Here is a 50,065-nt window from a genome sequence, read left to right as displayed (position 1 = left end):
GTTTTGAGATCGTAAAGGATCGAGCTCCCTGCTTCAGTAACGTCAATACTTTTTGACGAATTTCAATCGAGATCTTTTTGGACATGAAAATCCCCAGAAAGTGTCTCACCTTCTGGGGACAGTTCAGCCCTCCGCCTTTTCACAACTGGGATCCCTGCGGCTGTCCGGGAAGGATAAGTATCCTGAACCGAGGGTTCAGGGCGGTCGCCTCCACGGCGGACGAGGCTCGGACATCGCGTGTCCGAAAGCGCTTTCGGCCAATGAGATCAGCGGCCTAGCACGTAGTGCATTGGTTCTGGAACATTAAATCCTTGGATCCGGCCAGCGCAGGGAAAACTTTCATGGCGGCCCGAGTGGACTGAGCCTTCTTCCGGGGCCGCTCACCTTTCTTTGTCATTCTAATCCCGCGGCAGAGAGGCATCCACAGCCTCCGGCGCGCTTTCCGCCGGGGTCTGCTCGGGCTGGTTGCGGGCAATCGCCGCTTCGCATTCGGCCCGAAGCTGCTCGATTTTGCTGGAAGCCTCTTGCTGCCTGCTTTTGTTGATCCTCGCCTCTTCGTCCTTGTCGAACCCGGTCCATATGAGATCGAGCGCCACCATGACCGCGATCTGGTCATAGCCGAGAACCCTGCCGGATTCCCTGATTTCGCGCATTCTCCGATCGAGCTCCGCGCCGCAGCGCTGAAGTTTTTCAGCATTTTCCGGAGCCACGGCTAGACGGAAGGTCCGGTCCATGATATTCAGAGAAAGATCTGACATAGGCGGTCTGTCCCGCTATCGCTCAGCCCGGGGGTCAGGCCGCCGCGTTCTGCTCCTGAGTCTGGTCGGAGGCATCCTCCTCCACGATCGGCTCGATGTTGGTGTCGCGCGTGAGCTGCTCGATCAGCAGGCCGATCCGGATGCCGGTGTCTTCCAGCTTTCCGCGGGTTTTGGCCAGCTCGTCCTTGGTGCTGGCCAGCTCCGCCTGAGTGTCGGAAAGCTGCTTTTTCAGCTCATCGTTTTCCTGATGGAGGTGATCCGCGCGCTGGACGAGCTGCGTGACGATGGAATCGAGTGCGTCAAGTTGTTCTTGCATTTTTTACTGCCTAATCAAGAGAAGAAACTCTGCGGTCCTTTGCAGGGGCCTGCAGATCAAACTTTAACTGATTTACCGGGGAATTCCGAGCACGTCGGCCATGGAGTACAGGCCTGCGGCCTGATTCACGAGGAAACGCGCCCCGACAAGGGCGCCGTCGGCATAGCCTTCCCGGGTGGTGCTGTGATGGGAGATCTCAACCCTTTCCCCGGTTCCTGCGAATATGACCTTGTGGATTCCCACGACATCGCCTCCGCGGAGGGCGGCAAAGCCTATTGTCCCATTCTTTCGCGGGCCTGTGTGGCCTTCGCGGGAAAGAATGGCCACTTCATCGAAATCCTGGCCTCTGGCCCGCGCGATGCACCGCCCCATTTCAAGCGCGGTTCCGGAGGGTGCGTCGACTTTGTTGCGGTGGTGCATTTCCACAATTTCCACATCCGTGTCCGGCAGTAGCCTGGCGGCCTCGGAGACCAGGCGGAAAACGGCGTTGACGCCGACCGAGGTGTTGGGCGCGAGAATGACGGGAATCGACCGGGAAGCCTCTTCGATCGCTTTTTTCTCTGCGGCGTCAAAGCCCGTTGTTCCGATCAGAACGGGTTTTTTAAGCCGAACGCATTCGGGCAGGATCGCCAGCGTTCCTTCAGGACGCGAGAAATCAATGACAACATCGGCCTTGCGCAACTCCTGCGGGTCGTCGGAGACCGGAACTCCCGTCGCAATGCCGCTGGGGGCGCCTGCGTCTTTGCCGACGCCGGCGCTTCCGACGCGCCCTAAGGCAGCGCTGAGCTCCATGTCCTTTGCGGCCGCGAGGGCCTTGACGAGCATCTGGCCCATCCGGCCGCAGATGCCTGAAACGGCTACCTTAATCATTTGGATTCCTTTACTGGCTCGGAGGGCTGCCCGGCAGTCCCCTTGGTCTTGTCAGCAGGGGCGGAGGTGGTCTCCTGTTTTTTCTGCTTGTTCTTCTCAAGGGCATCCTTGTCGTTGAGAATCAGCAGGTCTGCCGTCGTTTCGTCCGGCATTTGATCTGCAGTCCACCTGGAGACGCGGCCGTCGTTGCCGAAGTACACCGTGAGCTTGCGGATCTCGGTGTCGCCGCTGCGGCGGTTCAGGTAATAAACGTAATCCCAGCGGTCTTTATGGAACACATCCTGGAGCAGCGGCCGGCCCAGGAGAAACTGCACCTGCTCGGGAGACATGCCTTTTTCCAGCTGCCCGATCATCTCCGAGGTGACGAGATTGCCCTGATGGACGTCCGGGCGGTAGGGATGTAGAAAAGTCGGGGTCCACGCGACGGCGGAATCCCAGGCTCTGGACATGGTCTGGCAGCCTGCCAGCAGTGAGCAGGCAGATGCAATAACGGTAGCTGCGAGCAGCTTATGCGGGAGTGCCATATGTATCCGACGAGAAAGATGCCTAAGTGAACTGTTTATAAAACTTCACGTATCATAAGACAAAAGAGAAAACTTCCGCAGAGTCTTTGTCTATGAGTGAAAGCGAAAAGCGGCATGATCAGCTGGCAGAGCTGAAGCAGGCGGGCCTGAAGGCAACCGGCCCGAGAATGAAGATACTTGAGATTTTCCAGCGCGAGTCCCAGAAGGGAAGCCGGCATATGTCGGCCGATGGCGTTTATAAAGAGCTGCTTGCTGAAAATATGGATATCGGCCTTGCCACGGTGTACCGCGTGCTCACCCAGTTTGAGGCCGCGGGGTTGCTGACGAGGCATCATTTTGGGGAAGGTTTTGCGACGTTCGAACTCGATGACGGCTACCACCACGACCATCTGGTCTGCACCCGGTGCGGCGCGGTAGAGGAATTCGTGGACCGCGACATCGAGGAGCGTCAGAAGGAAATAGCCAAACGGTTCGGCTTCCGGCTGGAAAGCCATTCCCTGTCGCTTTACGGCATCTGCTCGGCCTGCCAGAAAAAAGAGCGGGAGAAATCCGGCCGTTGAGGTTGCTCTCCGCTCCGCGGATCAGCCGTTATTTTTTCAGCTCGTAGATGACAGGCGGGTCATCTTTGAGCTTGCTGTAATCGTGGTTGCCGAAAACGCGCACCCGGCTGTCGTCCTTACGTCCCCAGAAGTCTGCCTCGGAGTCTGCGGGGAAAGTGGAGGTGCTGATGCCGAGCCACTGGGCGAGTCCCTGAAGCATTCGGAATCCGCTGCGGGCTGCCGGATTGACCTCGTGGGTCGTGCTGGTGCTTGAGATGGAGAAAAGCGGGACGTCGTAATTCTGTCTCGCGTCGTACCCGTGCTCGAGCTCTTTGCCGGTTTCCGTTCCGGGCTTGGGCTGCATGGACAGGCCGTGATCGGCGAAGTAAAGAAGCGACCAAGTCCTGCCTCGGCTGCCGAGCATTCTGACGATTTTTTCAATCATCTCGTCCATCATCCGATAAGTCGTGAGGTAGCAGGACATGCTGGGATCTCCCACGTCCCATTCGACGGCGCGGCCCGAGAGACGTGTGCAGAAGGTCGGGTGGGAGCCCATCAGGTGGAGCACGAAAAGCCTGGGACCATCTGCGGGTGTGTCGAGTGCCTCGCGCAGCTTGGGCAGCAGCTCGAAGTCGTCCACGTTGGGATCTGCGTAATTGCCCTTGAGCCAGATCGTGTGCTTGGCCCGAACGCCGATCTGGGCGATGGGGTTGTCATAGGCCCCGCCGCGGCCCTGGTTTGAAAGCCACCAGGTGTTGAATCCGGCGCTGTTGGCCAGAGTGAGGACATTGTTGGCGCTGTTGAAGCTGTCCGTTCCGGGCTTGTTCAGCGACAGGAGTCTGGGCAGCGAGATCCCGGTGTTGCCGCCGGGGGCGACGAAGTGGCTGAAAAAAATGCCGGGCGATTTCCTGAGAAAGGGGGTCGTGTCCAGCGGGTAGCCGTACACCGATGCATAGTCTCTTCTCTGGCTTTCGCCAATCACCAGGACGTAGTCCTGGAAGCGGGGCTTTGCGGTGACGTCAGCCCAGCTCGGTTCCGGTGCAGAGGCCTCGTCACGGAGCTCCTGCGCTCCGGACCAGGCCGAAACGGCCAGATCCTTGGCAAAGCCGACGGCCTGGATTGAATCCAGATCCCGGCCGCGCCCGTAAGTCTGGATCCAGACGGCGGCGGCGAGCGCGATGGCGCAGCAGCACACGGGCGCGGCCCTCAGCTGCAGATTCCGGCAGACCCGGATGGCAGCCAGCCCCAGAACCAGCATGCCGGCCGTCCCCAGGAACAGCCAGGGCGGCGTATTGGAGGCAAACTCGGCGGCTTCCGCCGGATTGGTCTGAAGCAGGGCGACAGATATCAGAATATTGGGTCTGCCGTAGAGCATGCCCGCGGGAAAATACAGAGCGGCGGCCGCAACGGCCGGGATGGCGATCAGCCGTCTGGTCAGCCAGTGCTGGGAGAGAATCAGCAGGGCCAGCACCGGGACAAGGAAGTTCACCGGGTCGAGGCTTTTCCACGGCATGTCTCCAGAGTGCGAGTAGCCCATGGCGGCAGGCAGCACGAGGTTGAAGGCGGACGTTAGGATCAGAGCGAAGCCCCAGCGCCATATGTTTCTGCGGGAGAACGGGCCCGGGCTGAGGCGGGAGAAAATCAGCATAACCAGCGGCAGCTAGACAAAAAATTCCTGAAAAACCGCATTCTAATCGGAAGCCTCTTTTGAAGGGGCGGAGTTTTTCAGCATCTCACGGGCATGAACGATCGTGGCCTGGGTCATTCGAATGCCTCCCAGCATTCGTGCGATTTCCGTGACTCTTTCTTCCTTGCCGAGGGCTTTCACGGAACTCGTTGTCACTCCGCCCGCAGTCTGCTTTTCAACATGCAGGTGCCTGCCGGCGCAACAGGCGACCTGGGGTTGGTGCGTGACGCAGATCACCTGCCTGTCCCTGCCCAGCGTCTGCAGGAAGCGTCCCACCACTTCGGCTACGGCTCCGCCGATGCCGGCGTCCACCTCGTCGAAGATAAGAGTTCCAACGGGCGTGGCCTTGGCTGTAATGACGGCAATGGCGAGGCTGATCCTCGAGAGTTCGCCGCCGGAGGCGACCTTGGTAAGCTCGCGGGGCGCGACGCCCGCGTGGCCCGCGACCAGGAAGTCGCAGCGCTCCAGTCCGAACGGGCCGGACTCGGTTTCGCTCAGCTTCACTTCGAGCCGTCCGCCCTCCATCGACAGGACCTGCATGGCTTTGGTCACCTCCCGGGACAGGGAGGCCGCGGCTTTTTTGCGGTTTCGCGACAGGCCTGCGGCGGCCTGCATATAACGCCCGCGCGCTTCTTTTTCAGCCTCGGAGAGCCCCTCGGTGTCAATACCCTGCTCCAGCGCAGCAAGCTTTTCCTTCACCTGACTGCGAAGCTGCGCCAGGTCCTCGGGCCTCGCGTGGAATTTGCGGGCCGTGTCATAAAAGGCCGAAAGCCGGCGGTCGAGCTCGGCGAAACGCTCTTCGTCGAGGTCGCTGGAGTCGAGGTACTGCCTGAGGGAGCTCGCGGCGTCATCCACTATGCTGGAGGCGTCGGAGAGCTGCTGCACAAGGTTCTCGAGCTTCGGGTCGTAGCGCGCCAGAGACTCGAGCCTGCTGCTGGCCTGGCCGATGCAGGAGGCGGCTGACGCGTTATCGTCGTCGGACAGCGCCTCCAGCGCCTTCCCTATTCCCTCGACGATGGAGGATGCGTTGGCCAGCCTGGTGTGCTCTTCAGAGATCCGCTCCCACTCGCCCGGCTCCGGGGCTAGCGCCTCGAGGTCTTCGCTCATCCAGGACAGGCGGTTCATTTCCTCCTGCAGCGACGCGAGCCTGGAGGCGGCAGACTCCAGGCTGCGGCGGGTTTCCTGCCAGGTTTCGTAGAGCTCCCGGACGGCGTTTCGCTTGTCCAGAATTTCGCCATGGGCGTCCAGCAGCCGCAGCTGTTCCTGGGGCTTGAGCAGCGACTGGTTGGAGTGCTGGCCGTGAATGTCAACGAGTCTTTCGCCCAGGGCGCGCATCTGCGCCGCCGTGGCCGGTGAACCGTTGATCCAGGCCCGGGAGCGCCCTGACGAGTCCAGAGTGCGGCGCAGCAGCAGTTCCTTGTCCGAATCAAAACCGTTCTGGGCGAGCCAGCGCTCCAGCCTTTTGCTGGAGGAGAAGATGGCGCTGATCTCAGTCTTCGGCGCACCTTCCCGAATGACGACCGTGTCGGCGCGGGCTCCGAGAAGCAGCTGCAGGGCGTCGATCAGAATGGACTTGCCGGCACCGGTTTCGCCGGTGAGCGCCGTGAATCCCGGGCCGAGCTCGAGGCTGAGGTGAGGAACAATGACGAACTCGGAAAGCGATAGGCACTGCAGCATCGTCAGTTCTCCAGAAAGCGCCGCTCCGCGCTCACTCTCCCGAGGTTTCCTGCTGGCTGAAGCCGGGATTGGTCGGCATCAGGTTCCATTTCAGCTTGCGCCTCAGAAGGTCAAAGTGGTTGTATCCGGCGGGATGCAGCAGCGAAAAGTGATTTTTCCCGACATGGATGTGAAGCACATCGCCCTCGTCCATGGGCCAGAATTCCTGCATGTCGAAATACGCCTGGCCGTCCTTTACTTCCGTCAGCTCGATGTCGACGACCGAGGAGAGCGGCAGGACAATGGGCCGGTTGGTCAGCGTGTGCGGGGCAACCGGGACGAGCTCGGCGCCCAGCAGCGACGGGTGCAGTATCGGGCCTCCGGCTGCGAGCGCGTAGGCCGTAGAGCCGGTGGTCGTGGCGTAGATGATGCCGTCGGCTCTCTGCGTGGACATGCGCTGCCCGTCGACATAGATCGTGAACTCCACCATTCCGCCGATCCGCCCGTGCGTGATGCCGGCGTCATTGATGGCGTTGGACTCGTAGACCTTTTTTCCCTTGTGCAGCACCGAACCCTCGATGACGGGGCGGTCGTCGCGGACGAACCGCCCCTCCATCATCTGAGGGATGATCTGCTCAACCTCTTCGAGGACGATGTCGGTGATGAACCCGAGCCGGCCGGCGTTGATGCCGATGATGGGCCTGCCGTAAGGGGCAAGCAGCCGGCCCACTCCCAGGGTTGTGCCGTCGCCGCCGAGCACGATGGCGACGTCTGCCTTCTCGCCGAGCTCCTGCGGGCTGTGCGGTTTCCAGCGGTTGCCTTCCCCCATGGTTTTGAATGCAGCTTCATCGAGCAGGGGCTCGACTCCCGAGCGGCAGACCACATCGAGTAGCCTCGCAAGAAGCGACCGCGGCAGCCCGGACTGCTTGACGAAGATGGCCGCTTTCTTAAAGACGGGCATTGCGTTACTGTCCCGCATCGACTCCGGCGGCAATGTGGTAGCCGGCGTCCACGTAGACGATGTCGCCGGTGATGCCGCTTGCCAGATCCGACAGCAGGAAGGCGGCCGCGTTGCCGACTTCATCGGTTGTCACGTTCTTCTTGAGCGGAGAGGCCTGCTCCGTCTGGTGCAGCATTTTCCCGAAATCCTTGATCCCGGCGGCGGCCAGCGTCTTGATCGGGCCGGAGGAAATGGCGTTAGCCCTGATTCCGTCCGCTCCGAGGGACAGCGCGAGATAGCGTGTGGAGGCCTCGAGGGCGGCCTTGGCGAGGCCCATCGTGTTGTAATTCGGAACAGCGCGCTCGCTGCCCAGATACGTAAGCGTCAGAACAGAGGCCTGTCTGCCCTTCATGAGCGGCAGAAAGGCCTTGGCCAGGGCCGGGAAAGAATAGGCGGAGATGTCCATGGCCGTGGCGAAGGCGGAGCGGGAAAGCCCCTCAAGGAAGTCCCCGGAAATCGCCTCGCGGGGCGCATATCCGATGGAGTGGACGAAACCGTCGAGTCCGCCCCAGCGCTCCTTGAGCAGACTGACGGCGGCGGCAATCTGGTCATCCTGAGTGACATCGAGCGGGAAAATCACGTCGCTGCCGAATTCTTCGGCGAATTTCCCGATTCTTTCCCTGGCGTGCTCGCCGGCGTAGGAAAAAGCGAGTTCAGCGCCTTCCCTGCGGCAGGCTTTCGCTATGCCGTAGGCAATGGAGCGGTTGGAAAGCACGCCTGTGATCAGAAACTTTTTTCCGTTTAGGAATCCCATAATGCTCACTCAGAAAAATACAAGAAACTCCCCGGAATGCGAACCGGGGGATCGATGCCGACATTGTAGCAACTGAACGGAAGCCCTCAGTCCCGCTCAGCCCTGACGCCGTGCGGCCTTTTTATTTTTTTTCTTGTTCTGTGCAGGGCGCTTGGCGGCCGGCGCTGAGCTCTTGCGCTTCGCATTCCCGGCGGCGCTCTTTTTAGGCGTGGAGGCTTTTTTCGAGACCTTGCCCGAGGCGGCGGAGCGTCTGGCCGATTTTTTCGGGGGATTGGCGTTCAGGCGGTACCGGCGCGATTCCCTGTAGGCTGCATTTTCCGCGGAGATGCGCTCGATGTCAGGCGAGCGGTTAATGACCGGCACTGTCAGCGTAAGGCTCTGGCCCTTGTGAATCTTCGCCTGGCGCAGGCGGTTGGTCACAATGATCGAGCGCTTGGTGATGTGCATGCGGTCGGCGATGTCATCGAGCGTGTCGCCCTTGCGGACGCGGTAGCGTATCTGACGGTAGCGGACCTTCGGCACCGAGGGCACGGGCTCGAGGCGGAAGAAGGCGCCTCCGGCCTCAATTTCATCTCGGGGTTCTCCGGAGTCTGCCCTCACAAGGAGCAGTGAGTTTTGGGCGACCCGCCGGTTGCTCGGAATGCGGTTGACCTCGCGGATCTCCTCGATGGTCATGCCGTTGTTTTCCGCGATGTTGAGGAGGCTCTCGCCGGGCTGCATCCGATGAGTCTTCCAGGAAGAGACCCGGCGGCCGTTGGAGCGCCAGCGAGCGAGGTTTTCCATGAACTTGTCGAGATTGTCCGCGGGAATCAGCATGGCGTTTTCATGGGCGCCCACGATGACGGGGCGGTTGAACCCCGGATTGAGCATCGTGAAGTCCTCGAGCTTCATGTCCGCGAGTCTTGCGGCGGTTTTGATGTCGATGTCCTTGTCCCTGAAAACCTGGACGAAATAAGGCTCGCTGCCTATGTCCGGGAGAGTGATGCCGTAGCGGTCGGGGTTCTGCACGATGCGTTTGACGGCCTCGAGCCTGGGCACGTAGTTGGCCGTCTCGGCAGGCATCCTCAGGTGCTGGTAGTCGGTTGGAAGCCCTGCGGCGGCGTTTCGGTCGATCGCCTTCTGGACATTTCCTTCCCCCCAGTTGTACGCGGCGAGCGCGAGGTGCCAGTCATGGAACTGGTCGTAGAGCTTCTGAAAATAATCAAGAGCTGCCCGCGTGCTTTCAATGACATCTCTGCGCTCATCTTTCCAGAGGTTTTGCTCCAGCGAATAGGTGGTTCCGGTGCTGGGGATGAACTGCCAAAGCCCCGAGGCTTTGGCCGGAGAGACGGCTGTCGGCATGAAGGAGCTTTCCACGAAGGGCAGCAGCGCCAGCTCCATGGGCATGCCCCGGGATTCGACCTGGCCGACGATGTGATAAAGATACAGACCGGCCCTTTCCGCCGAGCGCGTGAAGCTCTGAGGGTGCCTCGTGAGCGACCCGAGCTGGCTGTCGACCTTGGGGCTGTCCAGCGTCGGCATCTTGAAGCCGCGCCTGATCCGTCCCCAGACCTCAGGTCCGGCGGCTTCCTCCGACTGCGCCAGCGGGCCGCGGAGAGCGTCCGCGCCGGGAGCCGGGGTTGCCTGGGCTTTAGGCTCCACGGAAGGCGAACCGTCGGTCTGGACGCTCTGAGCCTGTCCGGTGGAGGCAAGCAGCAGGCCTGCCAGCACAGTGAATGCGGTGCGAAGAAACATCGAAAGAAAAGCGAGAACAGTTTGCAGTGGTTAGATGGTACTCTATGTGCTGTCCCAAGCGATAGAAGCAAATGTGCGATTTGGTAAACGGTTCTTTTTCTGTGACGGTGCGGCGGCAGTGGGCAAAAGAAATTTAAAAATATGCGATTTTCTGCATACTCCGGCCGGCCGGCTGGCCTTCGAATGGGAGGAGGCCTGCGTCGCCAGGGTGGTGGAGGACAGCTTCGGATACAGGGCTCTGCAGGTGGGGATTCCTCAGATTGATTTTCTTGCGGCGAACCGGATCGCCTCCCATGTCTGCACCGTGTCGGGAGAAAAAATTCCCGCCTACCCCGGGCTGCAGCAGAGAGGTTTCGTTTATGCGAGGCCCTTCGAGCTGCCTTTCGCCTCCGAAAGCATGGATCTCATTGTCCTGCCGCATGCTCTGGAGCTGTCGGGTAGCGTCGAGCGGGCCCGCCGGACCCTGAAGGAAGCCGCCCGGGTGCTGGTTCCGCAGGGGAGGCTTGTCATAACGGCTTTCAATCCGCTGAGCCTCTGGGGCCTGAGGCAGCGCCTGAGCGGCATCGGGCTGGGAGGCCCCTACCTTCCGAGCGGCTCCTCGCTCGTCACTCTCGCGCGACTCCGGGACTGGTTCGGGCTACTGGGGCTCGATATAGACCGCGGTGCCTTCGGCTGCTACGAGCCACCCTGCCGGAGCGCCTCGGCCATGCACAGCTGGCGCTGGATGGACAAGGCGGGAGACCGCTGGTGGCCTTCGCTCGGAGGCGTCATGATGCTTTCGGCGGTGAAGGTGCTCGAGGGCATGCGCCTCATCGGGCGGGTGTCTTTCAGCGATCGGAAAATAACTGTCGCCGGACGGCGGTTTGCGGCTCAGGCCGGAGCCCGTCGGGAAGCCGGCCGATAAGCGGCTGCAGGGGGTGCGTCAGAATATGCCAGGGATCGGAACCGGTGAATTGGAAATCTGGAGCGACGGGGCCTGCAAGGGCAACCCGGGGCCGGGCGGATGGGGGGCGAGACTGATCTACGGCCGCCACATGCTCGATCTTTACGGAGGAGAGCCCGTCACGACAAACAACCGCATGGAACTCGCGGCGGTGATCGCGGCCCTCTCCAGCCTGAAGCGTCCTTGCCCCATAGTGATTCACACGGACAGCCAGTATGTAAAAAACGGGATCAGCGAATGGCTCCCCGCCTGGAAGGCCCGGGGATGGAAAACCGCAGGGCGCAAGCCCGTCAAAAACGAGGCTTACTGGAAGAAGCTCGATGCTCTTGTGCAGCGGTTTGACATCCGCTGGCAGTGGGTCAAGGGGCATGCCGGGGTCGAGAACAACGAGGCGGCCGACCGGCTGGCCAACTGGGGAGTGGAGGCCGCTCAAGGCCGAAGGCCCCGCTGTGACAAGGTGTCCGCCGAGCTCGCCTCCCTGCTGAAGTCTCTTGGAGAATGAAAATGGCCATGAGGCAGATCTGCCTTGATACGGAAACAACAGGGCTTAACGCCGACAAAGGCGATCGACTGGTAGAGATCGGCTGCGTGCAGCTCGACGGGAGAAAATTCACCCTCGATTCGAAGTTTCTCTACCACGTGCTGATCAACCCCGAGCGGGAAGTTCCCGAGGAGGTGGTCAAAGTGCACGGACTGACGACCGAGAGGCTCGCCAAGGAGCCTCGCTTCGCAGAAATCGCGCCTGATTTTCTCAAGTTTGTCGAAGGCTCTGAGCTCATCATTCATAATGCGGAGTTTGACGTCGGGTTCATCGACATGGAGCTGCGGCGCGCCGGGCTGCCTCCGCTTGAAAAAAGCTGCAGGATAACCGACAGCCTTGCCATCGCGAGAAAAAAGTTCCCCGGTCAGAGAAACACGCTGGATGCACTTTGCTCCCGGTTTGGAATAGACAGCACCGCAAGAACACTGCACGGAGCGCTGCTCGATGCGCAGCTGCTGGCCGAGGTCTATATCGCGCTCACCCGCGGTCAGGACAGCTTCAGGATCGACCAGGGAGCGATGGAAGGCGGGAAGGAAAGCCTGCCGCCGCTGCCGGACGCCTCGCTACTGAAAGTGATCAAAGCCTCAAAGGAAGAGCTGGCTGCCCATGAGGAGCAGCTTGACAAAATTGACAAAGCCTGCAAGGGAGTGTGCCTCTGGAGGCTTGATCCTGACGCGGCGCCGGACGGAGAGCCTGCCGGAAAAGCCGGTTAAGTTCAAAAATTTGACATATGCTAAAAAAACACATAAAATTGAAAATCTGTTCAGTTGCGCAGTTAGCTCAGAGGTAGAGCATCGCCTTCACACGGCGGGGGTCACAGGTTCAATCCCTGTACTGCGCACCATAACGATTTCCCGGGCTGTCCTGAGACGTCCGGGTTTTCTTTTATCTTCAGGCTTTTGCCGCACACCTCCTGCGGTTCCCGCCAGCCCGGCCTTTCCTGCCTTTCCTGCCTTTGCCCCGCAGATGTCCGCACACCGGGGTCGAAGCCCTGCTCCCGATGCAGGGCATTTCAGAGAAATGGACGGGGCTGAGGGCAGGGGCGCGCCGCCCTGGAGCTACTTCCCCTGTCTCCCTTTCATCGCTCTTTCAGCTTCTGTTGTTTCGGGAGGCCTTCAGGTTCCTGGACATCTCGATCAGCATGGCGTGCTTGACGAAAGCGTAAATGCACCCGCCTGCGGTGTAGATGAAGCCAGGAAACCCGTCCAGAAAGCCAAGCTTGAAAAAATAGGATTTGATGAAGCGGAAAGCGGGGCTCACACACAGACGCAGAATCCCCGAGGGGGCTTTCTGGGTCATCAGGTAGTCTGCCCGCAGATGGGCGAATTTCATCTGCTTGATCAGGAATTCCTCAATGCTCTTGGACGGATAGTGAAGCAGGTCTCCGTCGAGGACTACGGGCTCTTCCTTGGAAACGAGCTTTTCTTCGATGGGATCGTCGGTCCAGTGTGCATAGCGGCGGTTGAAGAAGCGGGTCTGGCGGTCCGGATAGCCGTTGCCGTGATGCAGAAACCTTCCGAGGAACCAGTTGCGGCGCGAGCATGCGTAGACGTGCGGACCGCCGTCGTCGCCCTCGGTGCGGCCGGCCAGGGCTTTTCTGATGGATTCGGACAGCTTCGGGGTGAGCCTTTCATCCGCATCGATGCAGAACACCCAGTCGTGGGCGGCCTGCGTCACCGCAAAGCGTCGCTGAGGCCCGTAGCCCATCCACCCTTGATTGATCACGTATGCGCCAAAGGATTTTGCAATTTCGATGGTGCGGTCCGTGCTTCCGGAGTCGACGACGAGGATGTCGTCCACCCACTGGCAGCTCTTCAGGCAGTCCTCGAGCTTATCCTCCACGTTTTTCGTGAGGATGACAATGCTGAGTGGGAAAAGCTCCCGCTGCGTCGAATTCGAATCCATAAGCTCACTGCTCGTTCAAATAACTGAAAAAGACTTTTTCAACGCCGTGCACGTGGGCGATCCTGTCGAGGATCGACTGCTCGGCCGACACCAGCTGAGGCCTGGAGACGGCCATCTGGCCGACGCTGCCGCCCGCGCTGATTTCAAACAGGACGGGGCAGCCGGAAGACTTCTGCTCCGATTCTTTCAAAAGGCTCTCGAGTCCGTCAAGGTCGGCCCCCTCGGTGAGTGAGACCGACAGAGAGGCCAGGTGCTCGGCTCTGAAACGGGGCATGTCCGTGGCTGAGTCCACAACGAAGGAGACGGCTTCGTTTTTTTCGTCCCAGCGCGAGAAGCCGCTCACGATCGCGATTTCATCGGTCCTGAAGGCATCCCGGAACTGATCCCAGACTTTTGAAAAGCAGAGCGCCTCAATGGATCCGGTGCCGTCGTCAAGAGTGACGGCACCCATCTTGCCGCTTTTCCCCATAATCTGGCGGATGTTCGTGACGACGCCTGCGATTTTCACGGTCGCCCTTCTGCGGTACGCATCCTTGCCCTTGGGGGCGGAGCCTTTGCCACCGGCATTGACTTTCTGGATCGTCGTCGGGAAGAAGCGGCGGATTTCGCTGCGGCATTCATCGAAAAGGTGGCCTGTGAGGCAAAAACCGATGAACTCCTTTTCATTGAGCAGTTCCTCGTGCTTGCTCCAAGGCTCGGCGGGAACCCAGTTGACGATCGCCTCTGCACCGCTTGCATCGCCGAAAAGGCTGCCCTGTCCGGAGAATTCGACCATGTCCGCGGCCGCCTTCATTGCCTGGGTCAGGTTGCCGAACAGTTTCGCTCGGTCCCTGTCGACGGAGTCGAACGCACCGGCCTTGATGAGCGCCTCGAGGGCCCGCCGGGACATGCCCGCGCTGTCGCGCGCCTTCAGGCGCGAGCAGAAGCTGAAGAGGTCCTTGAAGGGGCCGTTTTCCTCCCGCTCCTTCATCATCGAGTTGATGAAGGCTTCGCCGACGCCCTTTATGCCGCCCAGTCCGTAGCGGACGGTCTTTTCATCGGGCACGGTGAAGAACCAGTCGCTCTTGTTGATGTCGGGGGGAAGCACCCTGATGCCCCAGAGCTTCAAATCCTCGATGAAGGAGTGGATTTTGGCCGACTCCGTGAGGATCAGGCACATGTTGGCCGCCATGAAGGCGGCGGTGTGGTGCGCCTTCAGGTACGCCGTCTGGTAGGCAACGTAGCTGTAGGCGACGGCGTGCGACTTGTTGAAGCCGTAGCCAGCGAACTTCGCCATTAAGTCGAAGATTTCGTTTGCGACCTTTTCGCTGACGTTGTTCTTGGCCGCGCCTGCCACGAAGATGGCCCGGTGCCGGACCATCTCCTGCTTGAGCTTCTTGCCCATCGCCCGCCGGAGAAGGTCGGCTCCGCCCAGGGTATAGCCGCCGATCACCTGCGCGACCTGCATCACCTGCTCCTGGTAGACCATGATGCCGTAGGTTTCCTGCAGCACGGAGCTCATGCGGTCGTCGAGGTAGGTGACCGGCTCGCGGCCTGACTTGCGAGCGAGGTAGGTCGGAATCATCTCCATCGGACCGGGACGATAGAGCGCGTTCAAGGCGACGAGGTCCTCAATGCGGTCCGGATGCGCCTGACGCAGCAGCTGCCTCATGCCCGGCGATTCAAACTGGAAGACGGCGGTGGTGTTGCCCTCCTGGAACAGCCTGAGGGTATCGGGGTCGTCGGTCGGAATCCTGCGCAGGTCGAACCGGGTCTCAGGGTGCAGCTTGTTGATGTACTCGACGCATTTGTTGATGATCGTGAGCGTCGTGAGGCCGAGAAAGTCGAATTTCACAAGTCCGACGTTTTCGACGTCGTGCTTGTCAAACTGGCTGATGGTGTTCTCCGGCGCGCCGTCCTGGTTGTACAGCGGGCAGAAGTTCGTGAGCGGCCCCGGGGCGATCAGCACCCCGCCGGCATGCATGCCCAGATTCCGGGTGATGCCCTCCAACGGCATTGCGAGCTTCATGAGCTCCTGGTACTGCTCATCGCCTGCGATGGCAGCGGCAAAATCCGGCTCCATCTGTTTGGCGCTTTCGAGCGTGACGTCCTGTCCGGGAGGCGCAGGGATGAGCTTGGCCAGGTCGTCGACCTTGCCGTAGGGCATTCCGAGCACGCGTCCGACGTCGCGCACGATCGCCTTCGCCTTCATCGCGCCGAAGGTCGCGATCTGGCTCACGGCGCTTGCCCCGTACTTCTCCTTCACGTGCTGAATGGTCTTGTCGCGGTTCCACTGGCAGAAATCGACGTCGAAGTCCGGCATTGAGACGCGCTCCGGATTCAGGAACCGCTCGAAGAGCAGGTTATAGTGCAGCGGGTCGATATCCGTGATGCGCAGCGAATAGGCCACGAGCGAGCCGGCGCCGGAGCCGCGGCCCGGGCCGACCGGCACGCCGTGATTCTTGGACCAGTTGATGAATTCCTGCACGATGAGGAAGTATCCCGGGAACTTCATTTTCTTGATGATCCCGAGTTCGTATTCCAGCCGTTGCAGATAGCGCGGAGATTCTTTCTTGAGGGTCTGCTCGTCCGGATACAGGAATTCGAGCCTTTCCCTGAGGCCCTCGTGGGCGAGCTTGTCGATGTAGTCGTCCAGAGTCATCCCCTCCGGGGTTTCGAAGAGGGGCAGCTGGGGCTTGCTCAGGATGCCGTCGACGTTGCAACGCTTGGCGATTTCAACGGTGTTGGCCACGGCGCTTGGAATGTCGCGGAAGAGCTCAATCATCTCCTGCGGAGACTTCAGGTACTGATCTTCTGTGAAGAGCCTGGGCCTGCGGGGATCGGCAAGCGTGTAGCCTTCGGCGATGCAGACGCGCACCTCGTGGGCTATAAAGTCCTTCGCTTCCATGAACTGCACGGGATGAGTCGCCACTACGGGCAGCCCCTCTTGCGCTGCCAGGGCGCAGAGAAAGCGCACTCCCGCCTCGTCTCCCGGGCGTCCTGCCCTCTGCAGGTCAAGGTAGAAGCGGTCCGGGAAGTAGCCGGCGAGCCGAAGAGCCGCCTCTCTTGCGCGCTCGGGCTTGCCGCGGGAAAAAAAACTCTGGACTTCTCCATCCGGTCCCCCTGACAGGGCGATGAGGCCTTTGCTGCCGTCGCCCTGAAGCCATTCGCCGCGCACCTCGCCCCTTCCCTTGACGACCTGGTTTTCAAGCCAGGCGCGGGTCAGCAGCACGCAAAGCGAGTGGTACCCGTCGTGGTTCATGCAGTAGACCGTGAGTCGGAAGGGATGCTGCCGGTCCTCGTCGTTGGTGATCCACAGGTCGCTGCCCAGAATGGGCTTGATTCCCGCTTTATGGCATTGTTCGTAAAAGCGGACGCTGCCGAACATGTTCATCAGGTCGGTCAGTCCGAAGGCGCCGATGCCCCACTCCTTCATTTTGTTCACGGCGGGGCTGAGCCGGACGATGCCGTCGGTAATGGAGTACTCCGAGTGAAACCGAAGGTGGACGAACGCAGGCTGCATGTTTTTAAGCTCTCTCAGATGTCGAGCAGTTCCTTGATTTTTTCGAAAACTTCCTCTTTTTCGGGCCAGGCTCCGTTGGTTCCGAGCACAGTGGCCCGCGGGTTCCACGGGCCGGTGCGGTCCCGGTCGGTTACTCCGATCAGCGTGACCTGCCTGGCGCCGACGCCGGCGGCCACGTGGCTGATCCCGGAGTCATTGGCCACGACGAGAGCGGAGCGCTCGCACAGCGCCGCGTAGTTGCCCAGGGTCGTGGGCGGCAGGATGGTCGCCGAGGGGCAGGCCCGCCGCGCGTCCTCTTTCTCGCTCGGGGAGGGCAGGATGAGAGGCGTGTAGCCCAGTGCGCGGAGAAATTCTGCAAGCTCGTTGAAGTGCGGCCAGCATTTGTTCTTTCCCTTGTGCTTGCCGCGCGCCGTCGGAGCGAGCAGGATGTAGGGCTGCTTGACGGCGTGGTCCCTGAGAATGTTGCGCGCCGCCGCACGGTGCCGGGCGAGCAGCTTCAGCCCGAGCTCGGGTTCGGGCGCGCTCCTTGCCGGGGAGCCGCCCCAGGCTTCGATGGCCTCGCGCGCCACGGTGAAGAAGCGCTCGACTTCGTGCATCCGCCCGGGCTCTGGCACAGGCCGGTCAAGAAAGAGCCTCCGGCCGTCGGTGGGAAAGCCCGCCGACCTGACTCCGCCGATCCAAAAGAGCAGGGCCGAGCCGAGGGAATTAGGAAAGAGCAGCCCGCAGGGATGACCGCCTAAATCGCGGGCGAGCTCTCTGATCCTTGAAAAATCTTCCGTCACATGGCCTTCGATGGGATCGAAGCGCCAGCCCATGCCCAGCATCAGGTCCTCGGCGAAGCGTTTGCCGGTCAGGCAGGGAGTAAAGCCGCTGTCGGCCAGCAGCCGGAGGGCCGGGAGTGTCATGACGCAGTCGCCCACGTGGTTAGGCAGGCGGCAGAGGACGGTCTTGGGCATTTTCATTGCGAGCGGGAATGATGCGGAAAACGCAGTTTAGGGGATGCAGAAAGTCAGGTAAGGATATGATAGCGGCTGCGCCCGTTTACAAAAAGCGTCCACCCACACTCCCGCCTGAAAAAGCATGGCAAAAAAAATACTCCCGAAGAGAAGCATCCGCGATCCCAACATCCTGAGGCTCCTCAAAATGATGCTTCCTTACCGAAAGTGGATCTACGCCGCCGCGGCCGCTCTCGCCGTGACGGCCGGGACATCTTCGATTATTGCCATGCTTCTCGGAAAGCTCACGGACATGGGGTTCTACGACCACAATCCGAACGTCATCTACTGGGCGCCCGCTGCTCTTCTGGGAATAGCCCTGCTGCATGGGAGTTCCACCTTCCTGAGCGGCTACTGCCTGCAGGCCGTGTCCCAGTCGGTCATGATCGATTTGCGGGAAATGATGATCGGCAACGTGCTCTACTGGCCGGAGAGCGTTTTCCAGAAATATTCCACCGGGAAAATCATTTCGAAGTTCCTCTATGAAGCCTCCAACGCGCTTTCGGGTGCCTCGGGGCTGCTCACCCTGATCATCCGCGATGTGCTGCAGATTGCAGCCCTGATGTGCCTGCTGATCTATCAGGACTGGAAGCTCACGGCGGTCACGCTTGTGATGGCCCCGCTCATCGCCGTCATTCTCCGCTGGGTCAGCCGCCGCATGCGCCAGTACACCAAGATGATGCAGGGCACAATCGGGGAAATGTCAGCCTCGCTCTTCCAGCTTTTTGACGCGCACAAGGTCGTCAAGATCTACGGCGCCCAGGAATTCGAGAAAAGGAAGTTTTCCGCCGTAAGCGAGAAATTCAAGCGCCTCAACCTGATGCAACAGAAGGTGGCGGGCGCGGGCACCCCGCTCATACAGCTCGTGACGATGGGGGCTGTTGCGGTGGTTCTGGTGGTCGCGCTGCTGCAGGCGCAGGCCGGAAGGCTCACGATGGGGCAGTTCACGACCTATCTGGCGGCCCTGCTTCTGCTGATGCCTGCGATCCGGCATCTCTCGGGCCTCAACGGTTCGCTCGCCAAAATGGGCGCGGCGGCCGACTCTATTTTTGACATGCTCTCGGAACCTCTCGAGCGGGAGACCGGCAGCAGGCAGCTGTCTTCCTGCCGGGGCGATATCGAATTCCGGGGCGTCAGTCTGCGTTACGGCCCAGAGGCCAGGGGCGCCCTTGAGGACTTCTCCCTGAAGGTGAAGCCCGGGGAGAAGATTGCCCTTGTGGGGCCCTCCGGGGCGGGAAAATCGACGGTGATCAACCTGATTCCCCGCTTCTGGGAGCCTGACTCGGGTAGCATCCTGATCGACGGCGTGGACGTGAGGGACTACACGTTGCGGTCGCTTCGCAGCCAGATTGCCCTGGTGAGCCAGGAAGTGGTCATCTTCGATGACACGATCGCAGCCAACATCGCCTACGGCAGACCCGATGCGTCGATGGATGAAATCCGGAGGGCGGCTCAGGCGGCCTTTCTCACGGATCTGATCGAGGAGCTTCCCGAAGGGCTTCTCACGAGGGTCGGAGAGGCCGGCTCCAAGCTCTCCGGAGGGCAGAGGCAGAGGATTTCCATAGCGCGTGCACTGCTCAAGAACGCACCCATCCTGCTTCTCGATGAGGCGACAAGCGCGCTCGACACGGACAGTGAGAAATACATCGAGTCCTCGCTTGAGCGGCTGATGGGCGGCCGCACCGTCTTTGTGGTGGCTCACCGGCTCTCGACCATCCGCGACGCGGACCGGATCGTCGTGCTCGACAAGGGCAGGATCTGCGAAACCGGAACCCACGAACAGCTTCTGGCTCTGGGCGGTCTTTATGCTCATTTGTACAATATCCAGTTCAAAGACGGCATCGGCGTGGCCGCAGCCGCAGGCTGAGGGGTTCCTTTCTCAGGCGCCGGCGCCGCGGCGGGGGAGTCAAAAGTGACAGTCAGTGGGCAGGGTACGGAACAAAAAGACGGATTCATCTTCAAGGCTTCTCGGGATATTGAGGCCGAGGTGCTGCCCGGGGCCTTCATCAGGGATTTTGCCGGAGCCGGCTTTGCCCTGACGCAGGGCGAGGAGGGCAGGAAGCTCCTGCGCAGGCTCCTTTCCGCAGATGCGGACAAGTTCGCCTCCGGCGAGGCGTTCCGGTCGGCGCTTCTCAACGCTTCGGGCGGCGTCATGCTTGAGGCGAGGGTGCTCGCTGGCAAGAATCAGTGGCTGCTGGTGTTCCCTCCCGAAGAGGCGGGCTCGGGCCAGGCCTGGATGGGGCAGGTTGCGGTGGCCTTTGACGCCGAAGTGGAAAGGCTGCAGGGTCGAGAAGCTTGCTGGCTCGGGGGCAGGCAGGCCGGGGAAGCGCTTCGCCGGGCGGGCGCCGAGCCTCCGCGGGACGGCGCCTGGGCAGGGGTTGGCGGATACCGTTCGCTTAAGGTCGCGGGCTTTCCGGATTTTTACCTTCTGGAGGGCGAAGCCGCCGAATGCCGTGAATTTCGCAGCCGGCTCGAGGCTCAGGGGGCTGTCCAGGCTTCGGACGAAGTCTGGCGGTGCGCCCGGGCCCTGCACTGCGAGGCAGCTCCGGGCGAAGACTACGACGAGTCCTCCTCGCCGCTGGAATGCGGCTTTGAGGACTGCGTGGACTTCAGCGATCCGTCGCGCATGTTCATCGGCCGGGCCCTAGCCGAGGCGAGGGGCAGGGCCGGCGCGCGGTGCCGGTTGGGGCTTCTGGCCGTGAACTGCGGGCTGAGCGCGGACGAACTGGCGCAATCCCCTGAAATTACCATCGAGGGCAACAGTCAGGAGGGCGGGCTTGCCACGACCTGGGCCCTCACGCCCCAAGGCGTTCTAGCCCTGGCGCTTCTGCCAGCGGGAACCGCTCCGGGCGCGGCCGCTTTGGTCACGGTCGGTCAGAAAAGCTTCCCTGCCCGGGTTCTTCGCTGCGGATTTTGAATCGGGGGGCATCATGGCCATCAGTGTGTTTGACATATTCCGCGTTGGAATCGGCCCGTCTTCTTCGCACACGGTCGGGCCGATGAGGGCGGCCAGGCTGTTCGTCAACTCGCTCGTGCAAAAAGGACTGCTCGAAAAGACGGCCCGCGTCCGGGTGGAATTCATGGGCAGTCTGGGTGCGACCGGCGTCGGACACTCCACGGACACGGCTTTCGTTCTGGGGCTGATGGGCCGGGAACCGGAGACGGTTGATGTGGAGGCGGCTTCTGCGGAGATTGCTCGGGTGCGCTCCGGCGGGACGCTCCTTCTGGCCGGAAAAAAGGAAATACCCTTCCTCTGGTCGCGTGACATTGCCTTCAGCCCGGAGAAGATCTGCAGATTCCATACGAACGCGCTCAATGCGGAGGCCTACGCCGGAGACGGCCGGCTCCTCTACGAGAGGCGTTATTACTCCGTGGGCGGCGGCTTCGTGGCCGCCGGCGTGGAAGGCAATCCGGATTCCGTTGAAGTTCCGGCATCCTTCCGCACGGCGGCGCTGCCCTACCGCTTCCGCCACATGTCGGATCTGATGGTGTACTCCGACCGGGACAAAAAGAGCCTGCCGGAAATAGTCCGCAGCTACGAGAGAGCCTGGCGCACGGATGCTGAAATCGACGCCGGGCTGGATCACATCTGGGAGGTCATGCGTGAGTGCATCGAGCGCGGCTTCAGCCGCGACGGCGAGCTGCCCGGACCATGGCACGTGGCAAGGCGCGCGGCCTCAATGAAGCGCAGGCTGGAGCAGCAGCCCGCAGGCTCCGACCCCTTGGCGGCCCTCGACTGGGTGCAGGCGTTTGCCTTTGCGACCGGTGAGGAGAACGCGGCCGGGGGGCGCATCGTGACTGCGCCGACAAACGGCTCCGCCGGCGTTCTCCCGGCTGTTTTGGAATACTACTCGCGCTTTACGCCGGGGGCGACTCCCGAGGGCGTGCGGGATTTTCTTCTGACGGCCGGCGCCATCGGGATCCTCTTCAAGACGAACGGGTCGATTTCCGGGGCCGAAGTGGGCTGCCAGGGCGAGGTCGGCGTCGCCTGCTCCATGGCCGCCGCGGGGCTTACCGCAGTGCTGGGCGGCACGGCTTACCAGATCGAGAACGCCGCTGAAATCGGCATTGAGCACAACCTTGGCCTCACCTGCGATCCCGTGGCAGGACAGGTCCAGATTCCCTGCATCGAAAGAAACGCCATGGCCGCGGTGCAGGCGGTGTCTGCCTCCAGACTCGCGCTGCACGGCACGGGCCGCCACTATGTTTCACTGGACGAGGCCATCAGGACCATGCTCGAGACCGGCCGCGACATGTGCAATAAATACAAGGAGACGAGCACGGGCGGCCTCGCGGTCTGCATCGTGGAGTGCTGACGCTGGCCCAAGGGGTGGGCCGCCGCTCAGACTGCAATGGGCGCCTTGATTGCGGGCCAGGGGTTGTAGCCTTCGAAGGCGAAGTCCTCGTAGCGGTAGGAGAAGATGTCCTTCGGCTTTCTCAGAATCCTGAGGGTGGGGTAGCGCCGCGGGCTCCTTGAGAGCTGCTCGCGCACCTGCTCGAGGTGGTTGAGGTAGATGTGGCAGTCGCCCCCGGTCCAGATAAAGTCGCCGGGCTGCAGGCCGCACTGCTGCGCCACCATATGGGTGAGCAGGCTGTAGCTTGCGATGTTGAACGGAACCCCGAGAAAGATGTCGCAGGATCTCTGGTAGAGCTGGCAGGATAGCTTTTCGTCGGCAACGTAGAACTGGAAAAGGCAGTGGCAGGGCGGAAGGGCCATGCGCCGGATTTCTCCGACATTCCAGGCGCAGACGATCAGCCGCCTGCTGTCCGGGTGGGTTTTGATCTGTTCGATGAGTTCGGCGATCTGGTCGATTTTCTCCCCCGAGGCGGCTCTCCAGCTTCGCCACTGCGCGCCATAGATGGGCCCGAGGTTGCCCTGGGCGTCTGCCCATTCGTCCCAGATTGTCACGCGGTTGTCGTGAAGATATTTGATGTTGGTGTCGCCGTTGAGGAACCAGAGCAGCTCGTAGATAATGGAGCGCAGGTGCAGCTTTTTGGTCGTCACAAGGGGAAAGCCCTCGGAGAGGGGGAAGCGCATCTGGTAGCCGAAGACGGAAATGGTTCCCGTGCCGGTTCTGTCGGTTTTCTCCACGCCGTTGTCAAAAACGTGCTTCAGCAGTGTTTCGTATTGGTCGTACATAAAGGGCTTCTGCTCCCGGGCGGGCCGGACGCGGGTTGGGTTCCGGCGCTTTTGTTTTTAAAATGACTGGCAGATTACACGGATATTAATCAATCGGCCAGGCGCGGACTGCCAGGGGCTGTTCGGGTTCGTGCCGGGGATTGGAGATAAAAGGTAGCGCTTTGGAAGAAGTCTTGATCAATTATTCCCCGAGGGAGACCCGCGCCGCGATTCTCTCCGATGGCATTCTGGAGGAAATCCATCTGGAGCGTGAGGTTTCGAGGGGGCTTGTGGGCAATGTATATCTGGGCCGGGTGGTGCGCGTCCTGCCGGGAATGCAGTCCGCGTTCATCAACATAGGGCTGGAGCGTACGGCGTTTCTCCATGTGGCCGACATTGAGGAGGCGCACCGGTCCGATGCCGTGCTGCCCATCGAGAGGGTTCTCCACGAGGGCGATGCCGTCATGGTGCAGGTGGCGAAGGATCCCATCGGCACCAAGGGCGCAAGGCTTACCACGACGGTGTCTCTTGCCGGCAGGAAGCTGGTTTATCTGCCGAAGGAGCCCCACATTGGAGTGTCCCAGAGAATAGACGACCCTGAGCTGAGGGAGCGGCTGCGCGAGCAGGTCGCCGCCATGAGGCCGAAGGACGAGAAGGGGGGCTACATCGTCCGCACCTCCGCGGAAGAGGGGGTGACCGAAGAGGAGTTCCGCAACGACATGAGGTATCTGAAGCTGCTCTGGGAGAAGATCCGCTACAGCGCCTCGCACCAGCCTGCCCCGTCCCTTCTGTACCAGGATCTGTCGCTCGCGCAGCGCGTGCTGCGCGACATGGTGCATGCCGAAACGCAGGCGATCTACGTGGACTCACAGGACATGTATCAGTCGCTGCGCAGCTTCGCTGAGACCTTTGTGCCGGCGGCGGCCGGCAGGCTGCGGCTTTACCGCGGCGACGCCTCGCTTTTCGAAAAGTTCAAGGTTGACGAGGAAATCGAGAAGGCGCTTCGCCGGCGAGTCGACCTGAAGTCCGGCGGGTACCTGGTGTTCGATCAGACGGAGGCCATGACCACCATAGACGTCAACACCGGCGGCTACGTGGGTAAAAAGGATTTCGGGGATACGGTCTTCAAGACGAATCTGGAGGCCGCGCAGACCATTGCACGGCAGCTCCGGCTGAGAAACCTGGGCGGCATCATCATCATCGACTTCATCGACATGGACAGCGATGAGCACCGCGAGGCAGTGCTCGCTGAGTTGCGCCGCGGTATCGCACGCGACCGTACCCGCATGACGCTCAGTAATTTCACGGAGCTCGGGCTGGTGGAGATGACCCGTAAGCGCATCCGTGAGAGCCTCGCCCACATGGTCTGCGAGCCCTGCCCGGTGTGCGGAGGCCGCGGCGAGATCAAGACGGCGCGCACCGTGTGCTATGAAATCATGCGCGAAGTCGTGCGCGAATGGCGCCAGTACAAGGATGCGAAGGAGTTCAAGATCCTCGCCTCCCAGTCAGTGATCGACATGTTCCTTGACAGCGAGTCGCAGGCGCTTGAGCTACTACACGAGTTTATTGGAAAGCCCGTGTCCCTGCTTGTGGAGCCTGAGTACACCCAGGAGCAGTTTGACGTCATCATCGCCTGACGGCTCGGGCGGAGGGAAGCGGCCATGCCGGACTCTTTTTACTGGTTTGATTACGAGACTTTCGGACTGAGGCGCGGGGAGGCCCTCCCCGCCCAGTTTGCAGGGCGCAGAACGGATCTGGAGCTCAATCCCGTCGACGGGGGGGAGGTGTTTTACTGCCGTCCGGGACTCGACATGCTGCCTTCGCCGCAGAGCTGCGCGCTCACGGGGATTCTGCCCCAGTACTGCGAGAGACACGGGCTGCCCGAAGGACTTTTCGCAAGGGAGGTTTTGCGGCGCCTCGGAGCTCAGGGCACGGTGGGCATCGGCTACAACAGCCTTGCATTCGACGACGAGGTGACCCGGTTTCTCTTGTGGAGAAACCTCCTGCCGCCCTATGAACGGGAGTTTAACAATGACTGCGGGCGCTGGGACCTCTACCCGCTCGTTCTCGCATACTGGGCGTTGCGGCCGGAAGGGGTGAACTGGCCGCGGTGGAGTGAATGCATCGGCTGGTTGAATGAAAAGCGGCTGCTGAAGCTGCCGGAACCTAAAAATCCGGATGCGTTCTGCTTCAAGCTCGAGTGCCTGAGCCGGGCGAACGGGCTCGGACACGAGAAGGCCCACGATGCGCTCTCGGACGTGAACGCCACCATTGAGCTCGCGCGGTTCATTCGAAGCCGGAACCCGAGATTCTGGAGCTGGGCGTTTGAAAATCAGACGAAGCGGAAGGTCATCGCACAGATCAATCATCCGGCCGTGCTGTGGCTTGACCCGCACCAGAGGCAGGACAGGGGCTATCTTCGGTTTGTGAGGCAGATCGGAGCCGACAGCGTGAATCCCAACTTGGTCTATCTCTGGGATTTGTCACGTGACCCGGCCGAACTTCTGGATCAGACCCCGGAGAGCATCCGGCAGAGGACCTTCAGGAAAACGGCGGATCTTCCCGAGGGAGTCTCGCCGCTGCCGATTTACAGGCTCGCGGTCAACCATCATCCCTTTGTCTGCTCGGCCGTCCATGTGCTCGGCCCGCGGCGCGCAGAAGAGTTCGGCTGGGATTTCAGTCAGATTCAGAAGAACGCCTCTTGGTTCACGGCAGAGCGGCTAAGGCTGGCAAGCGACCTGTTTTCCAGAGCTTTCCCGGCCCGCGGCGGGGCCGAGGCCGAGCCCGAAGACGCCGACGTGGCGCTTTATTCATCCGGATTCCCCTCGGACCGGGACAAGGGCATGCTGAAGTCCCTGCAGAACCTTTCGCCGGGAGAGCTCGAGCAGAGGGTTCATTCGGGCCGGGTCATTTTTGAGAAGCCGGTTTACTACGAGCTGCTTCTGCGCTATCGGGCGCGCAACAATCCCGAGTACCTCAACGCGGAGGAGCAGAGCAGGTGGAAGGCGTTCGTGAGGCAGAAGATGAAATCGAACCTGCCGCGGTTCGAGTCCGAGGTGCAGGCTCTGGAGGAAAGCCTCGAGGGGCGGGGAGAGGACATCGTGGCACAGCTCCGGCAGTGGCCGAGGCGCGATGCCCTCAGGCAGATTCTTTCAGAAGAAGGCGTAAAAGGAGGACAGCGGGAAAATGAAAGACAGGAACTATGAGTCTGTGACGCCCCGGAGGGCCGCTTTCATCGGCCTTGGGGTGATGGGCTACCCGATGGCCGGCCACCTGCGCCGTGCCGGACACATCGTGACGGTTTACAACCGGACGGCCTCGAAGGCGAGGCGCTGGGTGCAGGAGTTCGGCGGTCAAATGGCTGCGACCCCGGCCGAGGCGGCAGCGGGAGCGGACGTCGTTTTTCTCTGCGTCGGCAACGACGATGACGTGCGCTCCGTGGTGTACGGAGACGACGGGGTTTTCGCCTCGATGAAGCAGGGAGCCGTGCTGTGGGATGACACCACGGACTCCGCCCTTCTCGCCCGGGAGCTTTCCGCTGAGGCGACGAAGCGGGGCCTGCTGTTTGTCGACGCCCCGGTTTCCGGGGGCGAGTCCGGCGCTCAGCAGGGAACTCTGACCGTGATGTGCGGGGGATCGGATGAAGCCTTCGAAAAGGGCGAGCCCGTCGCCCGTGCCTTTGCCTGCGCGGTGACGCACCTTGGCAGGGCTGGCAGCGGGCAGCTTGCCAAGATGGTGAACCAGATCTGCATTGCCGGCGTAGTTCAGGGGCTTTCCGAGGCGCTCGCCTTCGGGGAGAACGCCGGGCTTGATATGGAAAAGGTGCTGCCCGTCATCGAACGGGGGGCCGCCGGATCCTGGCAGATGTCCGCCAGGGGAAAAACCATGCTCGAGAGGCGATTTGACTTCGGCTTCGCGGTAGACTGGATGAGAAAAGATCTGGGAATCGCGCTGCAGGAGGCGAGGAGAAACGGCTCGACGCTGCCCCTCACCGCGCTGGTCGATCAGTTCTACGGAGACATCCAGAAAGCCGGGGGAGGAAGGCTCGACACTTCCAGCCTCATTGCCCGGTTCCCTCAAAAGCCGCGGGCCCGGCACGGTTCCGAATCCTGAAGCCGATGACGCTAAAATAAACACTTTACATTGAACACTCCTGCTCCAAGGGATCAGACAGTCATGAGCAATACTGGTGACAACAAAACGGTGGAAACGGCTGAGGCCTCCAATTTCATTGAGAAGATCATAGAGGAGGACCTTTCGCGCGGTTCGACGGTTCCAAGAAAATGGTGCGGACACCCCGCGCCGTATTCCGAGCAGGAGAAGGGGCAGGAGGACACGGCAAGAATCCGCACCCGCTTTCCACCTGAGCCGAACGGTTACCTGCACATCGGGCATGCGAAGAGCATCTGCCTGAACTTCGGCTTGGCTAGGAAATTCGGAGGGTGCTGCCATCTTCGCTTCGACGATACCAACCCCGGCAAGGAAAGCTCGGAATATGTCGAGTCCATCAAGGAGTCGGTGAAGTGGCTGGGGTTCGACTGGGAGGAAAACGGTAGGAGCAATCTGTTTTTCGCGAGTTCTTACTTCAAGTGGATGAACCAGTTCGCCGAGTATCTGATTCGCATCGGCTATGCCTACGTCGATGAGCAGACTCAGGAGCAGATGAAGGAGAACCGCGGCACGCTCACCGAGCCCGGGCGGAATTCGCCGTTCCGCGACAGGGCCCCGGAGGAAAGCCTGCGGCTGTTTCGCGAGATGAAGGAAGGCAAGCACCCCGAGGGCAGCATGGTGCTCAGGGCGAAGATCGACATGGCGAGCCCCAATGTGAACCTCCGCGATCCTGCGATCTACCGCATCCGCTTTGCCGAGCATCAGGAGACGGGCAACGAATGGTGCATCTATCCGATGTACACCTTTGCGCACCCGATCGAGGACTCTCTCGAAAACATCACGCATTCCATCTGCACGCTCGAGTTCGAGGACCAGCGCGCTTTCTATGACTGGGCTCTGGAGCGAATCGTGCCGCTGCTGCGCACACCGCAGTTCGAAGAGGCGGGGCGGGTGCTGCGGGCCATGGCCGGCGGGTCCGATGACCGGGCCGATGCATTTCTGGCCGCCTGCGTGGCAAACCGCGCGAAACTCGGCAGCTCGGAGCCTGAGCGCCGGGCGGCTGCGATCCTCGACAGGCACGCCGAAGCCGGCACGTCTCCGACCCGCGGCACAGAAGACGCCCGGTCTTTGTTTGCCCTGATGCTGGAGCGCACGGAGCTTTTCACGCCGCTTCTGCAGCATGCGCTCGACGTCGTGCGGCCGAACTTCTTCCTGCTGTCGCACCAGCATGAGTTCAACCGTCTCAATCTCTCCAACGTGGTTCTTTCCAAGAGAAAGCTCATTTCTCTGGTGAAGGAAGGGTTGGTGGACGGCTGGGACGATCCCCGCATGCCCACTCTGATGGGACTTCGCCGCCGCGGCTACACTCCGGCCTCCGTGCGCAACTTCGTCAAAAAATGCGGCGTGTCCCGCGTAGCCGGCGGATCCATCGATTATTCCGTTCTTGAAAACAGCCTGCGCGAAGACCTGGACGACAAGGCGCCCCGCCGCATGGCCGTTCTCAGGCCGCTGAAGCTCGTGATTGACAATTATCCCCAGGGGGCCTCGGAGCTCGTGCGGGCGAGCAACCACCCGAAAAAGCCGGAGATGGGGGAGAGGGACGTCCCCTTCTCGGGCGAGCTGTGGATCGAGGAGAGCGATTTTGCGCTGGATCCGCCGAAGGGCTTCAAGCGCCTCACGCTCCCCAAGGACGGATCGCCGGCCCGAAAAGTGCGTCTGCGCGCCGCCTACATCATCGAGCCCGTCTCCTGTGAGAAAGACGAATCGGGCCGCGTGACCGTGGTCCATGCCCGGTATTTTCCGGAAACAAAGAGCGGCACGGCCGGTTCGGAGGCCGTGAAGGCGAAGGCGACGATCCACTGGGTCGACGCGAAGCAGGGCGTTCCGGCCGAGTTCCGGATCTATGGCCGGCTTTTCGAGGTGGAGCACCCCGAAGCGGAAGACGCGGATTACCGCACGCTCATAAACCCGCACGCCAAGCAGATTCTGAAGGGCTTCGTCGAGCCTGCGCTTGCACAGGCGCACGGCGATGACAAGTTCCAGTTTGAAAGGACGGGCTATTTCGTGGCCGACCGCGTGGTTCATGCGCCCGGGCGCCCGGTGTTCAATCTGGCTGTGACGCTGAGGGACTCCAAGGGAAAGTTTTGAACGTCCGCAGGCCGGCCGCATTTGACCTAAAGAATTAGCCGGAACGGCTTAAGGAAAGGTTTGAATGCAGAGTGCCTGCGATCGTATTATGATTAGCGCTACTTGACTGAAGTGCCTTCAAAAAAGAGTGCTTTGCTGTCAAGCACGTTGGGAGGCTTGGGCCTCTTCACTTTTCAATAGGAAGAAATAGCATCATGAAAAAGCTGATTGTTCTGGCCGCTGCTGCTCTCCTCGCTGCTGGTGCCAATGCTGCTTACAAGGACGGAACCTACACTGGCGTTGGTCAGGGCAAGGCTGGTCCTGTCAAGGTTCAGGTGACCGTCAAGGGTGGCAAGGTTGCCGCCGTCAAGGTTCTTGAACAGAAAGAAACCCCGATGATCTTCAAGGGCGCTGAGTCCGGCGTTGTCCCGGCCATCGTCAAGGCCAACGGCACGAAGGGCGTTGCCACCGTTTCCGGCGCCACCCTGTCCTCCAAGGGCATTCTGGCCGGTGCTGAGGCTGCTCTGAAGCAGGCCAAGTAATTTCTTTGGTCGCAAGACCGGAGAGGTAAACTCCCTCGGGAGTTCGAAAAGGGTGCGTTCGCGCACCCTTTTCTAATGTCTGGAGAACCCATGCTAACCCGTCGAAACTTATTGAAGTCGCTCGCGGCCTGCTCTCTTCCGGTGCTGCCGGCAGCGGCTGCGGAAACCGGATCCGGGGAGCCGCAGCTTTATCAGGCGGAGAAAAACACTTTTTCGATGGGGACCCTGATCGGTCTGACGGTTTACGCTCCGACGGAGGACAAGGCCTCGGCCTGGCTCGAGGCGGCTGACGAGGAAATGAACAGGCTTGCCGACATCCTGACCGTCCACGGCGACTCGAGCCCGATGATCGAGGTGATCAGGCAGTCGGGTCGCCCGGTGGCGGTTCCGGAGGAGGCCGCGGAGGCGGTAGCCGCGGCGCTCAAGGTTGCGAAGGAATCGGATTCCGCCTTTGAGCCGACCATCGGCAAGCTCGTCGATGTCTGGAAGATCGGATTCGGCGGTAAAGCCGTTCCCTCCGACAAGGAGATCCTGCGCGCCAGGTCCTTTGTCGACTGGCGCCGCGTGCGGGTGTTCCGGCGCGGAGAGCAGGATTATGTCCAGATCGGCCGCGGCCAGGACATCGATCTGGGCGGAATCGCAAAGGGGTATATCGGCACTCGCATGGCGCTCTATCTCAAGGAGCTGGGAGCAAGGAAGGCTCTTTTCAATCTGGGCGGCAACGTTGTTGTGATCGGCAGCTCGCCGGCTGGGCGGCCCTGGAGAATCGGGCTGCAGCATCCCGCCGAGGAGCGCAACGATTACTTTGCCGTCCTCAGCGCTGAGGACGAGTCAGTCATCACTTCGGGCGCCTATGAGCGCAAGCTCGTCATCAATGGCAGGCAGTACGGGCACATCCTCTCGCCGAAAACCGGCTATCCAGTGCAGACGGATCTTTCTTCCGTGACCATTGCGGACAGGGACGGGGCCAAGGCGGATGCCTGGTGCACGGCCCTTTTTGCCATGGGCCGCAAGAAGGCTTTCGGGATGCTGCGCCGGAGGCCGGACATAGAGGCGGCTCTGATGAGCAGCGACTACCGCACCGTCTGGCTGACTCCCGGCCTCGCGCGGCGCTGCGAGGTGACCGACCCGGCCGTGAGGAAAGTGGTTCTGCGGTGCTAGCCGCGGGCGCCCAGGGCCTTTCCCCTTTTTCAGGGGTCGAGTCTGATGTCGTCGTCGAAGGGCTCTTCGCCGTCAAGGGGCTGCTGGCCGGAAACAATGGCGCGCAGCCCTGTCGCGTTCAGGATCTGAACGTGCTTTTGGTTGACCTGAATGAACCCGTCGTGCGAAAAGCGCGACAAGACCCTGCTCACGGTCTCCAGCTTCAGGCCCAGATAGGATCCGATTTCAGCGCGGGTCATGCGGAGTACGAATTCGCTGCGGCTGTAGCCCCTTGATTCGAACCTCTGGGAGAGGTTCAGCAGAAAGGCGGCGAGGCGCTCCTCGGCGTGCATGGATCCGAGCAGCAGCATGATGCCGTGCTGCCGGACGATTTCCCGCGACAGAATCTTGTGAAAGTGCTGCCCCATGGAGCGCATGGAGGTGGTGATCTCCAGCATGCGTTCATAGGGCAGGACGCAGACTTCCGTATCCTCGAGGGCAATGACGTCGCAGGAATGGACGTCGCTTGCGATGCCGTCGAGCCCTACCAGTTCCCCGGCCATGTGAAAGGACGTGACCTGTTCGCGTCCGTCGCTGGACATGACGGTGCTTTTCAGGAACCCGAGCCTGATGGCAAAGAGGTTGTCGAAATGGTCGCCCGTCCTGTACAGGGCCTCCCCCCGCTTGATTCTCTTGCGGGTGGACACCATGTCCTCAATGCGTTCGATTTCCTTGAGCGAGAGGCGAAGGGGCAGGCAGAGCTCCCTCAGGTTGCAGTTCGAGCACGCCACCCGCAGGGCGGATAAAGAGATCTTTGAGGTCGTCATTCAAAAAGCCAGAAATGCCTATGACCGGTGCTGATTTAACGCGGCCCTAATGTTCGAATAAGCCCCAGCCGGTACAATGCATCCAGTTTAGATGCTATATATGACCCGGACACGCTTGAGAGCCGGGGAGCATTGAACGGGCGGTTTTGACGTCTGTCAATAAGTAAGCTCTCGCCGGCAATAATAACAGGAACTTTAATCTAGGTCATGTTTTTGGAGAAAACATATATGGGTATCCCCGCAACGAGCTACGTTGAACTGCCCGATCTGGCCCTCCTGAAAAAGTTTGATATCCCGGCCCCCCGCTACACTTCCTATCCGACTGCGGATCGGTTCACCCGGGAGTTTGGCCCCGAAGATTACGAGGCGGCGCTTCAATCGCGCCAGGATGAACCCCTCCGCAAGGCTCTCTCGCTGTACGTACACATTCCATTCTGCAGCGATGTCTGCTACTACTGCGGCTGCAACAAGATTGTGACCCGGGATCACGCCCGGGCGGCGCAGTACCTGGACGTCCTTGCGAAAGAGATGGACTTGGTGGGAAAGTTCCTGACCGGGGACCGTGAGATCGAGCAGCTGCATTTCGGAGGCGGTTCGCCCACGTTCCTCGACAACGGCGAGCTCGAGCGGGTCATGACGATGATCAGGCAGCGCTTTCCGCTGCAGAAGGACGGGGAGTTTTCCATTGAAGCGGATCCCCGCTCGACGCCGGCCGACAAGATCGCCAAGATGGCCGAGCTCGGGTTGAACCGCATGAGCCTCGGTGTACAGGACCTCAATGCCGAGGTTCAGAAGGCAGTGAACCGCATCCAGCCCTTCGAGCTTGTCCGCGACACGATGCAGGCCGCCCGGGCCAACGGCTTTCACTCCATCAACATGGATCTGATCTACGGCCTGCCCCTGCAGACCGAGGCTTCTTTTGCGCGGACGATCGAGCAGGTGATCGAGCTTTCGCCCGACCGCATCGCCTTGTACCACTACGCGCACCTGCCCAACATATTCAAGCCCCAGCGCATGATTCGGAACGCCGACCTGCCTTCGACCGAGACAAAGGTTGAGATCATGTTCAACGCCATCCGGACGCTTACGGCAAACGGCTACCGCTACATCGGGATGGACCATTTTGCCAAGGAAACGGACGAGCTCTCGGTCGCGCAGAAGAACGGCACCCTGCAGCGCAACTTCCAGGGCTACTCGACGCGCGCGGACTGCGACATGGTGGCGCTGGGGGCTTCCTCCATCTCCAAGGTGGGCCGCGTCTATGCCTGCAATCCCCGGGATACGGAGAGCTACTATGCGGCCATCAACGCCGGCAGGCTTGCGACCATGAGGGGCTTCCGGCTTTCAGACGAGGATGAGCTGAGGCACTGGGTCATCATGAAGATCATGTGCCAGTTCGAGGTGAAAAAAAGCGAGGTCGAGGAAAAATTTGGCGTGGACTTCGACAGCCACTTCGCTTGGGAGCTGAAGCATCTCGCCGCCTACCAGAAGCACGAGCTGGTTAGTCTGCACCCGGATCGAATCGTCGTGACGCCCAAGGGCAGGATCTTCGTGCGCGCCGTGGCCATGCAGTTCGACAAATATCTGCGGGAGTCCGACCGGGCGGGCGGCTACTCGACCATCGCCTGAAGACGGGCTGCGCCGATCCGGATCGCGGAGCGAAGGGTATGTCTTGAGAGGAGGGACTTTTTGCCCTTCTTCACAGAGCGTTAAAATCTATCCTCTGTATCCGGATCATTCCGGTTTGATTGAACCTTTTACTGTTCCGGCCCGCCTCAGGCTTCACAGGCCAGAGGCGCCGGCCTCACGGACCAATCTGATGAAATACATGAAGGCTTCGGAGATAAGGAACGCTTATCTTCAGTTTTTTAAGAGCAAGGGGCACACCATTGTCGCCTCCAGCCCGGTCGTTCCAGAGGATGACCCGACGCTGCTGTTCACCAACGCCGGCATGAACCAGTTCAAGAACTGCTACCTCGGCATTGAAAAGCGCAGCTACACGCGGGCAACGACCAGCCAGAAGTGCATCCGCGCCGGCGGCAAGCACAATGACCTTGACAATGTGGGATACACCGCCCGCCATCATACGTTCTTCGAGATGCTGGGCAACTTCAGCTTCGGAGACTATTTCAAGCAGGATGCGATTCCGTGGGCCTGGGAGTTTCTGACCAAGGTGCTCGAGCTCCCGCCCGAGAGGCTGTGGGTGACGGTCTACATCGATGACGACGAGGCCTACGACATCTGGAACAAGCAGATTGGAATTCCAGCTGAGCGCATCATCCGCATTGGCGACAACAAGGGTGGCAAATACCTTTCTGACAATTTCTGGATGATGGGCGACACCGGCCCCTGCGGTCCCTGCTCGGAGATCTTTTTTGACCGCGGTCCCTCGGTTCAGGGCGGCCCTCCGGGGAGCCCCGACGAGGACGGCGACCGTTGGCTGGAGATCTGGAACCTCGTGTTCACGCAGTTCAACCGCGACGCCTCCGGGAAGATGAACCGCCTCCCCCACCCCAACATTGACACGGGCATGGGCCTGGAGCGCATCGCCTCGGTCCTGCAGGACGTGCCGACCAACTACGATATTGATCTGTTCCAGAACCTGATGAAGGCCGCCAAGTCGGCCGTGGAGGCTGCTGGAGCCGTCAACGTCGTCCCGGGAACCCCGTCCCTGAAGGTGATCGCCGACCATATTCGCGCCTGCGCCTTCGCTATCGCCGACGGCGTGACTCCCGGCAACGAGGGACGCGCCTACGTGCTGCGTCGCATCTGCCGCCGCGCCATCCGTCATGGCTACAAGCTCGGTGCCCGCAAGCCGTTTTTCTACACGCTCGTCAAGCCTCTGGCCGAGGAGATGGGCGATGTCTATCCGGAGCTCAACAAGCCTTCAATCGCTCAGGTGATCAAGGCCGAGGAGGAGCGCTTCTTCCTCACTCTCGCCAACGGCATGGAGATTCTCGAGGACGCCATTTCCAAGACCACCAACGGGGTGCTCAACGGAGACGTCGTCTTCAAGCTGCATGATACTTTCGGCTTCCCTGCGGACCTCACGGCCGATGTCTGCCGCGAGCGCGGCATCCGCGTCGACACGGATGCCTTTGACCGTGCCATGGACGAGCAGAGGGCGAAGGCCCGCGCGGCCGGGAAGTTCAAGATTGCAGCCGGCCTGATTTACAACGGCGAGGGCAACGAATTCCACGGCTACAGCGAGCTTGTCACCGAGGGTGCCAAGGTGATCGCCCTCTACAAGGACGGCGTGCCCGCCGAAGTGGCCGAGGCCGGAGACGAGGCGGTGCTGGTGTTCGACAAGACGCCTTTCTATGCGGAGATGGGCGGCCAGGTCGGCGACAGCGGCACGGCTGAGAACGCCTCGACCTTTGTGAAGATCCTTGATACCTTCCACATCAAGTCGAACGTCTACGCGCACGTGTCCCACGTGGCCGAAGGCTCGGTCCGGGTGGGCGACGTTTTCAAGCTGCAGGTCGACGCCGAGCGCCGCGCCGCCATCGCCCGCAACCATTCCGTGACCCACCTGATGGACAAGGCTCTCAAGTCGGTTTGCGGCGAGCATGTTTCCCAGAAGGGCAGCCTTGTGACGCCGGAGTTTACGCGCTTTGACTTCACCCATGACCGTCCCGTCACGGAAGAGCAGATCGCTGAGGTTGAGGACCTGGTCAACAGGGAAATCCTTGGGAACACCCCGTCGAAGACGGAGATCATGTCCATCGAGGACGCAAAGAAGACCGGCGCGATCATGCTCTTTGGCGAGAAGTACGGCAAGGAAGTCCGCGTCGTCACCGTCGGCAATTCCAAGGAGCTGTGCGGAGGCACTCACGTGGCCCGCACGGGCGATATCGGCTGCTTCAAGATCGTGTCGGAATCCGGCATTTCGGCCGGCGTGCGCCGCATTGAGGCGGTGACCGGCCTGAATGCGCTGCACATGCTGCAGAAGAAGACCCGGCTCGTGAACGACGTGCTGTCGCGCTTCCGCGGTGTGCCGGAAGAGGAGATTCCCGCCAAGGTCGACTCCTGCTTTGATCAGATCCACCGGCTCGAAAAAGAGCTTGAGACTGTCAAGGAGAAGCTTTCGACCCAGGCCGGCGCCGAGCTTGCCTCCAGGGCCCGCGTCGTCAAGGGCGTTCAGGTCCTTGCCGTGGCGCTTGAAGGCGCCGATGCCCGCTCGCTGCGCGAGACGGCAGACAAGGTCCGCGACAAGCTGAAGAGCGCCGTGGTGGTTCTCGCTGCGAAGAACGGCGAAAAACTCCAGATCTGCGCCGGCATGACCCCGGATATCGTCAAGCGCGGCCTCAAGGCGGGCGAGCTGGTCCGCTTCGTGGCCGAGCAGGTGGGGGGCAAGGGAGGCGGAAAGCCGGATTTCGCCATGGCCGGCGGCTCCAACCCGGCTGCCCTTCCTGCGGCTCTTGAGTCCGTTTACGGATGGGCGGAAAAGGCCCTGTGATGCAGGAGCTTCGCTCGCGCCCAGCGCCCGATCAGGAGCTCAGCGTGGACGGCAGTTGCCCCGAGCCAGTCCTCAGGACGGCCCGGGCGCTGCGGGCCATGTCCTCGGGCCAGATTCTGCGCGTAATCTGCCGGGATCCGGCTTCGGTGCACGATCTGCAGGTTTTTTCCGAGCAGACAGGAAACCGGCTGCTCGCTCAGGAAATCGAGGAGCGAGCGCAGGGGAAGGTCTTTGTCCACTGGCTCTCGAGGCGCTGAGCCTGGAAAAAACGGACGGTTAGGAAGCGCAGGATGAAAATCCTGCGCTTTTTTTCAACTCTGAAAAGCCCCTCCGGTCGTGCTCTCCCTGATATTGGGGACAGAGTTAAAAGCTGCCGGCCGGCCTCTTCGGGCCGCTGCGCCCCACAGCAGAGCATCAGTCGAGGCAGGAGCCCCATTTTGTTAAAATCATAAAATATTTCTTGTGTTTTTGCCGGGGCGCCCATTCGGTCCGCGGCAGGTTTCAGGTCAGGGTCTATGTCGACAGAAGACGCTAACAGTTTGCCGGAAGGCTCCTCCGGGAATGATTCCGGAGCAGCCGATCCCGTTTCTCTTCACGAGGACATTCATCAGGTCAACATTTCCGACGAAATGGAGGAAGCGTACCTGAACTACTCCATGAGCGTGCTGATCGGGCGCGCCCTCCCCGACGCGCGAGACGGCTTCAAGCCCGTGCACCGGCGCGTGCTCTACGCGATGTGGAGGCTGGGCAACCGCCACGACGTTCCCTACAAAAAATCGGCCCGCGTCGTCGGCGACGTCATCGGCAAGTACCATCCTCACGGTGACATCGCTGTCTATGACACGATCGTGCGTATGGCGCAGCCCTTCTCGCTTCGCTATCCCCTCGTCGACGGGCACGGCAATTTCGGAACCATTGACCGCGACCCGGCGGCTGCGATGCGCTACACGGAGGTCCGCCTGTCGCGAATCGCCGAGGAAATGCTCACCGACATCGACCGCGACACGGTCGACATGACGCCGAATTTCGACGGCACGGAAAAAGAGCCGTCAGTGCTTCCAGCGCGCTTTCCGCAGCTCCTGGTCAACGGCAGCCAGGGCATCGCCGTGGGCATGGCAACCAACATCCCCACGCACAACTTGGGCGAAACCATCGACGCGTGCCTGTACGCACTGCACCATCCCGAGGCCTCGGTCGACGACCTCATCAGGTTCATGCCTGCGCCTGACTTTCCGACCGGAGGCATCATTTTCGGGCTTTCTGGCGTGCGTCAGGCCTACCGGACGGGCCGCGGTAGCGTGCTTATCCGCGCGAAGGTTCACGAGGAGACGGACGACAAGGGCAGAACGTCCATTGTGGTCGACGAGATCCCCTACATGGTGAACAAGGCCGAGCTGATCAAAAAGATCGCCGCGCTCAGGAACGAAAAAAAGATAGACGGCATCACCGACCTCCGGGACGAATCGTCGAAAGACATCCGCATCGTGATCGAGCTGAGGCGCGACGCCCATCCCGAGGCCGTCAAGAACAATCTCTTCAAGCTGACCGACCTGCAGACGACTTTCGGGGTCAACATGGTGGCCCTTCTCGACGGTAGGCCCCAGTTGCTTAATTTGAAGCAGCTGGTCGACGCCTTCATCGGGCTGCGCCGCGAGGTGGTCACCCGCCGAACCCGCTTCCTGCTCGCCAAGGCCCGCGCCGAAGGGCACCTGCAGGAGGGGCTGGCCATCGCGCTGGCCAATATCGATGAATTCATCGAGATCATCAAGTCTTCCTCAGACCGCGCCGAAGCGACCGATCGTCTGATGAACCGGGGCTGGAAGGCTCAGATCGTCAACGAAATGATCGCCTCGGTGGCGGGCAGCTACCAGGACTATCGGCCGCAGGACATCGAGGGCGACCGCGGACTGAGGGCCGACGGCCTTTACTGGCTGTCGCGCGAACAGACGGACCGCATTCTCGATATGCGCCTGCAGACGCTGACGGCGACGCAGCAGGAAAGCATCATCGCGGCCTACAAGGAGCTGTGCGCGCAGATCACTGATTATCTCGACATCCTGGCCCATGACGAGCGCATCGTCAAAATCATCAACGACGATCTTCTGTACATCAAGGAGAAGTACGGCGACGCCCGCCGCACAGCGATCGATCCATCCGGAGACCCTGACTTTGATGAGCTCGATCTCATACCGCAGAAGGACCTGGTGGTCACCTTGAGCCGCGACGGTTATGTCAAGAGCCAGCTGCTGTCCGACTACCAGGCCCAGAGGCGGGGCGGGCAGGGCAGAAAATCCGGAAAATTCCGCGACCAGGACGCGGGCGACCAGCTGATTGTCACCAACACACATGATCAGCTCCTGTGCTTTACCAGCTTCGGGCGCATGTACCTGATCAATCACGCCTACATGGTGCCCACGGGGACCGCCGGCTCGAAGGGCCGTCCGATCCAGAACCTGATCGCCCTGCAGCAGTTTGAAAAGAGCGACGGCAGGGGAGGCACCGTGAAAGCGCTCGAGAAGGTCACGAACATCCTGGCCATTCCGGCGCCCGACGAGAATCACTGCGTGTTCTTCTCCACTGCAAGGGCTCCGGTGCGCAGCCAGCTGCTGCGCCTGAGCCGCGACGAGGTCCGGCTGCAGGAGCTGCCGGCCGATGTGAGCGAATCGATCCGCAGGGACGTGGCGGCGTTCAAGTCTGAGCTGCCTCAGATCTCCGCAGAGAAATGGGATGCGACGGCGCTCGCGGATCTCCCTGCTACGGCTCAGGCCGAGATCAAGGGCATTCTGAAGTGGGGCACCGAAGAGACCGAGGCCGCCCGAAAGGAGGCTGGGAATTCGAAGACCTGGAGCGAAATGAAAGTGTCGGACCTGCCCGCGGAGCTTCGGGCCCAGGCCCGGTCGATCTGTGACCGGGGGCTTGGGGAGCTCGCTGCACTGAAGGGCGAGGACTGGGGGCGCGTGACGTTGGGCGAGCTGCCCGTCAAGGCCCGCAACACGGCCCGGGACGCCTTCCGACTGAGCCTGCTTTCCGATTTTGCCCGTGAGCACTTCGTCTTCTTTGCCACCGCGCGCGGCATCGTCAAGAAGGTCCCGCTCAGCGAATTCTCCAAGGTCCAGAACGGCGGCACTTCAGCTGTCAGCCTGGATCCCGATGACCAGCTGATTGGGGCCGAACTGACCGACGGACACCACGACATCATGCTTTTCTCCGATGCCGGGAAAGCTGTCCGGTTCGATGAGAACGACGTTCGTCCGATGGGCCGCACCGCCCGCGGCGTCGGCGGAATGAGGATCCGAGAGTCCGACCGGATCATCGCCCTGATCGTAGCGGGTGACGAGGACCGCATGGTGCTCACCGCCACGGAAAATGGCTTTGGAAAGCGCACTCCGATCGCAGAGTACACGCGCCACGGCAGAAACACCCAGGGCATGATCGCCATCGCAACGACCGAGCGAAACGGCCGCGTGGTCGGCGCCTGCCTTGTCTCCGAAGAGGACGAAATCATCCTGCTGTCCGAGAAGGGGCACATCGTGCGCACGCCGGTGGCAGACATCCGGGTCTGCTCGAGAGCCGCGCAGGGGGTTACTCTGATCGGGCTGAAGGACGACCGGCTGGTGAGCGTGACTCCCGTGCAGGCCGGCATGCGGGGAGAAGAGCCCGCGGAGAACGGGGAGGCTGAGCCGCAGAACGAAGACGCCGGGATCCCCGCCGATGAATGAATTTCTGCCGAAGGAGGCAGCCATGAGATGTTTTAATTTCGCGCCGGGGCCGGCCGCGCTGCCGTTTGAGGTGCTCGAGGTGATTCGCGACGAACTTTTTGATTTCCGCGGTGAGGGCGCCTCAATCATGGAAATCAGCCACCGCAGCCCGGCTTTCGCGAAGGTCATCGGAGAGGCTGAGACCGGCATCCGCACGCTGCTCGGGGTGCCTGACGGCTACGACGTGCTGTTCATGCAGGGCGGAGGACACCAGCAGTTTTCGGCGGTTCCCCTCAACCTTCTCGGAACCCGCAGGAAGGCCGACTACATCGTGAACGGCACCTGGTCCCGGAAGGCGTTGAAGGAGGCGCAGAAATTCTGCGAGGTGAATGTGGCGGCTCTCGATGACGGCACGAGGGCTCCGCGCCAGCAGGAGCTTCGGCTCGACCCCGATGCGGCCTACGTGTACTACTGCGACAACGAGACGGTTCACGGCGTGGAGTTCGATTATGTGCCTGAGACGGGCGGTGTCCCGCTGGTGGCCGACATGTCGAGCAACATCATGACGCGTCCGGTGGATGTTTCTCGCTTTGGAGCCATCTGGTTCGGCGCCCAAAAGAACTTCGGCATCGCCGGGCTCGCGATTGCCCTTGTCAGGCAAGATCTGATCGGGAAAGCCGGGCCGGCCTGCCCGGTCATGCTCGACTGGAAGACATATGCGCAGTCAGGCTCGCTTTTCAATACGCCCCCGGTGTTCGCCATCTATGTCTCCAGCCTTGTCTGCCGGTGGCTTCTCCAGCAGGGCGGCGTGAAGGAGATGCAGCGCAGGTCCGCTCTGAAATCCGGCCTTCTCTATCAGACGATAGACGAGTCCGAAGGGTTCTACCGCACGAGGGTGCAGAAAGACTCCAGAAGCCGCATGAACGTGACATTTGCGCTGCGCGATGAAAGCCTGAATGAGCCGTTCCTCGCGGGAGCGCTTGAGCGCGGCCTGAAGGGCGTCAAGGGCCACCGCAGCGTGGGCGGGATGAGGGCTTCCCTGTACAACGCGGTTCCCCAGGAAGGGGTCCAGGCCCTGGCCGATTACATGAAGGAGTTCGCCCGCCGCCATGGATGATGCTAAAAGGGTAGAGGATCTCGGCGCGTTGCGCCGCAGGATCGATGCAATAGACGATGAGATTGTGAGGCTGCTCGACCAGCGGGCGCAGGTCGTCCGCGAGGTCGGCGCGCTCAAGGGCAGCCAGGGCGCCAGCATTTTCAGACCGGAGCGCGAGGACATGATCCTCGAGCGGACGGCAGGTCTGTCCGCCCAGTTTTCTCCCAAGGCTATGAAGGCGGTTTTTCGGGAGATTCTCTCGTCGTGCCGGGCGCTCGAGAAAAAGACGACCGTCGCGTACCTTGGGCCGGCGGGAACCTTCACCGAAATGGCGGTTCTCAAGAGGTTTGGGTCAGCCGTTGAGGAGCTGCCCTGCACGACGGTCCCGGACGTGTTCGACGCGGTCGAAAACGGAAGGGCGGATTTCGGCGTTGTGCCAAGGGAGAACAATTCGCAGGGCTCCGTCATGCTCACCCTGGACAAGCTGCTGACAACGCCGCTGCTGATTGTGGGCGAGGTATCGGTTCCCGTCGTACACAACCTGCTGTCGCTGTCGGGTAGCCTCGGGAAAGTGCAGAGGGTGCTCGCTCATCCGCAGGCTCTCGCCCAGTGCCGGCAGTGGCTGTCGAAAAACCTTCCTCATGTGCAGCAGCAGGCCTGCTCGAGCAATGCGGAGGCGGCCAGGCTTGCCGCTCAGGATCCGTCGCTCGCGGGCATCGCCGCCATCCGCGCCGGCGATCTCTACGGCCTGAAGGTGGCCGCGGCGGGCATTCAGGATTCCTGCCAGAACCGCACCCGTTTCCTGGTGCTCGGGCAACAGAAGACGCACCGCCGGGGCGGAGACGGCGGCGACAAGACGACGTTCATCTTTGCCGTGCGAAACCGCGCGGGCGCTTTGTTTGAGATTCTCAAGCCGCTGGCCGACGAAAAGGTGGACATGCTGCACCTGGAGAGCCGCCCTGCCAGAAATGGGCTTTGGGAATACAATTTTTTCGTGGACATCAGCGGCCACGTGGAAGACGAGGCTGTACGCCGCGCTTTGGAAGCCGTCAGGAAGAACGCGCTTGTTTTTAAATTCCTCGGGTCGTATCCGAGGGCGGCCGACTGAGCCGCTTTACTGGTTTCGAAGGATAAGGCATGGCAGAAAAATTCAGATCCCCCGCTTATATTGACCTGATCGAGCCCTACAGGGCCGGAAAGCCTATCAGCGAGCTGGCAAGGGAGAAAGGGCTCGACCCCGATTCGATCCTGAAGCTGGCGAGCAATGAGAATCCGCTGGGGGCTCCCGCCTCCGCTCTAGAGGGGGCGAAAAAGGCGGCATCCCGGCTTTCGCTTTATCCGGATGGAAACGCCTATGAACTGAAATCCGCCGTCGCAAAGCGCTTTGGCGTTCCCATCGACTGGGTCGTGGTCGGAAACGGCAGCGACGAGCTGATGGGCATCACCTGCGAGGCTCTGGTCGAGCCCGGCACGAAGACGCTCTTTTCACAGTACTATTTTTCGGTTTACCGGATCGATACACTGGCCAACGGCGGCGAGCCCGTTGAGATTCCTGCGCGCGGATTTGACATTGACCTGGACGCCATCGCGGATGCGGTGGACGACAAGGTGAGGGTGATCTTCCTCACTACGCCGAACAATCCCACCGGCAGGATTCTCACCGGCGCTCAGATGGAAAAATTCATGGAGCGGGTGCCCTCTTCGGTCATCGTGGTGCTCGACGAGGCTTACAGGGATTTTGTGCCTCCGGAGCAGCGCTTTGATTCCATTGCGATGGTGAAGCGCTATCCCAATCTGATGGTGACGCGCACCTTCTCCAAGGCCTACGGACTGGCCGGGCTGAGGGCGGGCTTTGGCATTGCCCAGCCCGAGCTCGTCGCCTTCCTCAACCGCATCCGCCCACCCTTCAACTGCAATGCCATCGCTCAGGCGGCTGCCGCCGCATGCCTGAATGACGACGCGTTCCTCGAGCGGGTTTACAAAATGAACCGCGAGGGCGTACGCCAGCTGCAGGAGCGCTTCGCGGCCTTGGGGCTCGAATTCGTGCCGAGTCTGAGCAATTTCGTGCTGGTGAAAATCGGCCCGAAGGCTCCGGAGCTCAATCAGTGGCTTCTCGACCGAGGCATCATCATCCGCCCCTGCGCGAGCTTCGGCCTGCCCGAGTGGATCAGGGTATCGGTCGGCACCGGCCCGCAGAACGAAAGGTTCCTTTCCGCTCTGGCCGAATTTCTGGCCGGGGCCTGAGGCTGGCGGGAAGAATCCGTGAAGCTGGCCGTTATAGGAATGGGGCTGATGGGCGGCTCCGCCGCCCTGGCAATGAGGCGCTCGGGCGCCGTGACGTCGGTCTACGCCTGCGACGTTTCGCCGCAGTCCGTGCAGAAGGCGATCGCCATGGGAGTTGCCGAGAAGGGCGGCTGCGACCCCTGCGAGGCTGCCCGCGGAGCCGATGTCGTGATGGTGGCCACGCCGGTTCTTTCCATGGAGTCCATCTTCCGGAAAATCAGGCCGTCTCTTTCCCCCGAAGCGGTGGTCACTGACCTCGGTTCGGTGCGGGTTACTGTCCAGATGGCGGCAAGGCGGGCGCTGGGCGAAAAAATCGCCCGCTACGCCCCCTGCCATCCGATCGCCGGAGGCGAACAGACCGGCGTGGAGCATTCAAATCCCGACATGTTCATCGGCAAGCGGGTCATCAGTACGGCGGAGCCTGATTCCGATCCTGACGCCGTCCGGATCATGGAGACTCTCTGGAAGGGGTGCGGGGCGGAGATTCTGCGGATGCCCCCGGAGCGGCATGACAGGATTTTCGGTCTGATGAGCCACCTGCCGCACGTGCTGGCCTATGCCATGGTGGCCATGATTGCAGAAAGCAGGGAGCCGGAGCTGCTCCTGTCGATGGGCGGCAGCGGCTTTCTTGACTTCAGCAGAATCGCGGCTTCCAGTCCGGTCATGTGGCGGGACATCTGCCTTGCCAACCGCAAAGCCATATCCGACGGGCTGCGCCGCTACAGAAAAGAGCTGGAAATATTTCAGAAAGCGCTCGACGAAGGAAACGCCGACACCCTGGTGGCGGAGTTCGCGCTCGCGGCGCGAGCCCGGCGCAGGCTCTCCAGTCCTGTGCACAAAACCGAGGAGAAAGGGCAATGAAAGTCTATCCCCCGAGCCTGCTGATTCCGCCCGTGTCCAGGGCTTGCGGAACCGTCGTTCTTCCCGGGTCCAAGTCGATTTCCAACAGGGTTCTTCTCCTGGCGGCGCTGTCGTCTTCGGTCTGCAGGCTCTCGGGCGTCCTCGAGGCTGAGGATACGGATCGGATGAAGGAGGCGCTGTCTACGCTCGGGGTGGACGTCCGCCGAGATCCTTCCGATGCTTCGTCCTACATGGTCCGGGGCTGTTCCGGACGCTTCCCTGTCCGAACCGCGCGGCTTTTCCTAGGCAATGCCGGCACGGCGATGCGCACGCTCTGCGCCGCTCTGGCGCTCTTCGGCGGCGATTATATCCTCGACGGGGTGGAGCGCATGCGCCAGAGGCCAATCGGCCCCCTCGTTGATGCGCTGCGCGCTCTTGGAGCTGATGTCCACTGCCTTCAGGGCTCGGGCTGCCCGCCGGTGCAGATCGGACCGATGGCGGGAATTGGCCCGCGCTGTTCCATAACGGGTTCCGTTTCAAGCCAGTTCATATCGGCGCTGCTCATGGCCGGCCAGGTTTATGCGGGTCCTTCGGGCCTGGTCATTGACATCGACGGCCCCCTGATCTCCAGGCCCTACGTGGAGATGACCCTGCGCCTCATGAAGCGCTTCGGCGCCGAGGTGGAGGACCGGGGAAATTCCTTTTTCGTCCCGGGCGGAGCCTACAGGCTGGGTGCGCCCCTGAGGGTGGAGGGCGACGCTTCGGGCGCCTCGTATTTTCTTGCGCTGGGCGCCCTGGCCGGCGGCCCGGTGCGCGTGGAGGGGGCGGGAAGCGCCTCCATTCAGGGCGATGTCGAATTCGCACGAGTTCTGGAAAGAATGGGCGCCCGCATTTCATGGGGGCCGGACTGGATCGAAGCCCGGGCGCCCGAAAGTGGGAAACTTCGGGGAATAGAGGTAGACTGCACGGCGATTCCAGACGCGGCCATGACCCTGGCGGCGGTCGCGCTCAAGGCGGAGGGTCCAACGAAGCTCACAGGCATAGGCTCCTGGAGGGTCAAGGAGACCGACCGGATTGCGGCCCTGCAGACGGAGCTTCGCAGCGTGGGGGCGAAAGTCGCCAGCGGCGAGGACTGGCTGACCGTCGAGCCGACGCAGGCGCTGCGGGCGGCCGATGTCAGAACTTACGGGGATCACCGCATCGCGATGACCATGTCGCTCGCCGCCTGCGCGGGGGTGCCCGTGCGGATCCTGGAGCCCGGCTGCGTGGCGAAAACCTATCCCACCTATTTTGATGAGTTCGCGGCTGTGACCGGCTGCGAGTTTTGATTTTTGTTTTGAAGGCGTGAGGAAATGATGAACGAAGCGGCTATCCCCGTCATTGCCATTGACGGGCCAACAGCAAGCGGCAAAGGAACCGTGGCCCAGCGAGTGGCCCAGACTCTGGGATTCCATTATCTGGACTCGGGCGCCCTGTACCGCATCGTGGGCTTGGCCTGCCTGCGCTCGCATGTGGATTTTTCGGATATGGCGGCGGTGACGGCCCACGCCATCGCGATCGCTCCGAGATTCGTCTGCGGACGCGTGTTGCTGGGCGATGAAGACATCTCCAAGGAAATCCGCACCGAAGAGGTCGGCACGGCCGCTTCCCTGGCAGCTCAGATTCCGTCGGTCCGCGATGCGCTTTTTGAGCTTCAGCGCCGCGAGAGAAAGCAGCCGGGCCTCGTGGCCGACGGCCGCGACATGGGCTCGGTCATCTTCCCCGACGCCTGCCTCAAGGTTTTTCTGACGGCATCGGTGGAAACCCGTGCGCGACGCCGTTATAAGCAGTTGATAGAAAAAGGGATTGACGTTAAACTAGATACTCTTGTCTCTGAAATGGCAGAAAGAGACCGCCGGGACATGCAGCGCATGCACGCGCCGCTCGTTCCTGCCGAAGGGGCTAAGATCCTGGACTCCTCCTGCCTGACGATTCAGGAGACCGTAGTGAAAATCCTGCACTGGTACGACCAGGTTTCACTCGGCGGGGCGGACTGATCCGCGTTTTCAAGTCGTGCCGATGACTGGCGGGACAAGGCCTTCAGGGCGTTTGCTCTCGCTTTTTTGACTAACTCGCCTTCGCGCGCTAGAGGCGTGAAGGGCGTTTTTATTTTTTCATGTCCAACACTGAAACCAGCAAAACCGAATCCTTTGCCGAACTGTTCAACCAGAGCCTTGCCTCCCAGGAGATGCGCCCTGGTGAAGTGATTTCTGCGGAAGTGGTCCGCGTTGACTATAACTTCGTGGTCGTCAACGCCGGCCTCAAGTCCGAAGCCTACATTCCGATTGATGAGTTCAAGGATGACCAGGGCAACGTCGCCGTCAAGCCCGGCGACTTTGTTTCCGTGGCCATTGAGTCCGTTGAAAACGGCTACGGCGATACGATCCTGTCGCGCGACAAGGCCAAGCGTCTCGCGGCCTGGATGAATCTCGAAAAGGCTCAGGAGTCCGGTGAGCTGGTAACTGGCACGATTACCGGCAAGGTCAAGGGCGGCCTGACCGTCATGACCAACGGCATCCGCGCATTCCTGCCGGGCTCCCTCGTGGACACCCGCCCGGTCCGCGACACGACCCCCTATGAGGGCAAGACCCTTGAGTTCAAGGTGATCAAGCTCGATCGCAAGCGCAACAACGTGGTGGTCTCCCGCCGCGCCGTGCTCGAGGCGAACATGGGCGAGGAGCGCAACAAGCTGCTGGCCACCCTGAAGGAAGGCGCCATCGTCAAGGGCGTCGTCAAGAACATCACCGATTACGGTGCGTTCGTTGACCTGGGCGGCATCGACGGCCTGCTCCATATCACCGACCTGGCCTGGCGCCGCGTCCATCATCCGAGCGAAGTGGTTCAGGTGGGACAGGAAATCGAGACCAAGGTTCTCAAGTTCGACCGCGAGCGCGCCCGCGTGTCCCTCGGCCTCAAGCAGCTGGGCGAGGATCCGTGGATCGGCATCGCCCGCCGCTATCCCGCCGGCACCCGCCTGTTTGGCAAGGTTTCCAACATTACCGAGTACGGCGCCTTTGTTGAGATCGAGGACGGCATCGAAGGCCTGGTCCACGTCTCTGAAATGGACTGGACCAACAAGAACGTTGATCCGCGCAAGGTTGTGACGCTTGGCGAGGAAGTTGAGGTGATGGTGCTCGACATCGACGAAGAGCGCCGCCGCATCAGCCTCGGCATGAAGCAGTGCAAGGCCAATCCGTGGGAAGAGTTCGCTCAGACCCACAAGAAGGGCGACCGCGTCAAGGGCCAGATCAAGTCCATTACGGACTTCGGCGTGTTCATCGGCCTTGACGGCGGCATTGACGGCCTGGTTCACCTCTCCGATCTCTCTTGGAAGGAACCCGGCGAGCAGGCCATCCGAAACTACAAGAAGGGCGATGAAGTCGAGGCGGTTGTTCTGTCCATCGACACTGATCGCGAGCGCATCAGCCTGGGCATCAAGCAGCTCTCCGGCGATCCGTTCTCTGACTTCGCGGGCTCTCACGAGAAGGGCTCTGTGGTTGAGGGAACCGTCAAGTCCGTGGATGCCCGCGGTGCCGTGATCGACCTCGGTAATGACACGGAAGCCTATCTGCGCGCCTCCGAGATTTCCCCGGATCGCGTTGAGGACGCCACCACCCAGCTCAAGGTGGGCGACAAGGTCTCTGCCGTCATCATCAGCGTTGACCGCAAGACCCGCAACATCCAGCTGTCTATCAAGCAGAAGGAAGCCGCCGAAGCCCGCCGCGCCATGGAACGCATGAACAGCGACGCTCCGTCTGCCGGCACGACCAACCTGGGCGCTCTGCTCAAGGCCAAGCTGGGCAATCACTGAGAGTAACAGCAGGCCATTCAGGGGCTGAGAGTTCTGAATGACCTGAAAAATAAAAAAGGACGCAGCTTGCTGCGTCCTTTTTTTAGGCGTCCCGTGTGGGTCAGGATCCTCAGGGCTCTTCATGCAGGATCCAGGCTTCTGTCCGCACCAGAGGAATAGGCGCGGGCCCTGACGCCGGGCAGCCGCTAGACTTGAACTCTCCTTGGGGCGGGGCTTGTCCCGGTGCTGCCGGCCAGGGCCGCCATGGCGAGACTGCCGGAAGCCGCCCCTTTCCACATTCGCCTGCGGCAAGTCTCTGCCGCAGCACTCTCTTAAAATCAGCAGTGTTGTTCAGCCGGAACGGAAAAAAATGGAACTTGAACTCTGGTATTTGATCATTGTCCCGGTGCTTTTTGCCGCGGGGTGGTTTCTGCGCGGTTTTGATGCGAGGCAGCGGCAGGAAGAGAATAAAGACCTTCCTGACAATTACTTCAGAGGCTTGTCGCTGCTGCTTTCAAACGAGCCGGACAAGGCGATCGACGCCTTCATCGAAGTGGCCAAGGTGGACTCCGAGACAGTGGAACTGCATCACGCCTTGGGCAATTTGTTTTGCCGCCGCGGCGAGTTTGAGCGCGCCATCCGAATCCACACTCACCTGATAAACCGAGCGGACCTTGGCGACGAGGACCGCCTCAGGGCGCTTTCCGAGCTTGCGCTCGACTATCTGAAGGCGGGTATCTACGACAAGGCGATCGAGTGCTACGAGAAGCTGTCGGGAAGTCCTTCCTATCACCTGGAGGCGCTCAGGCAGCTTTTGAAAATCCGGTGCACGGAGCATGACTGGACGGAGGCCATAGCGGCAGCGAAGCGCCTGGAAAAGGAGGCCTCCGAGGACCACAGCGCCGATATCGCCCATTTCCACTGCGAGAGAGCCGAGGAGGCCCTCAGGAGCAAAAACAGCCAGGCCGCACGTGCCGAAATCAACGCGGCTCTGGCTGTCCGCCCGAGAGCGCCGAGGGCGCTTATGCTCAAGGGCGACATGCTGGCCCAGGAGGGCGACGCTCAGGGAGCTGTAGAGGCCTGGAACGAAATTCGCAGACATTCTCCCGACCATTATCCGCTGGTCGTCTCCCGCCTTGTGAAGACTTATGAAAAGATGGGGAAACAAAACGAAGCCGAGGCCGTGCTCCGGGAAGCCCTCGAGAAGTTTCCTTCCGCTGAGGTGGTGGACCTCACCATGAACGAGGCGCTTGCCTGCCACGGCGAGAAGGCAGCTACACAGGTGGTGAGCGAGGCGATGGAGGGGCATCCGTCCCTTGGCATTCTCTCCATTGCGATGGAGCTTCGCAACCGGTTGAACCCGGATGACAAGCAGCTCCAGGGGCTGACAGCTCTGCTTAAGAAGGAGTCGGACCGCCAGGGCCGGTTCCAGTGCAGAAAATGCGGCTTCCTGTCGCACAGCTATCTCTGGCAGTGCCCGGGCTGCGGCGAATGGGACACCTATCCGACCCTGCGGGTGCAGGACCAGGCCTCGATGAAGAAGTGAGCGCCCGTTCTATAAGATTGTTTACATTTTTAGCCGACAGGAAACGTTTGATATTTGACAAATTCTTAAAATAGTCATCTATAGCTCCGCTCCGAGGAGTCTGCGGCGGACTTGTGATTTAGCGAGAAAGGAAAGAAATGTTAAAGCGCATCGGCCTGTTTATTTTGACCAACCTTGCCATCGTTGTGATGCTGAACCTCGTGCTCACGGTGATAGGGGTTCTTTTCGGGATCAACTGGGGCGACATGGCTGGGCAGTCCATCAACCTTTCGACGCTGAGCGTCTTCGCCCTGGTGGTGGGCTTCGCCGGGTCGATTATGTCGCTGCTCACCTCGAAGATGATCGTAAAGGCGACGATGGGTCTGCAGATGATTGATACGGAACATCCCGCGACCAATCTTGAAGCCTGGCTCGTGAGCACGGTGAGAGGGCTGGCTGAAAAGGCCAACGTGCCCATGCCAGAGGTCGGCATCTACGAGGGCGCGCCCAACGCCTTTGCAACCGGCCCGACCAAAGGCGACTCGCTCGTGGCGGTTTCAACCGGCCTGCTCCAGCTGATGAACAAGAAGGAAGTTGAGGCGGTACTCGGCCATGAGATGAGCCACGTGGCCAACGGCGACATGGTCACGATGACGCTGGTTCAGGGCGTGATGAACACCTTCGTCATTTTCCTCTCCCGGCTTGTCGGCTGGGTGGTCGACCGGCAGGTGCTCAGGAATGAAAGC

At 61.2% G+C, this 50,065-nt stretch carries 40 protein-coding genes and 1 tRNA gene (1 of these 41 running past the window's edge); 27 read left to right on the top strand and 14 right to left on the bottom strand.

Features of this window, described 5'->3' with window-relative positions:
• Positions 1-398 precede the first annotated feature (398 nt).
• The 4 genes from MAF45_RS09420 to MAF45_RS09405 form a co-directional block, all read right to left on the bottom strand.
• Positions 399-758 carry a cell division protein ZapA gene (locus tag MAF45_RS09420; protein ID WP_237979925.1) on the bottom strand — a complete coding sequence of 120 codons (360 nt, stop codon included), beginning with the start codon at positions 756-758 and terminating at the stop codon, positions 399-401.
• A 34-nt stretch (positions 759-792) separates the two neighbouring features.
• Positions 793-1,074 (bottom strand): hypothetical protein, encoded by a 282-nt coding sequence (locus MAF45_RS09415; protein ID WP_237979923.1) that lies wholly within the window; start codon positions 1,072-1,074, stop codon positions 793-795.
• Between the two features lie 72 nt (positions 1,075-1,146).
• Entirely contained in the window at positions 1,147-1,944 is a 798-nt protein-coding gene (dapB, locus tag MAF45_RS09410; RefSeq protein WP_283207069.1) for a 4-hydroxy-tetrahydrodipicolinate reductase, read from the bottom strand.
• Complete coding sequence (locus tag MAF45_RS09405; RefSeq protein ID WP_237979921.1) at positions 1,941-2,468, bottom strand: outer membrane protein assembly factor BamE; 528 nt, start codon at positions 2,466-2,468, stop codon at positions 1,941-1,943. The genes dapB and MAF45_RS09405 overlap by 4 nt, the downstream gene beginning before the upstream one ends.
• Positions 2,469-2,560: 92 nt before the next feature.
• Here MAF45_RS09405 and fur point away from each other — a divergent pair, with 92 nt between their 5' ends.
• The gene (gene fur / locus MAF45_RS09400; RefSeq protein WP_237979919.1) at positions 2,561-3,028 is read left to right on the top strand and encodes a ferric iron uptake transcriptional regulator; all 468 of its coding nucleotides are present in this window, start codon (positions 2,561-2,563) and stop codon (positions 3,026-3,028) included.
• Between the two features lie 28 nt (positions 3,029-3,056).
• Here the strand turns inward: fur and MAF45_RS09395 are convergent, their stop codons facing one another.
• The 5 genes from MAF45_RS09395 to MAF45_RS09375 form a co-directional block, all read right to left on the bottom strand.
• Positions 3,057-4,655, bottom strand: a complete 1,599-nt coding sequence (locus MAF45_RS09395) for a phosphoethanolamine transferase (RefSeq protein ID WP_237979907.1) — start codon at positions 4,653-4,655, stop codon at positions 3,057-3,059.
• A 42-nt stretch (positions 4,656-4,697) separates the two neighbouring features.
• On the bottom strand, positions 4,698-6,371 hold the full coding sequence (gene recN / locus MAF45_RS09390) for a DNA repair protein RecN (protein ID WP_237979905.1): 1,674 nt from the start codon (positions 6,369-6,371) through the stop codon (positions 4,698-4,700).
• A gap of 31 nt (positions 6,372-6,402) precedes the next feature.
• A complete protein-coding gene (locus MAF45_RS09385) occupies positions 6,403-7,311 on the bottom strand; it encodes an NAD(+)/NADH kinase (protein ID WP_237979903.1) in 909 nt (302 codons plus the stop codon).
• Between the two features lie 4 nt (positions 7,312-7,315).
• Positions 7,316-8,104, bottom strand: coding sequence for an enoyl-ACP reductase FabI (locus MAF45_RS09380; RefSeq protein WP_237979901.1), 789 nt, complete (start codon positions 8,102-8,104; stop codon positions 7,316-7,318).
• Between the two features lie 96 nt (positions 8,105-8,200).
• Positions 8,201-9,838 (bottom strand): transglycosylase SLT domain-containing protein, encoded by a 1,638-nt coding sequence (locus MAF45_RS09375; protein ID WP_237979899.1) that lies wholly within the window; start codon positions 9,836-9,838, stop codon positions 8,201-8,203.
• 118 nt (positions 9,839-9,956) lie between these two features.
• On the opposite strand from MAF45_RS09375, the gene MAF45_RS09370 reads away from it, so the two are divergent.
• The 4 genes from MAF45_RS09370 (at position 9,957) to MAF45_RS09355 (ending at position 12,166) form a co-directional block, all read left to right on the top strand.
• Positions 9,957-10,742 (top strand): class I SAM-dependent methyltransferase, encoded by a 786-nt coding sequence (locus MAF45_RS09370; RefSeq protein WP_237979888.1) that lies wholly within the window; start codon positions 9,957-9,959, stop codon positions 10,740-10,742.
• A gap of 25 nt (positions 10,743-10,767) precedes the next feature.
• A complete protein-coding gene (gene rnhA, locus MAF45_RS09365) occupies positions 10,768-11,283 on the top strand; it encodes a ribonuclease HI (RefSeq protein ID WP_237979886.1) in 516 nt (171 codons plus the stop codon).
• 8 nt (positions 11,284-11,291) lie between these two features.
• Positions 11,292-12,035: a DNA polymerase III subunit epsilon gene (gene dnaQ / locus MAF45_RS09360; RefSeq protein ID WP_237979942.1), complete on the top strand. Its 744-nt coding sequence runs from the start codon at positions 11,292-11,294 to the stop codon at positions 12,033-12,035.
• 56 nt (positions 12,036-12,091) lie between these two features.
• Positions 12,092-12,166: transfer RNA gene (locus MAF45_RS09355), tRNA-Val, on the top strand.
• A 245-nt stretch (positions 12,167-12,411) separates the two neighbouring features.
• Here the strand turns inward: MAF45_RS09355 and MAF45_RS09350 are convergent.
• The 3 genes from MAF45_RS09350 to MAF45_RS09340 are packed head-to-tail and all read right to left on the bottom strand — an operon-like array spanning position 12,412 to position 17,685.
• Positions 12,412-13,227 (bottom strand): glycosyltransferase family 2 protein, encoded by an 816-nt coding sequence (locus MAF45_RS09350; protein ID WP_237979875.1) that lies wholly within the window; start codon positions 13,225-13,227, stop codon positions 12,412-12,414.
• Positions 13,228-13,231: 4 nt separating this feature from the next.
• Positions 13,232-16,729: a DNA polymerase III subunit alpha gene (dnaE, locus tag MAF45_RS09345; RefSeq protein WP_237979871.1), complete on the bottom strand. Its 3,498-nt coding sequence runs from the start codon at positions 16,727-16,729 to the stop codon at positions 13,232-13,234.
• A gap of 14 nt (positions 16,730-16,743) precedes the next feature.
• Entirely contained in the window at positions 16,744-17,685 is a 942-nt protein-coding gene (locus MAF45_RS09340) for a glycosyltransferase family 9 protein (protein WP_237979869.1), read from the bottom strand.
• A gap of 124 nt (positions 17,686-17,809) precedes the next feature.
• On the opposite strand from MAF45_RS09340, the gene msbA reads away from it, so the two are divergent.
• The 3 genes from msbA to MAF45_RS09325 are packed head-to-tail and all read left to right on the top strand — an operon-like array spanning position 17,810 to position 22,040.
• Entirely contained in the window at positions 17,810-19,591 is a 1,782-nt protein-coding gene (gene msbA / locus MAF45_RS09335; RefSeq protein ID WP_237979867.1) for a lipid A export permease/ATP-binding protein MsbA, read from the top strand.
• Positions 19,592-19,636: 45 nt separating this feature from the next.
• Positions 19,637-20,641, top strand: a complete 1,005-nt coding sequence (locus MAF45_RS09330; RefSeq protein WP_237979865.1) for an aminomethyltransferase family protein — start codon at positions 19,637-19,639, stop codon at positions 20,639-20,641.
• A 13-nt stretch (positions 20,642-20,654) separates the two neighbouring features.
• Positions 20,655-22,040, top strand: a complete 1,386-nt coding sequence (locus tag MAF45_RS09325) for an L-serine ammonia-lyase (protein ID WP_237979863.1) — start codon at positions 20,655-20,657, stop codon at positions 22,038-22,040.
• A 26-nt stretch (positions 22,041-22,066) separates the two neighbouring features.
• On the opposite strand, the gene MAF45_RS09320 is transcribed toward MAF45_RS09325, so the two are convergent.
• Entirely contained in the window at positions 22,067-22,864 is a 798-nt protein-coding gene (locus tag MAF45_RS09320; protein WP_237979853.1) for a thymidylate synthase, read from the bottom strand.
• A gap of 161 nt (positions 22,865-23,025) precedes the next feature.
• Here MAF45_RS09320 and rng point away from each other — a divergent pair, with 161 nt between their 5' ends.
• From rng to MAF45_RS09290, 6 genes are all read left to right on the top strand, one after another.
• On the top strand, positions 23,026-24,480 hold the full coding sequence (gene rng, locus MAF45_RS09315; RefSeq protein WP_237979851.1) for a ribonuclease G: 1,455 nt from the start codon (positions 23,026-23,028) through the stop codon (positions 24,478-24,480).
• A 24-nt stretch (positions 24,481-24,504) separates the two neighbouring features.
• On the top strand, positions 24,505-26,049 hold the full coding sequence (gene sbcB, locus MAF45_RS09310) for an exodeoxyribonuclease I (RefSeq protein WP_237979849.1): 1,545 nt from the start codon (positions 24,505-24,507) through the stop codon (positions 26,047-26,049).
• Entirely contained in the window at positions 26,030-26,956 is a 927-nt protein-coding gene (locus tag MAF45_RS09305) for an NAD(P)-dependent oxidoreductase (RefSeq protein ID WP_237979846.1), read from the top strand. Before sbcB ends, MAF45_RS09305 begins: the two co-directional genes overlap by 20 nt.
• A gap of 63 nt (positions 26,957-27,019) precedes the next feature.
• A complete protein-coding gene (locus MAF45_RS09300) occupies positions 27,020-29,101 on the top strand; it encodes a glutamine--tRNA ligase (protein WP_237979844.1) in 2,082 nt (693 codons plus the stop codon).
• Positions 29,102-29,295: 194 nt separating this feature from the next.
• Positions 29,296-29,622, top strand: coding sequence for an FMN-binding protein (locus MAF45_RS09295; RefSeq protein ID WP_237979842.1), 327 nt, complete (start codon positions 29,296-29,298; stop codon positions 29,620-29,622).
• A gap of 90 nt (positions 29,623-29,712) precedes the next feature.
• Entirely contained in the window at positions 29,713-30,783 is a 1,071-nt protein-coding gene (locus MAF45_RS09290) for an FAD:protein FMN transferase (protein WP_237979828.1), read from the top strand.
• Between the two features lie 29 nt (positions 30,784-30,812).
• Here MAF45_RS09290 and fnr read toward each other — a convergent pair whose 3' ends face one another.
• Positions 30,813-31,589, bottom strand: a complete 777-nt coding sequence (gene fnr / locus MAF45_RS09285) for a fumarate/nitrate reduction transcriptional regulator Fnr (protein ID WP_237979816.1) — start codon at positions 31,587-31,589, stop codon at positions 30,813-30,815.
• 228 nt (positions 31,590-31,817) lie between these two features.
• On the opposite strand from fnr, the gene hemN reads away from it, so the two are divergent.
• The 13 genes from hemN to htpX all read left to right on the top strand — a co-directional run.
• Entirely contained in the window at positions 31,818-33,218 is a 1,401-nt protein-coding gene (hemN, locus tag MAF45_RS09280) for an oxygen-independent coproporphyrinogen III oxidase (protein WP_237979814.1), read from the top strand.
• Between the two features lie 199 nt (positions 33,219-33,417).
• Positions 33,418-36,048: an alanine--tRNA ligase gene (alaS, locus tag MAF45_RS09275; RefSeq protein ID WP_237979940.1), complete on the top strand. Its 2,631-nt coding sequence runs from the start codon at positions 33,418-33,420 to the stop codon at positions 36,046-36,048.
• Positions 36,049-36,092: 44 nt separating this feature from the next.
• Complete coding sequence (locus MAF45_RS09270) at positions 36,093-36,305, top strand: sulfurtransferase TusA family protein (RefSeq protein WP_237979812.1); 213 nt, start codon at positions 36,093-36,095, stop codon at positions 36,303-36,305.
• Between the two features lie 372 nt (positions 36,306-36,677).
• A complete protein-coding gene (locus MAF45_RS09265) occupies positions 36,678-39,767 on the top strand; it encodes a DNA gyrase subunit A (protein ID WP_441295221.1) in 3,090 nt (1,029 codons plus the stop codon).
• 22 nt (positions 39,768-39,789) lie between these two features.
• Positions 39,790-40,863: a 3-phosphoserine/phosphohydroxythreonine transaminase gene (serC, locus tag MAF45_RS09260; RefSeq protein WP_237979808.1), complete on the top strand. Its 1,074-nt coding sequence runs from the start codon at positions 39,790-39,792 to the stop codon at positions 40,861-40,863.
• A complete protein-coding gene (gene pheA / locus MAF45_RS09255; protein WP_237979806.1) occupies positions 40,856-41,950 on the top strand; it encodes a prephenate dehydratase in 1,095 nt (364 codons plus the stop codon). The genes serC and pheA overlap by 8 nt, the downstream gene beginning before the upstream one ends.
• 29 nt (positions 41,951-41,979) lie before the next feature.
• On the top strand, positions 41,980-43,086 hold the full coding sequence (gene hisC / locus MAF45_RS09250) for a histidinol-phosphate transaminase (RefSeq protein ID WP_237979795.1): 1,107 nt from the start codon (positions 41,980-41,982) through the stop codon (positions 43,084-43,086).
• A gap of 18 nt (positions 43,087-43,104) precedes the next feature.
• On the top strand, positions 43,105-43,986 hold the full coding sequence (locus MAF45_RS09245) for a prephenate dehydrogenase (protein ID WP_237979794.1): 882 nt from the start codon (positions 43,105-43,107) through the stop codon (positions 43,984-43,986).
• Entirely contained in the window at positions 43,983-45,293 is a 1,311-nt protein-coding gene (aroA, locus tag MAF45_RS09240) for a 3-phosphoshikimate 1-carboxyvinyltransferase (protein ID WP_237979792.1), read from the top strand. Before MAF45_RS09245 ends, aroA begins: the two co-directional genes overlap by 4 nt.
• A gap of 24 nt (positions 45,294-45,317) precedes the next feature.
• Complete coding sequence (gene cmk / locus MAF45_RS09235) at positions 45,318-46,001, top strand: (d)CMP kinase (protein ID WP_326520683.1); 684 nt, start codon at positions 45,318-45,320, stop codon at positions 45,999-46,001.
• Between the two features lie 119 nt (positions 46,002-46,120).
• A complete protein-coding gene (rpsA, locus tag MAF45_RS09230; protein ID WP_237979790.1) occupies positions 46,121-47,815 on the top strand; it encodes a 30S ribosomal protein S1 in 1,695 nt (564 codons plus the stop codon).
• 349 nt (positions 47,816-48,164) lie between these two features.
• On the top strand, positions 48,165-49,340 hold the full coding sequence (locus tag MAF45_RS09225) for a lipopolysaccharide assembly protein LapB (protein ID WP_237979788.1): 1,176 nt from the start codon (positions 48,165-48,167) through the stop codon (positions 49,338-49,340).
• 137 nt (positions 49,341-49,477) lie between these two features.
• Positions 49,478-50,065, top strand: partial view of a protease HtpX gene (gene htpX, locus MAF45_RS09220; protein ID WP_237979786.1) — the 5' portion only. Its footprint extends 306 nt past the window's final position; 588 of the gene's 894 nt are visible here — the first part of the coding sequence; its start codon is at positions 49,478-49,480; its stop codon lies off the right edge, out of view.

This window comes from Mesosutterella porci, from assembly GCF_022134585.1.
GTDB lineage: Bacteria > Pseudomonadota > Gammaproteobacteria > Burkholderiales > Burkholderiaceae_F > Mesosutterella > Mesosutterella porci.
This window is presented reverse-complemented; position numbering and strand designations above follow the sequence as displayed.

What these genes read in the sequence shown, in the direction of transcription:
- MAF45_RS09420 (WP_237979925.1), bottom strand. Translation starts at nt 758, where the DNA reads ATGTCAGATCTTTCTCTGAATATCATGGACCGGACCTTCCGTCTAGCC.
- MAF45_RS09415 (WP_237979923.1), bottom strand. Translation starts at nt 1,074, where the DNA reads ATGCAAGAACAACTTGACGCACTCGATTCCATCGTCACGCAGCTCGTC.
- dapB (WP_283207069.1), bottom strand. Translation starts at nt 1,944, where the DNA reads ATGATTAAGGTAGCCGTTTCAGGCATCTGCGGCCGGATGGGCCAGATG.
- MAF45_RS09405 (WP_237979921.1), bottom strand. Translation starts at nt 2,468, where the DNA reads ATGGCACTCCCGCATAAGCTGCTCGCAGCTACCGTTATTGCATCTGCC.
- fur (WP_237979919.1), top strand. Translation starts at nt 2,561, where the DNA reads ATGAGTGAAAGCGAAAAGCGGCATGATCAGCTGGCAGAGCTGAAGCAG.
- MAF45_RS09395 (WP_237979907.1), bottom strand. Translation starts at nt 4,655, where the DNA reads ATGCTGATTTTCTCCCGCCTCAGCCCGGGCCCGTTCTCCCGCAGAAAC.
- recN (WP_237979905.1), bottom strand. Translation starts at nt 6,371, where the DNA reads ATGCTGCAGTGCCTATCGCTTTCCGAGTTCGTCATTGTTCCTCACCTC.
- MAF45_RS09385 (WP_237979903.1), bottom strand. Translation starts at nt 7,311, where the DNA reads ATGCCCGTCTTTAAGAAAGCGGCCATCTTCGTCAAGCAGTCCGGGCTG.
- MAF45_RS09380 (WP_237979901.1), bottom strand. Translation starts at nt 8,104, where the DNA reads ATGGGATTCCTAAACGGAAAAAAGTTTCTGATCACAGGCGTGCTTTCC.
- MAF45_RS09375 (WP_237979899.1), bottom strand. Translation starts at nt 9,838, where the DNA reads ATGTTTCTTCGCACCGCATTCACTGTGCTGGCAGGCCTGCTGCTTGCC.
- rnhA (WP_237979886.1), top strand. Translation starts at nt 10,768, where the DNA reads ATGCCAGGGATCGGAACCGGTGAATTGGAAATCTGGAGCGACGGGGCC.
- dnaQ (WP_237979942.1), top strand. Translation starts at nt 11,292, where the DNA reads ATGAGGCAGATCTGCCTTGATACGGAAACAACAGGGCTTAACGCCGAC.
- MAF45_RS09350 (WP_237979875.1), bottom strand. Translation starts at nt 13,227, where the DNA reads ATGGATTCGAATTCGACGCAGCGGGAGCTTTTCCCACTCAGCATTGTC.
- dnaE (WP_237979871.1), bottom strand. Translation starts at nt 16,729, where the DNA reads ATGCAGCCTGCGTTCGTCCACCTTCGGTTTCACTCGGAGTACTCCATT.
- MAF45_RS09340 (WP_237979869.1), bottom strand. Translation starts at nt 17,685, where the DNA reads ATGCCCAAGACCGTCCTCTGCCGCCTGCCTAACCACGTGGGCGACTGC.
- msbA (WP_237979867.1), top strand. Translation starts at nt 17,810, where the DNA reads ATGGCAAAAAAAATACTCCCGAAGAGAAGCATCCGCGATCCCAACATC.
- MAF45_RS09325 (WP_237979863.1), top strand. Translation starts at nt 20,655, where the DNA reads ATGGCCATCAGTGTGTTTGACATATTCCGCGTTGGAATCGGCCCGTCT.
- MAF45_RS09320 (WP_237979853.1), bottom strand. Translation starts at nt 22,864, where the DNA reads ATGTACGACCAATACGAAACACTGCTGAAGCACGTTTTTGACAACGGC.
- sbcB (WP_237979849.1), top strand. Translation starts at nt 24,505, where the DNA reads ATGCCGGACTCTTTTTACTGGTTTGATTACGAGACTTTCGGACTGAGG.
- MAF45_RS09305 (WP_237979846.1), top strand. Translation starts at nt 26,030, where the DNA reads ATGAAAGACAGGAACTATGAGTCTGTGACGCCCCGGAGGGCCGCTTTC.
- MAF45_RS09300 (WP_237979844.1), top strand. Translation starts at nt 27,020, where the DNA reads ATGAGCAATACTGGTGACAACAAAACGGTGGAAACGGCTGAGGCCTCC.
- MAF45_RS09295 (WP_237979842.1), top strand. Translation starts at nt 29,296, where the DNA reads ATGAAAAAGCTGATTGTTCTGGCCGCTGCTGCTCTCCTCGCTGCTGGT.
- MAF45_RS09290 (WP_237979828.1), top strand. Translation starts at nt 29,713, where the DNA reads ATGCTAACCCGTCGAAACTTATTGAAGTCGCTCGCGGCCTGCTCTCTT.
- fnr (WP_237979816.1), bottom strand. Translation starts at nt 31,589, where the DNA reads ATGACGACCTCAAAGATCTCTTTATCCGCCCTGCGGGTGGCGTGCTCG.
- hemN (WP_237979814.1), top strand. Translation starts at nt 31,818, where the DNA reads ATGGGTATCCCCGCAACGAGCTACGTTGAACTGCCCGATCTGGCCCTC.
- alaS (WP_237979940.1), top strand. Translation starts at nt 33,418, where the DNA reads ATGAAGGCTTCGGAGATAAGGAACGCTTATCTTCAGTTTTTTAAGAGC.
- MAF45_RS09265 (WP_441295221.1), top strand. Translation starts at nt 36,678, where the DNA reads ATGGAGGAAGCGTACCTGAACTACTCCATGAGCGTGCTGATCGGGCGC.
- serC (WP_237979808.1), top strand. Translation starts at nt 39,790, where the DNA reads ATGAGATGTTTTAATTTCGCGCCGGGGCCGGCCGCGCTGCCGTTTGAG.
- pheA (WP_237979806.1), top strand. Translation starts at nt 40,856, where the DNA reads ATGGATGATGCTAAAAGGGTAGAGGATCTCGGCGCGTTGCGCCGCAGG.
- hisC (WP_237979795.1), top strand. Translation starts at nt 41,980, where the DNA reads ATGGCAGAAAAATTCAGATCCCCCGCTTATATTGACCTGATCGAGCCC.
- aroA (WP_237979792.1), top strand. Translation starts at nt 43,983, where the DNA reads ATGAAAGTCTATCCCCCGAGCCTGCTGATTCCGCCCGTGTCCAGGGCT.
- cmk (WP_326520683.1), top strand. Translation starts at nt 45,318, where the DNA reads ATGATGAACGAAGCGGCTATCCCCGTCATTGCCATTGACGGGCCAACA.
- rpsA (WP_237979790.1), top strand. Translation starts at nt 46,121, where the DNA reads ATGTCCAACACTGAAACCAGCAAAACCGAATCCTTTGCCGAACTGTTC.
- MAF45_RS09225 (WP_237979788.1), top strand. Translation starts at nt 48,165, where the DNA reads ATGGAACTTGAACTCTGGTATTTGATCATTGTCCCGGTGCTTTTTGCC.